Origin of the sequence: Streptomyces chlorus, assembly GCF_042655885.1 — a bacterium.
Lineage (GTDB): Bacteria > Actinomycetota > Actinomycetes > Streptomycetales > Streptomycetaceae > Streptomyces > Streptomyces chlorus.
The window spans coordinates 137,247-182,585 of the sequence record NZ_JBHSOA010000064.1; the positions used below are offsets into that span (position 1 = coordinate 137,247).

Below are 45,339 nucleotides of genomic sequence, written 5' to 3' on the forward strand. Positions count from 1 at the left end.
ACGGCGCAGACAGCTGCTCGACGCCGCGCTGTCCCTCTTCGCCCACCGCGCGCCCGACGAGGTGTCGCTGGACGACGTGGCGGAGGCCGCCGGGGCGTCGCGGCCCCTGGTGTACCGGTACTTCCCGGGCGGCGAGCAGCAGCTGTACGAGGCGGCGCTCCGGTCTGCCGCCGACGAACTGCGGGACTGCTTCGACGAGCCCCGCGAGGGCCCGCTGCTGCCCCGGCTGTCCAGGGCGCTCGACCGGTATCTCGCCTTCGTCGACGGGCACGGCACCGGGTTCAGCGCGCTGCTGCAGGGTGGGAGCGTCGTGGAGACCTCCCGTACGACCGCCATCGTCGACGGGGTGCGCCGGGCCGCCGCCGAGCACATCCTCAGCCATCTCGGAGTCGCCGAGCCGGGGCCCCGGCTGCGGATGACCATCCGGATGTGGATCACCGCCGTGGAGGCGGCCTCGCTGATCTGGCTCGACGAGGACAGGCCGCTGCCCGTCGGTGAGCTGCGGGACTGGCTCGTGGAGCAGTTCCTGGCCGCCCTGGAGGTGACCGCGCGGCGCGACGCGGCGACCGGGGTCCTCGTCCGGGCGCTGTCGGTGGACGGCTGACCCGTCGGACGGACGACCGGCGCGACGGAGAGCCCTGCGGCAGCGACCGGCGGGACGGACGACCGGCGGACGCCCGACGTGGGGCATGGCCGACACTGGTGCCGTGAAAAGACAGGACACCCCCTTCGAGGGCGGGCCCATGGACGGGCGCGTCCTGCCCGTGCTGCTGGGCATCACCGGGCACCCGCCCAAGACGTACCGCATCCCCGTCCCGGCCCCGGACGGCGGCCCGCCCACGGTGCTGGTCTACCGGCGCGTGCCCCGGGGGCAGAGCGGCCGGCTCGGGCTGACCCAGGGGTGGAAGTACCTGTACGACCCGGACGGGGCGGCGACGGCCGACCGCCCGAGGTGGCCGTGGTCCGGGCGCACCCGCGATCCGGCCGCCGATCCAGACGCCACGCCGCGCGGCAAGCCGGACGACGCCGACGGGTGACGCCGTTGCGCCGAACCGCGCACACCCGGCGAGCGGACCCGGCCGGGCCGTCGGATGCTCGCGATGCGGAGCGGAGGAGCCGCCCGCGTCGGAGGTGATGACGTGTCAAGAATGCTTCTGCGTCTGGCGTGTGCGGCGGCGATCGCGGCCGGCGCCGTTCTCGCACCGGGGCCCGCGACGGCCCTTCCACAACCGCCGGAAAGTACCGCGACGGAGCCTTCCGGGGACAGTGCGGCCGCCCTCGCGGCCACACCTCCCGATGACCGGTCCGTCGCCGGACTGCTGACGGATCTTCAGCGCCTGTACCGCGAGACCGGGAAGGCCACCGAGGCCTACAACGCCACCGAGGAGCGGCTGGCGAAGCAGCGCGCCGAGACGCGGCGGCTGGACCGTGCCCTCGCCGCCGCCCGGCTCTCCCTGCACGACAGCCGGGGCGCGGCCGGACGGCTGGCCCGGCAGCAGTACCAGAGCAGCACCGAAATCTCCCCGTACGTACGGCTGCTGCTGGCCCGCGATCCGCAGCACGCGCTCGACCAGGGGCATGTGATCGCGCGGCTGGCGCGCAGCCGCGCGGACACGGTGGGCCGGCTGACCGGCAGCGAGCAGCGGGCCGACGCACTCGCCCGGCGGGCCCGCAAGGCGCTCGACGACCAGCTCACCTTCGCCGAGCGGCGCGGGAAGCAGCGCGACGCGGTGCGCGAGCGGCTCGGCGAGGTCGAGAAACTGCTCGCCTCGCTCACCCCCGACCGGCTGGCCGCCCTGGCCGAGCTGGAGCGGACCGAAGCGACCGAGGACCAGGCGGAGTTCATGGCTTCCGGAGCCCTCGGCGCGCCGGGCGCCCCGGGTGCTCCCGGTGCCGGGCGCACGCCCTCCGCGGCGGGCGACCGGGCCCTGCGGTACGCGGTGGAGCAGATCGGGAAGCCGTACGGGTGGGGCGCCGAGGGCCCCGAGGCGTACGACTGCTCGGGGCTGACCTCCGAGGCGTGGCGTGCGGCCGGGACGCCGGTACCCCGGACCAGTCAGGAGCAGTGGGCGCGGCTGGAGCGGGTACCGCTGGACGCGCTGCGGCCGGGTGACCTCGTCGTGTACTTCCCCGACGCCACGCATGTCGCCCTCTATCTCGGCGACGGCAGGGTGGTGCACGCGCCCCGGCCCGGGGCGCGGGTGAAGATCTCCCCGATCGCGGCCAACCCGGTCCTGGGCGCCGTACGCCCCGACCCGGGCGGGGAGCCCTTGCCGCGCCATGTGCCGCCCGAGCTCCCCCAGCGGGCGATGGAGGGGCCCGACCAGGGGTATGCGTCCGGCTACGCTCCCACGGCCCCCGAGACCTCCGCCAGGTAGGCGCCGGCCCTCTCCGGGTCGTAGAAGAAGTTCTCGAGGTCGGCCGGATTGTCGAAGCAGTTGACGAACCGGTCGGCGACGGGCTGGAGCCCGCCGCCGGCGCCGAGGACGGTGAGGACGTGCTCGGGCGGCGGGGCCAGCATCGCGTTGGTCCACTTGGTGACGTGCTGGGCGGTGTCCCAGTACCGGTCGAAGGTCCCCCGCATCCACGCCTCGTCGAACGGCTGATCGCCGTGCTCGACGATGGAGGCGAGATAGGAAGCGGCGCACTTGGAGGCGGAGTTGGAGCCCTGGCCGGTGATCGGGTCGTTGGCCACGACCACGTCGGCGACGCCGAGGACCAGGCCGCCGCCGGGCAGCGTGCCGACGGGGTTGCGGACGGTGGGGGCGTAGCGGCCGGCGAGGGTGCCGCCGGCGTCGGTCAGTTCGACCTTGGTGGCCCGCGCGTACTCCCAGGGGAGGAACTTCTCCATGAGTTCCAGGGTCAGGGAGAGGTGCTCCGCCGGGTCCTTGACGTCCTTGAAGACGTCCAGCGGGCCGCCGGGTATGCCCTCCCAGAACAGGATGTCGGCGCGGCCCGAGGTGGTCAGCGTCGGCATGATGAACATCTCGCCGACCCCGGGGACGATGTTGCAGCGGACCGCCTCCGTGTCCGGGTGCTCCGGACGCGGGGCCATCCCGTGGACGTAGGCCACCGCGAGGGCGCGCTGCGGCTCGGCGTACGGGGAGCGCGACGCGTCGCGGCCGAACATCTGCACGAGCTCGCCCTTGCCGGCGGAGACGAGCACGAGGTCGTACGCACGGGAGAAGTAGTCGAGGTCGCCGACGGCCGCGCCGTGGATGACCAACTGGCCGCCACGCTGGGCGAACGTCTCCATCCAGCCCGCCATCTTCACCCGCTGGTCGACCGACTGCGCGAACCCGTCGAGCCTGCCCAGCCAGTCGATCGCGCGCTGCGTCGGACCCGGGTCGTGCGAGCCGGGGGCCGCGACCGAGACGCCGAGCCCCTGGATCTTCGGGGCCTGGGACTCCCAGAAGTTCAGCTGGAGATCGCGCTCGTGCTGCAGGGCCGTGTGGAACATGCACTGCGTCGACATCACCCGCCCGGTGCGGATCTCGTCCGCGGTCCGGTTGGACATCAGGGTGACCTCGTACCCGTGGGACTGGAGGCCGAGGGCGAGCTGGAGACCGGACTGGCCGGCTCCGACGACGAGTATCTTCCGCATACGGGGTTCTCCTAGCTGGACGAGGGCTTCCGGGAGCCGGGCAGGGGCTTCCGGATCACTCCGGAGTTTCCTCGAGCGCGTGACCCACCAGGGACAGGAGGGTCTCGATGACCGAGATCCGGCGCCGCGCATCCATGATCATGACAGGTATGTGGGACGGGATGGTGAGCGCCTCCCGCACGTCGTCCGGCTCGAACAGCTCGGTCTCGTCGAAGTGGTTGACCGCGACGACGTACGGCAGTCCGCAGCTCTCGAAGTAGTCGAGCGCCGGGAAGCAGTCCTTGAGCCGGCGGGTGTCGGCCATGACGACCGCACCGATCGCGCCGCGCACCAGGTCGTCCCACATGAACCAGAACCGCTGCTGACCGGGGGTGCCGAAGACGTAGAGCACCAGGTCGTCGTCGAGCGTGATCCGGCCGAAGTCCATGGCCACGGTGGTGGTGAGCTTGTCCGGCGTGGCGGCGAGGTCGTCGGTCCCGGCGCTCGCCTCGGTCATCAGCGCCTCGGTCTCCAGAGGCTTGATCTCCGAGACGGTGCTGACCAGCGTGGTCTTGCCGACACCGAAACCGCCGGCCACCACTATCTTCGTGGCGATCGGGGCGCGGGTACGGTCCGTCTGCCAGGGCAGCAACGGCTCGTCGCCTTCGACGAGCGGGGTGACGCCTTGAGCTGCGTCAGAGACGGCGGAGTCCACTCAGTACCCTTTCCAGCAGCACGCGGTCCGGGCGGCCCGTGCCGTGGCCGGTTCCCGTTCCGTAGACACGGATCTTTCCCTGGTCCGCGAGGTCGCTCAGGAGGACGCGGACCACGCCGAGCGGCATCTTCAGCAGCGCGGCGATCTCGGCCACCGTTCGCATACGGCGGCACAGTTCGACGATGGCCCGCAGCTCCGGCATCACCGTCGACTTCAGCGAACCCTTCGGCAGCTCCTTGCGCTCCTCGGCGGCCTCCAGCTCGGCGGTGCTCGCCACGAACGTCTCGACGAGGAGCACATGGCCGAAGCGGGTACGGCCGCCGGTGACCGAATAGGGGCGGACCCGGGCGGGTTTGCGGTCGCCGCCACGGACCGGGAGGTTCTTCCTGGACTTACCGCTCAACGGGGACTCCCGGTGGACTCGTTCTCCAGGGCTGTGTTCTCCATGGACATGCGCAGTTCGCTGCGGAGTTCGGGGGTCAGGACATGGCCGGCCCTGCCCACGAACAGCGCCATGTGGTAAGCCACCACGCTCATGTCGACGTCCGCGGTGCCGTGCACACCGAGCAGCGAGCCGTCACTGATCGACATCACGAACAGACTGCCCTCGTCCATCGCCACCATGGTGTGCCGGACCGGGCCGTAGTCCATCAGCTTGGCGGCGCCGACGGTGAGGCTGCCGATGCCCGAGACGACGGTGGCCAGATCGGCGGCGGAGCCGCGCGGGCCGGCGCGCTTCCCTGCCTTCGCCCCGGGCGCCCCGGCGGCATCGGCCGACCCGCGCGAGTCCGTCCGGGCCTTCGCGAGATCGGGGTCCGAGGAGAGCAGCATCAGGCCGTCGGAGGAGACCACCGCGACCGAGAGGATGCCGGGCACCTCCTCGACGAGATTGGTCAGCAGCCAGTGCAGATTGCGAGCTTCACTGCTCAGTCCGAAGGTACTCGGCGCGGTCAACTCGTTGCCTCCTCGACGGTGCCCCCCGTGGCTTCTTCGGATGTGGCGGCGGCCACGGTGGAGGGCGATCGGTGCGGGCCCGTCTCCTCGGTGATCTCCACCTCGACGTCCCGGCGTCCGGCTTCCGCCCCCCGTCGGAAGCCACCGAGGCGGCGGCGCAGGGCTTCGGCGTCCACCGAGCCGCTGCGCTGCCGGGGTGTCTCGACGGGTGCGGTGATCTTCGGTGTGCGCTTGGGCAGCCCCTTGGCGGTGACCGGTTCCGGGGCCTCCGGCTCCGGAACCGGTTCCGGCTGCGCCGCTCGCTCCGCCTCCGGGCCGTCGGGCACGCGCGTGTGCTCGGCGACGGGGGCGGGAGCGGAGCCACGCGCGGGTGCCGGTGCCGGTGCGGGCCTGGTCGGCAGCACGGGCGCGGGCTGGGACCCGGGTTTCGGCGTGGGCTCCGGCCGGGCGGCGGGAACGGGAGCGGGGACGGCCGCGGCCTGCGGGTCAGCCGTGAGGTCGACGGCCGCGGGAGCGTCGTCGACCGGGTGGCCGGGGTGGGCGGCCGGGGTGTCGGCGCCGGGGGTCCCGGCGGTCCCGGCAGGCGTGGAGGTCCCGGCGGCGGCCGGCCGTGCGGGCTGCTCGTCGGCCGCCTGCGCGGGCGCCGGGATCAGCAGCTCCATGGTGGTCTCGGCGGGCCGCTCGTGCGTCGTGTCCAGGCCCCCGGCGGTGCCGTCAACGGCTTCGGCCGCGTCAGCCGTCACAGAGGTGGTCACAGGGGTGGTCCCGGAGGTGGCCCGGGAGGGCGTCGGCTCCGTGGCGTCGTCCGCCGCGGGCTCCGCGGACCGCTCCCCAGCGGGCTCGTCCACGTGCTCCCCCGCGGCGGGTTCCTCCGCCTCGGGCTCCTCCTGCCGTCGTACCGCCTGCTCCGCCAGGGCGACCAGCGGGTCGCCGCCCTCCGTGCGGCCGTGCAGGACGTTGGAATTGGCCTCGGCGTCCGCGCCGGGCAGGGAGACACGGGGTGAACCGTCGGCGACGGGACCGGAGGCCGGTACGGCGCCCGGGGTGGCGGCGGCCAGCAGGGTCATGGGCAGGACCACGACCGCGGCGACACCGCCCTGCTTCTGCTCCCGCAGCCGCACCCGTACCCGGTGCCGCTGGGCGAGCCGGGCGACGACGTACAGGCCGAGCCCGAGGCCGTCCTCGCCCTCCTGCTCGTAGGGCGCCTCCGGGTCGAAGTCGGACAGGCGGGTGTTGAGCCGCTCCAGCCGCTCCCCGGTCATGCCGATGCCCTCGTCCTGCACGGAGAGCATGACCTCGCCGCTCTCCAGGAGCCAGCCGGAGACCTCGACGGGCAGGTCGGGCGGGCAGAACGAGGTCGCGTTCTCCAGGAGCTCGGCGAGCAGGTGGCTGACGTCGTCGGCGGCGAACCCGGCGATGTGCGCGTGCGGCGGCAGCGCCGCGATACGGACCCGCTCGTAGCGCTCGATCTCGCTGACCGCGGCCCGTACGACGTCGACGAGCGGCACCGGGCTCGCCGAGTGCTGGACGTGTTCGGTGCCGGCGAGGACGAGCAGGTTCTCGCTGTGCCGGCGCATCACCGTGGCGAAGTGGTCGAGCTTGAACAGGGTGGCCAGGCGGTCCGGGTCGTTCTCGCGCTCCTCCAGGCTCTCGATGACGCCGAGTTGCCGTTCGACCAGGCCGAGGGTGCGCAGCGCCAGGCTGACGAAGGTGCCGCCGATGCTGCTGCGCAGCTGCTCCAGGTGGGCGGTGGACTCGGTGACCTGGGTGCGCAGCTCCTCGCGGGCGTCGGCCATCCGCTGCCGCTGCGCGACGAGGTGCTTGCGGTCGGCCTCCAGCGTGGCGATCCGCCCGGTGAGCTGTGCGGCGTGCGCGTGCAGGGCGTTCACCGAGCGGACGACCTGGGCGAACTCGTCGTTGCGCCCGGTGAACGCGACCGGTTCCTCGCTGCTGGGGTTCTCGGCGCCGGCGAGCCGGGCGGAACCGCGGCGCAGCACGGACAGCGGACGGGTGAGGGTGCGGGCCATGGCGGTGGCGACGCCGACCGCGAGCAGGATGAGGGCGCCGAGGAGGGCGACGCGGATCTCGAGCGCGGTGACGTCGTCGTCGCGCAGCTGGGCGAGGTCCTTGGTGCGCTGGTCGAAGAGGGCGGACTCCACTCCGCGCATCGCCTCGACGCGGGCGGTGAGCGCGGCCGCCAGCTTCTTGGAGCTGGTGGCGAGTTCCTCGTCGGAGAGGGTCGGCTCGTCAGTGAGGTTCTTGAGGTACTTCTCGGCGGCGTCGACCTCGGGGCCAGTGACCGTGGAGTCGTACGAGGCGCGGGTGGCCTTGGGCGCCGTCTCGCGGAAGTCGGCGAGCGCGGCGTCGGAGCGCACGCGGGCCTGGAGGGCGGCCGCGGTCAGCGCGTCGCGCCGCTCGGCGTCGGCGTCCGACGTGGAGGTGGACGTGGTGGGCAGACCGGTGATGGGGTCGATCACGGTCTGAGTGGTGCTCGGCACGTTGAGTGCGGCGAGCAGCAGCCCTCGGGTGGCGGCGGCCTGCTGGACAGCGGTGTCCAGCTCGGCGAGCGCGTAGGAGCCGGAGCCGGCCCGGGGCGGGGTCTCCTCCGCGAGCTGCTCGGCGAGCCGGTGCAGCTGGGTGATGGCGGTGGAGTACGCCTGGTGCGCTTCGAGCGCGCTGCTCTTGCCGGTGAGCGCGGCCCGGCGCAGGGCGGCGATGGCGTCGAGGTCGTCGCGCATCGCGGCCGGGGTGCCGGTGTCGGCGCGCAGTTCCTCGACCTGCCGGTCGACGCGGGTGCTGTGCTGCTCGGTGGGCGCCTTGGCCTCGGGGCGGCCGGCCGCGATGTAGGACGTGACGTCGTCCCGCTCATCGGCGAGCGAGTGCGCGAGGGCGAGGGCGTCCTGGGTCTGCTCGGCCCGGGTCACCAGGTTCTGGGAGTCGCTCAGCTGCCCGGAGGCGGCGAGCAGGGAGGGCGCCCCGGCGCCGGCGATCGCCGCGGCCACGACCGCGACGGCCACGATGAGCCGGTTGCGCACGTGGGTGGGGCGGCCCCGGCCTACGGTGGGCTTCTGCTCAGCGTCCCCCCCGGGGGTCATCTGCTTGCCTGTGCGACGAGGCCGCGTCTTCTGCACCGGTGCTCGCATTCCTGGCTCGTGTACCCGTGGGTCGGGGTGACGTTCCGTCAACAGGCGCCTACGCCCTGCCCGTATCGAGGGCGTACGCCCTGGCGGACGGCCGGTCGCGCTCGGGCGGCGAGACGCCCCCGTCGCTCCCCGACCCTCCCAGTGCCCATGGGCACCACACGCGCATCACCTGACCCGCCACTCGAAGGAGTGAACATCGGAGGTGAGTTGAGGGGCAAGTCGCGCGACCTCCCGCAGCGGCCCTTCGCGGCAAGCCGGTTGGACGTCTGCGGCGGCCGGTGGCAGGATTCGCCGCCACGCGCTTCCGGAGCACTGCAATCCCACCCAAACGCGGCGCCTGACCTGCACGACTGCCGGTACGGGGCGAACAGTGGGGGCCTTCGGGAGCCCTTGTGGAGGGGTCGTGCAGACTGGCCGGATGCGTACGGAACTTGCCTCGGAGCCCGGTGACGCGGCCCGCCCCAATGAGGACTTCGCGAGTGTCGGGCTTCCGGCCTCCGGTCAGGGCGGTTCACTGGTCGTGCTGGACGGGGTCACGCCGCCACGGGGCGGCACGGGGTGCCGGCATTCGGTCCCCTGGTTCACCGCGCGCCTCGGCGGGGCACTGGCCGAACTGACCGTTTCCCTCCAGGATGTCCCCCTGGCGGACCTGCTGTCCCGGGCCGTTTCCCGTACTGCCGAGGCACACGCGAAAACCTGTGACCTTTCTCACCCCCGTACGCCCCAGGCGACGGTGGCGCTGGCGCGCTGGTCACCGGAGTCGGTCGAGTACCTGGTCCTTTCCGACTCGGCCCTGCTCGTCGAGTCCCCGGGCGGCACGGTCACCGCGCTGCTGGACGACCGGCTGGCCCGGCTGCCCCGCTCGGCGCTGGCCACGGACGCGCTGGTGGACTCCACCCTGCGGAACAAGGAGGGCGGCTTCTTCACCGCGGCGGCCGATCCGTCGGTCGCGGTGCGCGCGGTCACCGGGACGCTGCCGCGCGCCGAGGTGCGCGCCCTGGCCGCGCTGACGGACGGTGCCACCCGCTGGGTGGAGAGGTTCCGCGAGGGCGACTGGGCGGACTGTCTCGCCCTCGTCCGCAAGGAGGGGCCGCAGACGCTGGTGGACCGCGTCCGGGCCCTGGAGCGAGCGGACACGGATCGGGTGATCCTCGGCCGGAGCAAGACGCACGACGACGCGACGGTCGTGTACGTGGAGCTCTGAGCCCCGGCTTCGCGGGAGCTTCCCCCTTCTCCTCTCCCGCTCCTCTCCATTCCCCGGCTTCCGCTACTTCTCCATTCCCCGGTTCAGCTGGTGCAGCAGCCGGGCGAGTTCCGTGACCTCGCCCGGGTCCCAGTCGGCGAGGCCGCGTGCGTAGCGCTCCCGGCGGGCCTCGCGGACCCTGCTCATCCGGCTCCGGCCCTCCGGGGTGAGGGCGACCAGCCAGGCGCGGCCGTCGGCGGGGTCCGGTTCGCGGGTGACGAGACCGAGTTCCTCCAGCGCGTGCAGCTGGCGCGACATGGTCGCCTTGCCGACGCCGATGAAGGCGGCGAGTTCGGTGGCCCGCTGCTTGCCGCACTCGTCCAGACGGACGAGCAGCCCGTAGGCGGACGGCTCCAGGTCCGAGTGGACCGCGCGGGACATCTCGCCCTGGCTGGCCCTGGCGCGGCGCAGCAGCACCGTCAACTCCCGTTCCAGAGCGAGGAATCCTGGCTGGTCCACACCACCGTCGGGCGCCTGCGCCGAGGTGTCCTCGTCGCCGCCGTTTCCGCCTTCGTGCACGTCAGTCCCTGCCTCGGTTTCACCGGTCGTCCATGTCTGCGCCAGGTGGCGGCGCCACTGGGGTTCCGCAAGTATTTCGCAGACGTGGGTTGCGGCAGGACATCGCGGCCGGCCACCGCCTCGTCACCGGCACGGCCGACCGGGCGGGGGCACCGGCCGATGTCCGTGCCCCGCGCCGTCGTCCGGGCTGCCGCACGGCGACGGCCCGGATCCCGTGAGGGAGGTCCGGGCCGCCGACCGTCCGGTGACGCCGTCACACCGCCACCGGAACCTCCGGCGCCGCGCCGTTCGTCGCCGGCGAGAGCGCCAGCTCCAGGACCTGGCGGACGTCGGTCACGGCGTGGACGTCGAGCCCGTCCAGCACCTCGGCGGGGACGTCGTCCAGGTCGGGCTCGTTGCGCTTGGGGATGATCACGGTGGTGATCCCCGCCCGGTGCGCCGCGAGCAGCTTCTGCTTCACCCCGCCGATCGGCAGCACCCGGCCGGTCAGCGAGACCTCACCGGTCATCGCCACGTCCGTACGGACCAGGCGCCCGGAGAGCAGCGAGGCCAGGGCGGTGGTCATCGTGACGCCGGCGCTCGGGCCGTCCTTGGGCACCGCGCCCGCCGGGAAGTGGATGTGCGCGCCCCGCTCCTTCAGGTCGCCGACCGGAAGCTCCAGTTCGGCGCCGTGGGACCGCAGGAAGCTCAGCGCGATCTGCGCCGACTCCTTCATCACATCGCCCAGCTGACCGGTCAGGGTCAGTCCGGCCGCGCCCGTCTCCGGGTCGGCCAGGGACGCCTCCACATAGAGGACGTCACCGCCGGCGCCGGTCACCGCGAGCCCGGTGGCGACACCGGGGACGGCGGTACGGCGCTCGGCCGGTTCCTGGGCGGACTCGGGCACGTGGTGCGGCCGTCCGATCAGACCGCGCAGATCACTGTCCCTGACGGTGAACGGCAGCTTCCGCTCGCCCAGTTCGTGCTGGGCCGCGACCTTGCGCAGCAGCCGTGCGATGGACCGCTCCAGGGTGCGGACGCCCGCCTCGCGCGTGTACTCGCCGGCCAGCTTGCGCAGCGCGCCCTCGTCGAGGGTGACCTCGTCGGTGGCGAGCCCGGCGCGCTCCAGCTGGCGCGGGAGCAGGTGGTCGCGCGCGATGACGACCTTCTCGTCCTCGGTGTAGCCGTCCAGGCGGACGATCTCCATCCGGTCCGCCAGCGCCTCCGGGATGGCCTCCAGGACGTTGGCGGTGGCGAGGAAGACGACGTCCGAGAGGTCCAGTTCGACCTCCAGGTAGTGGTCGCGGAAGGTGTGGTTCTGCGCCGGGTCCAGCACTTCGAGGAGGGCGGCGGACGGGTCGCCCCGGAAGTCCGACCCCACCTTGTCGATCTCGTCGAGCAGCACCACCGGGTTCATCGACCCGGCCTCCTTGACGGCCCGCACGATCCGGCCGGGCAGCGCGCCGACGTAGGTACGCCGGTGGCCGCGGATCTCGGCCTCGTCGCGGACGCCGCCGAGGGCGACCCGGACGAACGTGCGGCCCATCGCGTGGGCGACGGACTCGCCGAGACTCGTCTTGCCGACGCCGGGCGGGCCGACGAGGGCGAGCACGGCACCGCCGCGGCGACCGCCGACGACCCCGAGCCCGCGCTCGGCGCGCCGCTTGCGCACCGCCAGGTACTCGGTGATGCGCTCCTTCACGTCCTGGAGGCCGGCGTGCTCGGCGTCGAGCACGGCCTGGGCGCCCTGGATGTCGTACGCGTCCTCGGTGCGCTCGTTCCACGGCATCTCCAGGACCGTGTCGAGCCAGGTGCGGATCCACGATCCCTCGGGCGACTGGTCGGAGGAGCGCTCCAGCTTGTCGACCTCCTTGAGCGCGGCCTCGCGCACCTTCTCCGGCAGGTCGGCGGCCTCGACGCGGCTCCGGTAGTCGTCGGATTCCTCGCCGTCCTGTTCGTCGTTCAGCTCGCGCAGTTCCTTGCGTACGGCTTCCAGCTGGCGGCGCAGCAGGAACTCGCGCTGCTGTTTGTCGACGCCGTCCTGGACGTCCTTGGCGATGGACTCGGCGACGTCCTGCTCGGCAAGGTGGTCGCGCAGCTGCTGGGTGGCGAGCTTCAGCCGGGCCACCGGGTCGGCGGTTTCCAGCAGGGCCAGCTTCTGTGCGGTGGACAGGAACGGTGAGTAACCGGAGTTGTCGGCGAGGGCGGAGACGTCGTCGATGGCCTGGACGCGGTCGACGACCTGCCAGGCGCCGCGCTTGCGCAGCCAGGCGGTGGCGAGCGCCTTGTACTCGGTGACCAGCTCGGCCACCTGGCCGGGATAGGGGTCTCCCTTGTCCGAGCGGAGTGGAGAACTCGGGGAACGCTCCGGCACGGTCTCGTCGATCCGGATGCCCTCCACCCACAGCGCGGCACCCGGCCCGGTGGTCCCGGCGCCGATCCGCACCCGGTCCCGGCCCCGGATCAGGGCGCCCGGGTCGCCGTCGGCCAGCCTGCCGACCTGCTCGACCGTGCCCAGGACGCCGGTGCCGGCGTAGGTCCCGTCGATGCGTGGCACCAGCAGGACCCTGGGCTTCCCGGACTCCGACGCGGCGGCGGCCTGGGCGGCCTCCACCGCGGCGCGCACCTCGGAATCACTCAGGTCCAGCGGGACCACCATCCCGGGCAGCACGACCTCGTCGTCGAGCGGCAGCACGGGCAGGGCGAGCGATGCGGACTCAGCAGCCATGATCTCCCCTTCGGCAATCAAGTTGAGCTGTATCGACTCAATGCCCCTGAACCCTTGAATGTTCCCGGGCTGCGTGCGACTGCGTTCGCTCTCAGCGATCATCCGACGGCCGGGGGCGAGAAGGCGCTCCTCGGGACTGCTCGGGACTGCTCGGGGCGACCCGGAACAGCGGGAGGCGCCCCGCCGTACGGGGAGTGCTGTCAGGATGAACGCATGTCCACCCCCTACGACATTCCCGAAGTCCTGGACCGCCGCGAGGGCCCGTACGGGGAAGTGGTGCTCCGCCGGCACGGCAGCCTGCTGCAGATCATCGCGAACGGCTGCTTCCTGATGGACACCTCCGACGGCCGCTCGGAGCGCCGGCTGGTCGACGCCGCCCTGGCCGCCCTCGATGCCGCCGACACCCGCGCGGGGCACGGTCCGCGGCAGGACCCGCACGTCCTCATCGGCGGACTCGGCGTCGGCTTCTCCCTCGGGCACGCCGCCGCCGCACCCCGCTGGGGCCGCATCACGGTGGTGGAGCGCGAACCCGCCGTCATCGACTGGCACCGCGCGGGTCCCCTGACCGAACTCTCCGCGCGCGCTCTCGCCGACCCCCGCGCGAAGATCGTCGAGGCCGATCTGGTGGCGTACGTCCATGAGACGTCCGACACGTTCGACGCACTGTGTCTCGACATCGACAACGGCCCCGACTGGACCGTCACCGAGGGCAACGACGGGCTCTACTCCCCCACCGGACTCCGGGACTGCGCAAGGGTGTTGACCCCCGGCGGAGTACTCGCGGTGTGGTCCGCCCAGCCGTCCGCGGATTTCGAGGAAACCTTGCGGAATGCCGGGTTCCAACAGGTGCGTACCGAAGAGATCCCCGTTGCCCGGGGCGTTCCGGACGTCGTGCATCTCGGCGTCCGCCCTGGATAGCAAAGCCGCGGTGACTCCCCGTACGCTGCTGCACGAACGCGGATCATCCAAGCGTCAATCGCAGTCATGCGCAGCAGCGGAATCTCCCCACGGATTCCGGAAAGCACACTTCAGGGGCGGGCGATGGAGCAGACACACACCTCCCACAACGGCACGGCGGCGACCACCCCGGGCGCACAGCGCCGGGTCCTGGTGGTCGAGGACGACGCGACGATCGTGGACGCCATCGCGACCCGCCTTCGTGCCGAGGGATTCCTGGTGCAGACGGCGGGCGACGGTCCGTCCGCCGTCGACACGGCGGAGGCATGGCAACCCGACCTGCTGATCCTCGACATCATGCTGCCGGGCTTCGACGGTCTGGAGGTCTGCCGGCGCGTGCAGGCCCAGCGGCCGGTGCCGGTGATGATGCTGACCGCGCGCGACGACGAGACCGACATGTTGGTCGGGCTGGGCGTCGGCGCCGACGACTACATGACCAAGCCGTTCTCCATGCGGGAACTCGCGGCACGCGTGCATGTGCTGCTGCGCCGCATGGAGCGGGCGGCCCTGGCGGCCTCCACCCCGCGCAGCGGCATCCTGCGCCTGGGTGAACTGGAGATCGACCACGCGCAGCGCAGGGTGCGGGTACGCGGCGAGGACGTCCATCTGACGCCCACCGAATTCGACCTCCTGGTGTGCCTGGCGAACACGCCCCGCGCGGTGCTCTCCCGGGAACAGCTGCTGGCCGAGGTCTGGGACTGGGCAGACGCCTCCGGCACCCGGACCGTCGACAGCCACATCAAGGCGCTGCGCCGGAAGATCGGCGCCGAGCGCATCCGTACCGTGCACGGCGTGGGCTACGCCCTGGAGACGCCGACGCCATGAGCGACGGGCCGGCCGCACGGAGAGACCCCGGGGATCCCGGTCCCTGGGGCGGCGTCCGCCCGTTCTCCATCAAGACCAAGCTGGGTGCGCTGGTCGTCGTCTCGGTGCTGATCACCACCGGGCTGTCGATGATCGCGGTGCACACCAAGACGGAACTGCGCTTCATCACGATCTTCTCGACGATCGCCACCCTGCTCATCACGCAGTTCGTGGCGCACTCCCTCACCGCGCCACTGGACGACATGAACGCGGTGGCCCGGTCCATCTCGCACGGCGACTACACCCGCCGGGTGCGCGAGAACCGCCGGGACGAGCTGGGCGACCTGGCCCAGACCATCAATGTCATGGCCGACGAGCTGGAGGCCCAGGACCATCAGCGCAAGGAGCTGGTGGCCAACGTCTCGCACGAGCTGCGCACCCCCATCGCGGGTCTGCGTGCGGTGCTGGAGAACATCGTCGACGGCGTCACCGAGGCCGACCCCGAGACCATGCGCACGGCGCTGAAGCAGACCGAGCGGCTGGGGCGTCTCGTGGAGACGCTCCTCGACCTGTCCCGCCTGGACAACGGGGTCGTCCCGCTGCGGCGGCAGCGGTTCGAGGTGTGGCCGTATCTCTCCGGTGTGCTCAAGGAGGCCAACATGGTCGCCTCCGCGCGTGCGGGCATGACCACCGGCTCCGGCGGCCACACGCGCACGGACGTCCACCTGAGCCTCGACGTCTTGCCACCGGAACTCACCGCGCACGTCGACCCGGAGCGCATCCACCAGGTCGTCGCCAACCTCATCGACAACGCGGTCAAGCACAGCCCGCCGCACGGCCGGGTGACGGTCAAGGCCCGGCCCGGCCCGCAGCCGGACTCGCTCCGGCTGGAGATCCTGGACGAGGGGCCCGGCATTCCGCGGACCGAATGGCACCGCGTCTTCGAGCGGTTCAACCGCGGCAGCGTCAACCAGCCGCACGGTCCGGGCAGCGACGGGGGCACCGGTCTCGGCCTGGCGATCGCCCGCTGGGCCGTCGATCTCCACGGCGGACGGATCGGGGTGGCCGAATCCGAGCGGGGTTGCCGAATTCTTATCACTCTTCCGGGCGTCTCTCCCTCGTCAGGTTGACGTAGGGTGCCAAGCGGAGCCGCAAGATCCATGTGCGTTCGCGCTGATGGGCACGTGTGATCAGGCACAGATTCGGTCCCAGGCCCGTGGAGCGAGTGCGCCGGGTCGCGGCCGACCCGTTCCCGATGCGTCCCGACAGCGCAGAACCACGGTTGTTTCCCGCCATTTCCTGCGCCGAAACACCCTCCGAGATGTGACTTACGCGACGTTGAACGGGCCCGGCCTGACCTTCTCAGTCAGGGAGGCGTAGCCTTAATTTCCGCTGTCCATCATCTTGTGAAGCGGAAGAGGGCGGTTGACGCCGTGTCGCCACAGTCCCCCAATAACTCGAGCATCTCGACCGACACCGATCACGCGGGCAAGAACCCTGCCGCGGCCTTCGGTGCCAACGAATGGCTCGTCGACGAGATCTACCAGCAGTACCTCCAGGACCCGAACTCGGTCGACCGGGCCTGGTGGGACTTCTTCGCCGACTACAAGCCGGGCGCCCCTCAGGCCTCGGCTCCGGTGAGCAACGCGGTGACGGGGACCGCTGGCACGACGACGGCCGCGCCGGCCACTCCGGCCCAGCCCGCCGCCACGCCCGCGCCCGCTGTCCCGCAGCCCGCCGCACCGCCGGCTGCCGCCGCACCGCCGGCTGCCCAGCCGGCCGCGAAGGCCCCGGCGCCCGCTCCGGCGAAGGCCGCTCCGGCCGCCGCCAAGCCGGCCGCCGCGAAGTCCCAGGCACCCAAGGCGCAGCCCGCCGACGGGGCCAAGCAGGGCCCCGAGCAGGTGACGCTGCGCGGTCCGTCCGCGGCCGTCGCGAAGAACATGGACGCCTCCCTGGAGGTGCCCACGGCCACGTCCGTGCGCGCGCTCCCGGTGAAGCTGCTGTTCGACAACCGCATCGTCATCAACAACCACCTCAAGCGTGCCCGCGGCGGGAAGATCTCCTTCACGCACCTCATCGGCTACGCGATGGTCCAGGCCATCAAGGCGATGCCGTCGATGAACTGGCACTACGCGAAGGTGGACGGCAAGCCCACCCTGGTGAAGCCGGAGCACATCAAGTTCGGTCTCGCCATCGACCTGGTCAAGCCGAACGGCGACCGCCAACTGGTCGTCGCGGGCATCGAGAAGGCCGAGACGCTGAACTTCTTCGAGTTCTGGCAGGCCTATGAGGACATCGTCCGTCGCGCCCGCGACAACAAGCTGACGATGAACGACTTCACGGGCGTCACGGTCTCGCTGACCAACCCCGGCGGCCTCGGCACCGTCCACTCCGTGCCGCGCCTGATGCCGAACCAGTCGGTGATCCTGGGCGTCGGCTCCATGGACTACCCGGCGGAGTTCCAGGGCACCAGCCAGGACACCCTGAACAAGCTCGGCATCTCGAAGGTCATGACGCTCACGTCGACCTACGACCACCGGGTGATCCAGGGTGCCGCCTCCGGCGAGTTCCTGCGCGCCGTGGCGAACCTGCTGCTCGGCCAGGGCGGCTTCTACGACGACATCTTCGAGGCGCTGCGCATCCCCTACGAGCCGGTCCGCTGGCTCAAGGACATCGACGCGTCCCACGACGACGACGTCACCAAGGCCGCCCGTGTCTTCGAGCTGATCCACTCCTACCGGGTCCGCGGCCACGTCATGGCCGACACCGACCCGCTGGAGTACCGCCAGCGCAAGCACCCCGACCTGGACATCACCGAGCACGGGCTCACCCTGTGGGACCTGGAGCGCGAGTTCGCGGTCGGCGGTTTCTCGGGCAAGACCCTGATGAAGCTGCGCGACATCCTCGGCGTGCTCCGTGACTCGTACTGCCGCACCACCGGCATCGAGTTCATGCACATCCAGGACCCGAAGCAGCGCAAGTGGATCCAGGACCGGGTGGAGCGCACGCACTCCAAGCTGGAGCGCGAGGAGCAGCTGCGCATCCTGCGCCGGCTGAACGCGGCGGAGGCCTTCGAGACCTTCCTACAGACCAAGTACGTCGGCCAGAAGCGCTTCTCCCTGGAGGGCGGCGAGTCCGTCATCCCGCTGCTCGACGCCGTGCTGGACTCGGCCGCCGAGTCCCGTCTCGACGAGGTCGTCATCGGCATGGCCCACCGCGGCCGGCTGAACGTGCTGGCCAACGTCGTGGGCAAGTCGTACGCGCAGATCTTCCGCGAGTTCGAGGGCAACCTCGACCCGAAGTCGATGCACGGCTCCGGCGACGTGAAGTACCACCTGGGCGCCGAGGGCACCTTCACCGGTCTCGACGGCGAGCAGATCAAGGTCTCCCTGGTCGCCAACCCCTCCCACCTGGAGGCGGTGGACCCGGTCCTGGAGGGCGTCTCGCGCGCCAAGCAGGACATCATCAACAAGGGCGGCACGGACTTCACCGTCCTGCCGGTGGCGATCCACGGCGACGCGGCCTTCGCGGGCCAGGGCGTGGTGGCCGAGACCCTGAACATGTCGCAGCTGCGCGGCTACCGCACCGGCGGCACCGTCCACGTCGTCATCAACAACCAGGTCGGCTTCACCGCCGCCCCCGAGTCCTCGCGCTCGTCGATGTACGCGACGGACGTGGCCCGCATGATCGAGGCCCCGATCTTCCACGTGAACGGCGACGACCCGGAGGCCGTGGTCCGCGTCGCGCGGCTGGCCTTCGAGTTCCGCCAGGCGTTCAACAAGGACGTGGTGATCGACCTCATCTGCTACCGCCGCCGCGGTCACAACGAGTCGGACAACCCGGCGTTCACGCAGCCGCTGATGTACGACCTGATCGACAAGAAGCGCTCGGTGCGCAAGCTGTACACCGAGTCCCTCATCGGTCGCGGCGACATCACCCTGGAAGAGGCCGAGCAGGCGCTGCAGGACTACCAGGGCCAGCTGGAGAAGGTCTTCACCGAGGTCCGCGAGGCGGCGTCCCAGCCGACGGCCGTGGAGCCCTCGGAGCCACAGGCCCAGTTCCCGGTGGCCGTCGAGACGGCGGTCACCTCGGAGGTCGTCAAGCGGATCGCCGAGTCGCAGGTCAACATCCCCGACCACGTCACCATCCACCCGCGTCTGCTGCCGCAGCTGCAGCGCCGGGCGGCGATGGTCGAGGACGGCACGATCGACTGGGGCATGGGCGAGACCCTCGCGGTCGGCTCGCTGCTCCTGGAGGGTGTCCCGGTCCGGCTGTCCGGCCAGGACTCGCAGCGCGGCACCTTCGGCCAGCGCCACGCGGTCGTCATCGACCGTGAGACGGGCGACGAGTTCACGCCGCTGTTGTACCTGTCCGAGGACCAGTCGCGGTACAACGTCTACAACTCCCTGCTCTCCGAGTACGCGGCGATGGGCTTCGAGTACGGCTACTCGCTGGCCCGTCCCGACGCGCTCGTGATGTGGGAGGCGCAGTTCGGCGACTTCGTCAACGGCGCGCAGACGGTCGTGGACGAGTTCATCTCCTCGGCCGAGCAGAAGTGGAACCAGACCTCCGGTGTGACCCTGCTCCTGCCGCACGGCTACGAGGGCCAGGGTCCGGACCACTCCTCGGCCCGCCCGGAGCGGTTCCTGCAGCTCTGCGCGCAGAACAACATGACGGTCGCGATGCCGACCTCGCCGTCGAACTACTTCCACCTCCTGCGGTGGCAGGTGCACAACCCGCACCACAAGCCGCTGGTCGTCTTCACCCCGAAGTCGATGCTGCGCCTGAAGGCCGCGGCCTCGAAGGCGGAGGAGTTCACCACGGGCCAGTTCCGCCCGGTCATCGGCGACGACTCGGTCGACCCGGCCGCGGTCAAGAAGGTCGTCTTCTGCACCGGCAAGGTCTACTACGACCTCGATGCCGAGCGGAAGAAGCGCGGCGTGACGGACACGGCGATCCTCCGCATCGAGCGCCTGTACCCGCTGCCGGGTACCGAGCTCCAGGCGGAGATCAAGAAGTACCCGAACGCCGAGAAGTACCTGTGGGCCCAGGAGGAGCCGGCGAACCAGGGTGCCTGGCCGTTCATCGCGCTCAACCTGATCGACCACCTCGACCTGGCGGTCGGCGCCGACGTCCCGCACGGCGAGCGTCTGCGCCGCATCTCGCGCCCGCACGGCTCGTCGCCGGCCGTCGGTTCCGCGAAGCGGCACCAGGCCGAGCAGGAGCAGCTGGTGCGTGAGGTGTTCGAAGCCTGACGGGCTTTTGCCTGACGGGCTTCTGAGCGACGCCGTCATGGGTCGTACGTGACCGGGCCGCATCCCCACTCCGGGGGTGCGGCCCGGTCACGTTTTCGGGGTTCGGCGCGGTTCGGCGCGGTTCGGCGCGCACATATTCTTGTCCTCATGTACTTCACGGACCGTGGCATCGAGGAACTGGAGAAGCGGCGCGGCGAGGAGGAGGTCACCTTCGAGTGGCTCGCCGAGCAGCTGCGGACGTTCGTCGACCTCAACCCCGACTTCGAGGTGCCGGTGGAGCGCCTGGCGACGTGGCTGGCCCGGCTGGACGACGACGAGGACGAGGACGAGGAGTAGGACCGGCCGACCGGGCCGACCTGCCGCGTGGGCGGGCGTGCCCCCTCGCGCGGATCCCGTTGAGCGTGCCCCGCCGCACGAGTGTGCCCCCTCGCGCGGATCCCGTTGAGCGTGCCCCGCCGCACGAGTGTGCCCCCTCGCGCGGATCCCGTTGAGCGTGCCCCGCCGCACGAGTGTGTCCCCTCGCGCGGGTCCTGCTGAGCGGGTCCCGCTGAGCGGGTGTGCCCCGTCGCGCGGGTTCAGTCGCGCGGGTGGGTGAGGACGTGGCTCGCCAGCGTGAGGGCGCCGTGGGCCAGCAGGAGCGTCCCCGCGACGATCCAGCCGCCGCTGTGGTGTCGTAGACCCCAGACGGCCAGCGGCAGGCCCGCGGCCATCTGGGCGAGGGCCAGGGCGGGCACGTCGGGCACGGACGACGGGTCGCCCGCGCGGGAGGGCCACAGCACGGGGGACCCGGCGTCGGTGGTGCCCTCCGGCCGGTCCGTCTCCCTCGCTTCGCACTCCCTCCGCTGCTTCTGCTCCTGGGCCTGTTCCTGGACCTGGTCCCTGCGCTCCTCCCTGCGCTCCTCCCTGCGCTCCTCCCTGCCCGTCGCGCTCTTCTCACCCCTCCCGCTCTTCTCTCCGCTCCCGTCCGCCTCGATCCGGCGGGTGTCCGGCTGGAGCCGGGCCGCTTCGAGCAGTCCGTCGGCGTTCTCACCGGGGACGAGTCCCGGGGGCAGGGATACGCCCGCGCGAGTGAGGACGGCGAGTACTCCGCTCAGCCGCGCGGAGGCGTCGGCGGCGGAATCGGGCTTGGTCAGCTCTTCCAGGGCCTGCTTGTCCAGAACCGGGTCGAGGCCGAGCCGGCCCGCGAAGGTGCGCATGGCCTCCTCCGTGCCGGCCGGTGTGCCGTCGGCCAGCCACACATAGCCGACGGGGCGGCGGAAGCCGGCGGCGAGCGTGAACCCGGCCCGCTCTCCGTCCCACCACAGAGCCAGCACCGGCCAGGAGACGCCGACGGCGAGCGCGATGGCCCAGCCGTTGACCACCCGGTCCACCGGGTCCGTGCCGGACCGCCAGGGCCCGCCCTCGGGGACGAGCACGCTCCACTCATCGCCGGCTCGGGCGAGCTGCATGCGTTCGTGCAGCAGCTGGGCGGCGGGGACGACGGATCCGGGCTCCGCGCGGCACAGCAGCAGGACTCCCGATACGGGGCGGGCCCGGCCGGCTACTTGGGATGGTTCCGTCGACATGGTCACACCGTAGGACAATTCACCCGCCTCGCATGGCGACCGATCACCAGAACGAGCGCCTTGACTTTCTCCGACCGCGATATATCGTGAATTACGTGAGACGCGATATGGCGCGTCGGGGCATGCGTGCGGCCATGTCCCGCACTCCTCGTCCCGCCGCTTCGCCCTCCGGTAGTCAGACAGTCCGGCAGCCCGGCCCAGGAGGTTCCACCATGTCCGAAAGGTCCGTCTCGGGGCCCGAGAAGCTCACTTTCGACGGCCCAGTGACCGAGCTCCACGTCCGCATCGTCAACGGAACGGTCAATGTGGTGGGTACGGACGAAGGTTCCGCCCGGCTGGAGGTCTCCGAGATCGAGGGACCGCCCCTGGTGGTGACCCAGCGGGACGGCGTCCTCACGGTGGCCTACGAGGACCTGCCCTGGAAGGGCTTCCTCAAGTGGCTGGACCGCAAGGGCTGGCGCCGCAGCGCGGTGGTCTCCCTGGCCGTTCCGGCGCAAACGCGGGTCGAGGTGGGTGTGGTCGGCGCCGGTGCCGTCGTCTCCGGGGTCAAGGGGCCGTCCGTGGTGAAGGGCGTCACGGGCGACGCGACCCTGGTCGCCCTCTCCGGCCCGGTCCGCGCGGACACGGTGTCCGGGAACATCGAGGCCCAGTCCGTCACCGGCGACCTCCGGTTCAACTCCGTCTCCGGCGACCTCACCGTGGTCGACGGCTCCGGCTCCACCGTGCGCGCGGACTCGGTCAGCGGCTCCATGATCGTGGACCTCGCTCCCGACGGTCCCACCGATATCCGGCTGACCAGCGTCTCCGGCGAGATCGCGATCCGGCTGCCCGATCCTGCGGATGCCGAGGTCGAGGCCAACACGGCGAGCGGCGCCGTCTCCAACGCCTTCGACGGCCTGCGGGTGCACGGCCAGTGGGGCGCCCACAAGATCACCGGCCGGCTGGGCGCGGGCACCGGCAAGCTGCGGGCCACCACCGTCTCCGGCTCCATCGCCCTGCTGCGCCGCCCGCCCCACGAGGAGGGGAGCGAGCCGTGGGACGCGCCGCCCGCCACCGAAGGCGGACCGGACACACCTGCGGACACACCCATGGACGGACCTGCGGGCCCGGGCGGCCCTGGGAGCGGGCCACGGGACGGCTCGGGGGACAATTCCGTCCCCGCTCCGGACCCCGGCTCCACCGACACCACACCAGGCGGCCCCACCGACGGCCCCACCGACAAGAAGGTGCTCTGACATGCCCCCCGTCTTCGCCCACGGACGCCTCCGCCTGTACCTGCTGAAGCTGCTGGACGAGGCCCCGCGCCACGGCTACGAGGTGATCCGTCTGCTCGAGGAGCGCTTCCAGGGGCTGTACGCGCCGTCGGCGGGCACGGTCTACCCGCGCCTGGCCAAGCTGGAGGCGGAGGGCCTGGTCACCCACACCACCGAGGGCGGCCGCAAGGTGTACTCGATCACGGACGCCGGCCGTGCCGAACTGGCCGACCGCAGCGACGAGCTGATCGACCTGGAGCTGGAGATCCGGGAGTCGGTCGCCGAGCTGGCCGCCGAGATCCAGGCCGACGTCCGCGGTGCGGCGGGCGACCTGCGCCGCGAGATGCGCGCCGCCGCCGGCCAGGCCCGCAAGGGCGGCCATGACGCGGGGGCGCCGGGCGAAGCCGATGCGGGGCCAGGCGATTTCACGGGCCCCGGTGAAAAGGAGGCCTGGCGTGCCGCGAAGGAGGAGATGCGCCGCGCCAAGCAGGAGTGGAAGGAACAGGCCCGGCGCGCGAAGGACGAGAGCCGCCGCGCCCGCGACGAGGCGCAGCGTGCCCGCAGTCAGGCCAAGGAGGCCCAGGACCGGGCCGCCGCCCAGGCCCAGGAGGAGGTACAGCGCATCGCCCGGCGGGTCCAGGAACAGGTGCAGGATTACTTCTCACGGGGCGACTGGCCGACAGGCCTGCGCGAGGGCCTGGGTGAGCTGGTCAAGGAGGTGGGTGAGTTCGGCAAGGACTTCGGCTTCGGCCGTACCGGCGCGGAGAGCGCCACCCCGGGGCCCGGACCGTCGTACTCCCAGACCCCGGAGGACTTCCCCGCCGACTACACCCCGGCCTGGGCGCACGAGGACACCACGGACTCCACCGGTGACCCCGCACGCGACCTGGACCGCCTGCTGGACCGCTTCCGGGACGACATCCGCGACGCGACCCGCGACCACGGCATCACCCCGGACCAGCTCCGCGAAGCCCGCCACCACCTGTCCACGGCCGCAGCCCGGATCGGAGCCCTCCTGCACACCCCGAAGCCCTGATCAGGAACCCACCGAGACGGTCAGCCGACCGTGGCAGGAATCCCCGCACTTTAGAGCGGGGAGCGGAAGTCAAGAACCAGTGAGCACGATCTTTCCGAACTGCCCGCCCGCCTCCATCCGCTCGAACCCTTCCCGGGCCCGGTCCATGGGCAGCACCTCGTCGATGACGGGCCGCACACCGGCGGCGGCGCAGAAGGCGAGCAGGTCCTCCAGTTCGTCCTTGCTGCCCATCGTCGACCCGACGACCTTGAGCTCCAGGAAGAAGATCCGGGTCAGCTCGGCGTGCGAGGGCCGGTCACCGCTGGTGGCACCGGAGATCACCAGCGTGCCGCCGGGCCTCAGCGACTTCACCGAGTGGGACCAGGTTGCGGCCCCCACCGTCTCGATGACCGCGTCGACCCGCTGCGGCAGCCGCGCCCCGGGCTCCAGCGCCTCCACCGCTCCCAGTTCCAGGGCCCGCTTCCGCTTCGCCTCGTCCCGGCTGGTGGCGAAGACCCGCAGCCCCGCGGCCCTGCCCAGCACGATCGCGGCGGTGGCGACGCCCCCGCCGGCGCCCTGCACCAGTACGGAGTCGCCGGGCCGCACCCCGGCGTTGGTGAACAGCATCCGGTACGCGGTCAGCCAGGCCGTGGGCAGGCAGGCCGCCTCCTCGAAGGACAGCTCCTTCGGCTTGGGCAGGACGTTCCAGGTCGGCACGGCGACCTGCTCGGCGAACGTGCCGGGGTAGCGCTCCGTCAGGATCGACCGGGGCTCCCCGGGACCCACCCCGTGGCCGGTCTGTCCGATCACGGAGTGCAGGACGACCTCGTTGCCGTCCTCGTCGATCCCGGCGGCGTCGCAGCCGAGGATCATCGGCAGCCGGTCCTCCGGGAGGCCGACGCCCCGCAGGGACCACAGGTCATGGTGATTGAGGGAGGCGGCCTTCACGGTCACGGTGCTCCAGCCGGGACGGGCCTCGGGAGCCGGAAGCTCCCCCAGCTCCAGACCGGAAAGCGGCTGGTCACGGTCGATTCGGGCGGCGTAGACAGCGAACATGACCTTGACGATAGGTCGCCCGCCCTCCTGACGGAACAACGCGTCGCTGTGAGACACGCCTTCTTGCCACCGCGCCCCGGCACGACCCGCCCCGGCCCTCCAGCCGCCGCCCGCAGGCCCTCCCCCGGAGAGGGGCCCCCACAAGAGAATCGGCCCCGTCCACCCAAGGACGGGGCCGACACACCTTCGCGCGCCTCAGCGGCGGGCGACGCCCTCCGCGCGGGCCGCCGCGGCGACTGCCGCGGTCACCGCCGGTGCGACCCGCTCGTCGAACGGCGACGGGATGACGTAGTCGGGGGCGAGGTCGTCCCCCACCACCGCCGCCAGCGCCTCGGCCGCCGCCAGCTTCATCCCCTCGGTGATCCGCGAGGCCCGCACCTGCAGGGCTCCGGCGAAGATGCCCGGGAACGCGAGCACGTTGTTGATCTGGTTCGGGAAGTCCGACCGCCCGGTGGCCACGACCGCCGCGTACTTGTGCGCGATCTCCGGGTGCACCTCGGGTTCGGGGTTGGCCATGGCGAAGACGAAGGCGCCCTCGGCCATCGACGCCACCGCCGGCTCCGGCACCGTACCGCCGGAGACGCCGATGAAGACGTCGGCCCCGGCCAGCGCGTCCTCCAGCGATCCGGAGAGCCCGGCCTTGTTGGTGAACCCGGCCAGCTCCCGCTTGATCGATGTGAGGTCCTCGCGGTCCCGCGAGACGACACCCTTGCGGTCGGCCACCGCGACATCGCCGATGCCGGCCTCGACCAGCATCTTCGCGATGGCGACACCGGCCGCGCCCGCGCCCGAGATCACGGCCCGCAGCTCGCCCAGGGTCCGCCCGCTCAGCCGCGCCGCGTTCCGCAGCGCCGCCAGCGACACGATCGCGGTGCCGTGCTGGTCGTCATGGAAGACCGGGATGTCCAGCCGCTCCTGGAGCCGCTGCTCGATCTCGAAGCACCGGGGCGCCGAGATGTCCTCCAGGTTCACGCCGCCGAAGGACGGGGCGAGCCGGACCACGGTCTCGACGATCTCGTCCACGTCGGTGCAGTTCAGAGCGAGCGGAATCGCATCCACGCCACCGAACTGCTTGAAGAGGATCGCCTTGCCCTCCATCACCGGGAGGGAGGCCTCGGGCCCGATGTCACCAAGTCCCAGCACGGCCGTACCGTCGGTGACGACGGCGACGACCGAGGACTTCCAGGTGTAGTCGTGGACGAGGTCCGGCTGCTCGGCGATCGCGCTGCACACCTTCGCGACGCCGGGTGTGTACGCCAGGGACAGGTCGTCCTTGTCGCGGAGCGGCACGGTGGCCTGCACAGCCATCTTGCCGCCGCGGTGCAGCGCGAATGCCGGGTCGAAGGACTCGAGGGGCTCGGCCCCGCCGTCCTGTTCCGCATGACCGGTCCGGCTTTCGCTGTCGCTGCGAGGATTGACAATCTCCGCTGCCACTTGGTTTTACCCCTTAATTGTTCATGGTTTGAGGGTTGCCGCTCCGGGTGAGGAGCGGGCGGGACCGCGCCGGGCCCGGTGGGTTGATGCGTCGGGCTCGAACACGACGGGCGCGCCGCACACGCGCCCTTGATCCCCGGATGAGGGGTGTAAAGCACCTTCTTACCGGACCGACGCCTTCGGCGACGAGTCCATAACGCAAAGGTCACATGCGGGTGTCAGGGCCCATCGATCAATTTCAGGACAAGGCCTGGACAAACACTCGGCAAGCGCTCAAGCCGCAGCAAACCCGACGGCCGAACGCTCCTCACCCCATCGAGGACCGAAGATCTTCCGGCCGCGATGGCGTAACCCAGCAGGCTGTCCGGCCGTGGTGGAGCGGAACAGTGCGGTTCGAGCGTCACCTGTTATCCGATTTTGACATGGCGAGCCCACTGAACGGCGCAGTCCGAATGGCAAGATGCGGTAATCACACAGAGTCGCGACACTCGAAGACTTGCACTTCCGTCGACTCGCGGCACTGCCGATCTCCATCGGCCGTGGCCGACCCCATCGGCATCCCACCCTTCCGCCGGAGGAACCACCATGACCGCACGTATCACCCGTCGTACCCCCGCCGCCAAGTCCCGACTGGCAGCGGCAGGTGCGATCGCGGTCGCAGGCGCCCTGCTCGTCACCGGCTGCGGTGACCAGACCAAGGACAACAGCAACGGCTCGGGCAACAGCGACACCGCGTCCAGCAGCGCCGCCCCGCTGGCCGGCAAGCTGCCCCAGGCGATCCGCGACAAGGGCGTCGTCAAGGTCGGCTCGGACATCGCGTACGCCCCGGTCGAGTTCAAGGACGCCTCCGGCAAGACGGTCGGCATCGACCCCGACCTCGCGGACGCCCTGGGCAAGCAGCTCGGCGTGACGTTCGAGTTCGAGACCGGCACCTTCGACACCCTGATCACGGGTCTGCGCTCCAAGCGGTACGACGTTGCCATGTCCGCGATGACCGACACCAAGGACCGCCAGGAGGGCGTTGACTCCGAGACCGGCAAGAAGGTCGGCGAGGGTGTCGACTTCGTCGACTACTTCACGGCCGGTGTGTCGATCTACACCAAGAAGGGTGACGACCAGGGCATCAAGACCTGGTCCGACCTGTGCGGCAAGAAGATCGTGCTGCAGCGCGGCACCGTCTCGGAGGACCTCGCCAAGGCCGAGGCCGAGAAGTGTCCGGCGGGCCGGAAGCTCAGCATCGAGTCCTTCGACAACGACCAGCAGGCCCAGACCCGCCTGCGCGCGGGCGGTGCCGACGCCGGTTCCTCCGACTTCCCGGTCGCCGCGTACGCCGTGAAGACCTCCGGCGGCGGCAAGGACTTCGAGCTGGTCGGCGAGCAGGTCGAGGCCGCCCCGTACGGCATCGCGGTCGCCAAGACCAACACCGAGCTGCGGGACGCGCTCAAGGCAGCACTGGACGCCGTGATCGAGAACGGCGAGTACCAGAAGATCATGGACAAGTGGGGCGTCGCGGAAGGCGCCGTCGACGAAGCCGTCATCAACGGCGGCAAGTGACCGCGGGCCTCGCGGCGCTGAAAGGCGACATCCATGACTGTTGACATCGACAAGACGACGGGGCCGGCCGACACGCCACCGGCCGGCCCGGAGGCCATCAAGGCCATCCCGGTCCGCCACTACGGGCGGTACGTCACCGCCGTCGTCACTCTCGCCCTGCTGGGCAGCATCGTCTACGCGTTCTCCCAGGGCAAGATCAACTGGGGCGCGATCCCGGACTACTTCTTCAACGACCGCGTCCTCAGCGGTGTGGGCAACACGCTCCTGCTGACCGTGCTGGCCATGGCGATCGGCATCGTCGGCGGCATCGTGCTGGCAGTGATGCGACTGTCGAGGAACCCGGTGACCTCGGCGATCGCGTGGTTCTACATCTGGTTCTTCCGCGGCACCCCGGTCCTGGTGCAGCTGATCGTCTGGTTCAACCTGGGCCTGGTCTTCGAGTACATCAACCTCGGGCCGTTCTACCGGGACGAGTGGTCGGACTTCATGACCCCGCTCCTGACGGCACTGCTGGGCCTCGGTCTCAACGAGGCCGCGTACATGGCGGAGATCTGCCGGGCCGGTCTGCTCTCGGTCGATGAGGGCCAGACCGAGGCGTCGCACGCGCTGGGCATGAGCCACGCCAAGACGCTGCGCCGCATCGTCGTCCCGCAGGCGATGCGCGTCATCGTGCCGCCCACGGGCAACGAGGTCATCAACATGCTGAAGACGACCTCGCTGGTGTCCGTGGTGCAGTTCTCGGAACTGCTCCGCGTTGCTCAGGACATCGGCCAGACCTCCGGTTCCCCGGCCGAGATGCTGTTCCTCGCGGCGGCCTGGTACCTGCTGCTGACCTCGGTCTTCAGCGTCGGCCAGTACTACCTTGAGCGTTACTACGCCCGCGGCTCCCTCCGCCAGCTGCCGGCGACACCGTGGCAGAAGGTGAAGGCGAACATGCTGTCCCTCGGCCGCCCGAAGGGAGGCGCGGCATGACCGACCAGGTGAAGGCGAGCGCGACGGACGCACCGGTGAAGGACCCCTCCGTTCCCATGGTCAAGGCGGAGGGCGTGCACAAGTCCTTCGGCCACCTGGACGTCCTCAAGGGCATCGACCTGGAGGTGAAGTCCGGCGAGGTGTTCTGCCTCATCGGCCCTTCCGGCTCCGGCAAGTCCACCTTCCTGAGGTGTATCAACCACCTCGAGAAGATCAACACCGGACGTCTGTACGTCGACGGGGAGCTGGTCGGCTACCGCCAGAAGGGCGACAAGCTGTACGAGCTCAAGGACAGCGAGGTCGCGCTGAAGCGCCGGGACATCGGCATGGTCTTCCAGCGCTTCAACCTGTTCCCGCACATGACCGCGCTGGAGAACGTCATGGAGGCGCCGGTGCAGGTGAGGGGCGTGAGCAAGGCGCAGGCCCGGGAGCGCGCGGGGCAGCTGCTGGAGCGCGTGGGCCTGGCTGACAAGGCCAGGAGCTACCCCGCGCAGCTCTCCGGCGGCCAGCAGCAGCGGGTGGCGATCGCGCGGGCGCTCGCCATGGACCCGAAGCTGATGCTGTTCGACGAGCCCACCTCGGCCCTCGACCCGGAGCTGGTCGGTGACGTCCTCGACGTCATGCGCGACCTGGCCGAGTCGGGCATGACGATGGTCGTCGTCACCCATGAGATGGGCTTCGCCCGCGAGGTGGGCGACAGCCTGGTCTTCATGGACGGCGGCGTGGTGGTCGAGTCCGGCCGCCCGCGGGACGTGCTGACCGATCCGCAGCACGAGCGGACGAAGTCGTTCCTGTCCAAGGTGCTCTGACACCGCGCGGGGCACACCGCGCGCGGGGGCAGGGGCGGTACGGATGACCTCCGTGCCGCCCCTGCCCCTGCGTGCGGCCGGCCTCACTTCAGCGCGAGCAGCAGGGTGTCCGACGGCGAGCACCACACCGGGCGGGCCTCGGCGAACCCCTTCTCGCGCAGTACCCGCGCCTGCCACGCCACGGACGGCATGTCGCCGTCGGCGTGCTCGCCGTAGATCTCGAAGCGGCGGGCGGTGGACTCGGCGAGGACGGGGTCCTCGGCTGCGACTTTCCACCATTCGGCCCAGTCGAGGACGCCGTTCCGCTTGGCTTGATCCATACGCGTGTGACGCTGGGTGCGCTCGGCCGCGTTGATCCGGGGGGTCGTCTCGTCGATCATGTGGTCCGCGTTCATGAAGACACCGCCGTCGCGGACCAGCTCCGCGACCTGTCCGTAGAGGTTCGCGAGGGGTTCGCTGTGCAGCCAGTGGAGGGCGGTCGCGGTCAGTACGGCGTCGTAGGAGTCATGGGGAAGCCGGGCGGGCCAGTCGGGGTCCTTGAGGTCGGCGGCGACGAAGGAGACCCGCTCGTCGCCCGCGAAGGTGCCCTCGGCGATGGTGAGCAGCGCCGGGTCCAGGTCGACGCCGGCGCTGGTGGCGTCCGGGAACCGGGCGAGCAGCCGGGCGGTGATGGTCCCCGTGCCGCAGGCGAGGTCCAGGACGCGCGGGGAGGTGCCGACGACGGCCTCCACCATGTCGAGCATGACCCGGAACCGCTCCTCACGGTCGGGCATGTACCACTCCTGCTGCCGGTCCCAGCTCTCCTGCCAGGCCTGCCAGTCGACCGTGGCCGTACTGGTGTTCATGTCCGCCATGAAGCCCCTCCCGCATCCATGAAACGTAATACCCTTACATCACGATCGCCTGTTACTTGATCGCGGATACGACCATAGACTTCCCGCGTAAGGACTACAAGTGGAACTGGCCTATTACTCGGACTACGCCGTGCGTCTCGTCAACACCGAGGAACCGGCCCGGGGCACGGACACCCTGACCTCGGTGGAGGCAGTCCGCGACCTGTTCGGTGCCAACCAGTCCGCTGCCCGGCGGGCGACCGAGGCGGACGTGACCCGGTTCCGTTCCGTCCGGGCCCGGTTGCGCGCGGTCTTCGAGGCAGCAAACGCGGGCGACGAGACGCTCGGTGTCGACCTGCTGAACTCGCTGCTGCTGGAGTTTCCGGTGAGTCCGCAGATCTCCGGGCACGACTTCCGTGACGACGACGGCCGCCCGCTGTGGCACATGCACCTGGCCGACCATCCGTCCAACGCGACCGCCGGCTACGCCGCCATCGCCGCGATGGGCCTGGCCTTCCACCTCACCGAGCACGGCGTGGACCGCCTCGGCCTGTGCGAGGCGCCGCCCTGCCGCAACGCCTACCTCGACACGTCGACCAACCGCTCCCGGCGCTACTGCTCGGACCGCTGCGCCACCCGAGCCAACGTGGCCGCCTACCGCGCCCGCAAACGCCTGGAGGCCGAGCGGACGGCGAACACCGGCCGGGCAGCCGACAGCGCCCAGCCCGCCACGGCCAGCGGTGACCGCTGAGCCGGTGTGCGCGGCCGGTAGCGCAGGCGGACCCGGCCGAGCACCAGCTCGTCGGGCACCACCCCGTAGTCGGTGCTGTCACCGCCGGCGTACCGGTTGTCCCCCAGCACCCACCAGCCGCCCTCGCGCCGCTCGGCGGCCCGTTTGACCACGAGCAGATCCTGCTGGAACGGGTGCCGCAGCACGATGACGCACCCCGGCCTGATCCGGGCCCCGTAGTGCACCAGGAGCCGGTCCCCGTGGAACAGAGTGGGCACCATGGACGGCCCCGTCACCTCGGCCACCCCGAAGGGCAGCGACGCCCCCGCCCGCTCGGCATCCTGCGACAGCTCCGGCATCACCCGGCACCTCCCCGGTTCTTCCTCCACCAGTCCCAGTCTGACCCCGGACTTTTGTCCTAAGCCCCTGGGGGCACTCGCGAAATCCACTCCTCTACGGAGTACTGTCCCTTGTGAGAAGACGATCACGAGGAAGGATGCTCCATGCTTTCCCGCCTGTTTGCCCCCAAGGTCAAGGTCAGCGCCCACTGCGACCTGCCCTGCGGCGTGTACGACCCGGCCCAGGCCCGCATCGAGGCAGAGTCGGTGAAGGCCGTCCAGGAAAAGATGGCCGGCAACGACGACCCCCACTTCCAGGCCCGCGCCACGGTCATCAAGGAGCAGCGCGCCGAACTGGCGAAGCACCACGTCTCCGTCCTGTGGAGCGACTACTTCAAGCCCCCGCACTTCGAGAAGTACCCGGAGCTGCACCAGCTGGTCAACGACACCCTGAAGGCCCTGTCGGCCGCCAAGGCCTCGACCGACCCGGCCACCGGCCAGAAGGCACTGGACTACATCGCCCAGATCGACAAGATCTTCTGGGAGACCAAGAAGGCTTGATCTTCGATCATGCTCTCTGACCTGCGATTACTTTGGTTGCAGTGTCTCCCTGTCCGCACCCGGTCCGCAGGCCGCCGAGAACGGCGTCCATGACGGTCCGGGTGCGGTCTTCTTCGCCCGGCCACAGGTGGGCGTAGATCCGCAGCGTGATGACTGCGGATGCGTGACCGAGGACCAGCTGGACCTGCTTGACGCTCGCTCCGCCGGCGATGAGCGCGGAGGCGTAGAAGTGCCGCAGGTCGTGGGTCACCATGTGCGGCAGCTCGACGGCCTTGCGCCCCTCGCGCTTGGCCGCCTCGTTCCCCTCCGCCTGGAGCGCCCTGCGGGCGCAGTTCCACTCGGTCTTCCAGCGCCGATAGTTGAGCGGCTCCCCCTCCTCCATCGTGAACAGCCAGTCCTCGGACGGGCGTGCGGCGAGGTGCGCGAGGAGTGCGTCGGTGACGACCTCTCCGACCGGGACCGTACGTCGGGACTTCGCGGTCTTCGGCGGGCCGATCTTTCCGGACTGGAGCCGCTGCCGCTCGACGCGGATGGCGCCGGCCTTGAAGTCGACGTCCGACACCTTCAGGCCGAGCAGCTCGCCGATGCGCAGCCCTGACCCGGCGAGCGTGACAACGGCCGCGCGGATGTACGGCGGCATGACGCGCGCCATCGCCTCGACCTGCTCGACCGTGGGTGGGGCGACCTCCTCGTCCGGCATGGCCGGAAGAGTGATCCTGCGGCACGGGCTGGAGGCGATGACCTTGTCGTCCACGGCCGCCGTCATGACGCGTACGAGGACGTCGTAGACGTTCCGCACGCTGCCGGGGCCGAGCTGGTCGGACAGGTACTTGAAGAGCACCTGGATGTCGTTGCGGCGTATCGCCGCCATGGAGCGGGCTCCCAGCGCCGGTACGAGGTGGCGCCTCAGCGCGTTATCAGTGATGCGCTCGCCCGCCTCACTGGCGATGAGCGAGCCCTCCCACTTCTCGGCGTACTTCTCGAAGGTGACGCGGCCGGCGCGCGGATCCACGTACTGGCCGGTGACCAGGCTGGTCGTGACCTCGTCGAGCCAGCGCTGGGCGTCGATCTTGCGGTCGAAGTGGCGGGCGTGCTCCTTGCCGTCGAGGTCGCGGTAGCGGGCCCGCCATTTGCCGTTGGGGCGCTTCTGGATGTTGGCCAAGTGGTCTCTCCTTCGTGTCGGTTGTCAGTAGTGGCCGCCGTCCTCGATGTCGCTGGTGAGGGTGCGAGCGTCCCGCTCGTCGCCCATGAGGCGGAGGCACTGCTCGTGGATGGCCCGCGAGCTGTCGGGATGGGCCTTGATGTGGTCGGCGATGGCGACCACGGCGTGGTGCAGGCGGTCGCGCGCGTCGCGGGCCTCGTAGAACGCTTCGACGGCTTCCTGGACGAGGCGCCGGCTGTCGAGGTCGAGCCCCTCCAGGGGCGGGGACATCAGCTCTTCCAGGGGGAGCTCGAAGACGCGGGCGAAGGCGAGGGCCTCGTCGAGGTTGATGCGCCGGCGGGGGGTGCCGTTCTCGATGCGCCAGACCGCTGTCTGGTTCATCTTGACGCCGGCTCTGGTCACCCGCTCCGCCAGCTCGGTCGTGCTCCACCCTCGGACCTCGCGCTCCAGGGCCACGCGCGCGGCCACGTTCCCCTCGCTGTAGAGCAGCGGCACCTCGCCGCCCTCGGGCCTGTCGCCTGCCATCGAACCTCCATCACCACCGTCGCTATCCAAATTGAAACATGAGCTTCCCGATTTGGCTAACCGTCGATCACGGGGTACACCCTTATGCAGATCGAATCGATGCCTAGCCGAATGGGAATGCATGCGATACCTGACCACCGCCGAGGTCGCCGAGCGCTACCGCACAGCCGAGAGCACCGTTCGCTACTGGCGCCAGATCAAGAAGGGGCCGCGCGGCATCAAGGTCGGCAAGCGGGTGCTGTACCCCGAGGCCGAACTGCTGCGCTACGAGCGCACGCTGATCGACGGCCGAGACGAGTGGGGCCTGGCCTCATGAGCCACCGGCAGGCCCGAACACGGCAACGGCCCCCGGCGCGCCAACGCCGAGGGCCGGAGATTCCCCTGCACGTCGCCCATCCCTGAACGAACGAACTGGTGAGGGGCGGGACCTTGCCCGTCCTGCCCCTCACCCGAGAGGAACGTCTATGGCGAACCCTACGTCCCCCGCCACCTCGAACGCATCCGAGGTCGTCTGGCCCACCACCGCGGTCCCCGGCCAGGGCATCACCTGGCGCAACAGGGACCGAAGCGGGGACCGAACGGAGTCACGGTCCCCTGCTGCACGCTCCACCGATGGTGCTTCGGCGGGTTTTCCGGTCGGGGACCGAGACCCCGCCAGCGCGGAACATGCGCAGGTCAGTGCCCTGGGGGCCGGGCCTGACGGTGCGGACCATGCCGGTCCCGGCGGAGGGGACGCCGGGGACCGGGCGGAGGCTTTCGGTCCCCTGGTCCCCGAACCCGGTCCCCGAATCCCGGGCGAGCACGCCGTGCTCCGAGCCGATGGTGAGGGTCACGGTCCCCACGCATCTGCGGGGACCGTGGTCCCCGACGGCGGATCGGGGACCGGGGACCGCGCCGGCATGAACGGCGAGGCGGCCGACGCAGGTGCCGCGCCGCTGGATGACCTGCGTGCGGCGATCGGCCGGTATGTGGTGCTGCCGAGCGACGAGGCCCTGACCGCGGTCACCTTGTGGGTGGCGGCCTCCCATATCCAGCCCGCCCTCCAGCACGCGCCACGGCTGGCGGTGGTAGGGCCGACCAAGGGGTGCGGCAAGTCCCGCGTCCTGGACGTACTCCACGAGACCGTGCACCAGCCGATGATGACGGTGAACACGTCGCCTGCGGTGGTCTTCCGCGTCATCGGCAAGAACCCGCCGACGCTGCTGGTGGACGAGGCCGACACCATCTTCGGCCCCAAGGCCGGTGACAAGGAGGACCTGCGCGGTCTGCTGAACGCCGGGCACCAGCGCAACCGGCCCGCCTGGCGGATCTCCGGCCCGGAGCACAAGCCGACCGCGTTCCCCACCTTCGCCATGGCCGCGCTGGCCGGGATCGGCGACCTGCCGGACACGATCATGGACCGAGCAGTCGTCATCCGCATGCAGAAACGCAAACCGGGTGAGCGGATCACCCCGTTCCGCTCCCGGTACTCGCTGCCTGAACTGCACGCGCTGCGCGACCGGCTGACCGCCTGGCTGGCCCCGCTGCGGAGCACCGCTGCGGGTTTGGTGCCGACGATGCCGGTCGAGGACCGCGCCGCCGACACGTGGGAGCCGCTGGTGATCGTCGCCGACCTGGCCGGCGGGCACTGGCCCTCGCGGGCCCGTGCCGCCTGCCTGGCGATGACGCGCAACGAGGTGGTCCAGGACGAGCAGACGACCCTGAAGACGCGACTCCTGCGCGACATCCGCCGCGTCTTCGAGCAACAGGGCGACAAGGAGGCGCTGCGCAGCCAGGACCTGCTTGCCGCGCTCGTCCAGGACGCCGAGGCGCCGTGGGCCGAGTATGGCACCAAGGGCCTGAACGCCTACCACCTGGCCAACCTGCTGCGCGACTTCGGCATCAGCCCGGCCAATCACCGCTTCGAAAACGGCAGGCAGGCCAAGGCGTACGCTCGTAACCAGTTCCTCGACGCCTGGGCTCGCTATTGTCCCGACCCTGCTCAACCGGCCCCCGCAGCCGGCGAGGCCACGCTCGCACAGCCGCCCCACGGCAAGCTGCCCGGCCCCCCGTCCGGGACGCTGCCCCATCGGCCCGCCCGGCGGGCCTGCCGGCCTCAAGCCCACGCGCTGACACCAGCTGCGTAGCAATCCGTCGCATCCGTCCCCGCGCAGGTCAGCGCGGGGACGGAGTTCCTCGCCGATACGGATCGCTCCGTACCTGCGACCACCTCCGTACCTGCCCTGACCAGCTACGGGACGGATGCAACGGGCGTGACGAAGCCCCACCCCACACGACTACCGGAGCACCACCATGCCCGAAACGAGCACCGACAACGCCCCCACCCGCCGCCGCAAGGGGCTGTTCGGCCTGCCCCGCCGATCAGCAGCAAGCTGGAGCGAACGAGCCTCTGACGAGGCTTCGTCCGCGCTTGCCCCCGCCCCAGGGAAGGCAGAGGAGAAGGCCGAGCGCCAGGGGGCGCCCGAGCCAGAGGAGGGCATAGCCGAGACCAGCTATCAGCCCGCGGCCGGCTCCATCGCCGCGCGCACCCAGCCGCCGGCCGATGTCCAACCGCCCGCCGAGCAGCCCTCCTGGCGGGATCCCGACGCCCCCGTCCTGCCCACGCTGATGAACCGCAAGCGCACCGTGGAGAAACGCGACCAGGAGAAGACCATCCGCTTCACGCGGACCGCGGTCCGCGTGATCAGCGCCGCCGCTCACCAGCGCGGTCAGAAGTTCGCCGGATTCGTCGGCGACGCCGCCCTGGCCGTTGCCCTCGGCAAGGCGGGGCTGGCCGGCAGCCCGGAGGACGACCCGGTTCGCCCGCTGATCGAGGCCGTCGAGGCACACACGGTCGCGCTGAACCGCATCGGCAGCAACCTCAACCAGATCACCGCAGCCATCCACCGCGGAACGGTGCCCGAGCGTGCTGAGGCGGTGCTGGACCGCGTCGAGCAAGCCGCCCAGAACAGCTACCGGCTGATCGACCGGCTCCTGGCGGAGGGCACCGCGCATGGTTCCTGACGTCTCCACCGGCTCCGACACCCGCGGACTGATCGTCTACCTCTTCGGCCCCGGCCGCCGCGACGAGCACACCGACCCTCATATCGTCGCCGCCTGGGACATGGCCGGCGCCCCCGACCCGGGCCGCGACCCCGAGGCCGGCTACACCCTGCTGGCCAAGCGCCTCGACCACCACGTCGACCTGCGCACCCGCGAGCTGGGCGGCAAGAAACCACCTCAGCATGTCTGGCACTGCCCGGTCCGCACCGCGCCCGGCGACCGCTACCTCACCGACGACGAGTGGGCCGAGGTCGCCCGCCGCATCGTGCACGCCGCCGGCGTCGCCCCCGAAGGCGACGAGAAGGCATGCCGGTGGATCGCGGTGCGCCACGCCGACGACCACATCCACATCATGGCCACCACCGTCCGCGCCGACGGGCGCCGCCCCCGTAGCCACCGCGACGGCCAGCGGGCCCAGGCGGAGTGCCGCAGGATCGAAACCGAGTTCGGACTGCGCCGCCTGAAGTCCGGTGACCTCACCGCACCGCGCACCCCCACCGGCGCCGAACGCGCCAAGGCGGAGCGCCAGGGCCAGATGGTCACGGCACGGCATTGGCTGCGCGAGCAGGCGTACGCGGTCGCCGCAGCCGTACGCAACGAAGCCGACTACTTCACCGTGCTGCAGTCTCTCGGCATCCAGGTCAAGCCGCGCATCGGCCCTGAGACAGGCGAAGTGATCGGCTACAGCCTGGCCGCCCCCGGCGACACCAACGACCAAGGCGAGCCAATCTGGTACGGCGGCTCCAAACTCGCCCCCGACCTCTCCATCAACCGCCTGCGCGAACGCCTCGCCACCCAGGAAGTGGCCGACCGCCCACAGCACGTGGCGGATTCCAACACGCCATGGTGCCGCGTCGAGAGCGCCCTCAACACGGCGAGCGCCGTCCTCGGCTCGGACGACGACGCCGCGGCCCAAGGCCACCTGGATGCCTTCGGCGACGCCCTGCACACCATGGCTCACGCCACGAACGGCCCGCATCGGGACGAATTGGTGGCGGCGGCCCAGGCGTTCAACCGGGCTCGCCGCTCAACAATCCGGGCCGACCACCAGGCCGCCACCGCTCTGCGCCAGGCTGCCAAGGAACTCTCCCATGCCCCCGATGAGCCAGGCGGGCTCGCCATCGCCCTGCTCTTCGCCGCCCTGCACCTGGCCTGCGCCTCCGCCAAGTGGCACGAGCAACGCGGCCATGAGCAGCAGGCCACAGCAGCCGAGCAAGCCTTCCGCCACCTGCAGGCGAGCTATCAGCAGGCCGCCAAACCGGTCTTGGCGAACCTCGCCCGCCGCGCACCGCGCGCCACAACCGCCAGTCGCTTCGAGCAGGATGTTCGCGCGGCCCTCCCTGACCACGCCGACCGCGTCCTCGCAGACCCCGCGTGGGCCGCCCTGACCACGACCCTCGCCCACGCCGAGACCGCCGGCCACAACCCCCGGCGCCTCCTGGCCAAGGTCGGCGCCCAGCGAGAACTCGACAGCGCCGAGCACCCCGCCGAGGTCCTCAACTGGCGCATCACCGCTCAACCGAGCAGGCGTGCCCAGTCAGCACGCAGGCGAAGCACCGTCAGGGGCACGTCGTCCATGTCCGCCGCGCCACAGCCTTCGGCCACACAAGTGAACATGAGGGCCGAAGAACGCGGCCGGCACCGCTGATCCCGGTCAGATGCCCTCGCCACACGTCGTGGCGAGGGCATCGACTCTTCTGCCACGGGTCCGCGTCAGGCTGCCTCAGTTCCGCTCGAAGCAGCGGGTGCACCGGTCCGCATGGCGGGCAGCCGCCCCGCCCACGCTTGGGCCTCGGCCAGGTGTTCAGCCTGCAGTCCGGCGCGGGGGTCAGGTTGGACTAGGCGCCGCGGGCGGTGCGCTCCACGGTCCAGGCGGGGCTTGATGTCGGTCTGATTGTTTTCGGCAGGATGTATGGGAGCCACTCCGGCACTGAGGTCGGGAGCCACGTTGCCCCATCCGTGGTGGGGATGGACACGACGCAGGTCCGTGATCGGCAATGAGATTGAGAGCCACCTCGATCGGGTGATTTCTGGCTGTGGCGGTGATGGCTCGACGCGCGAATGCCGGATGTGCGGCAGCCCCCTTGCTCCGCTGCACCGCTATGCCTCCAACGCTGCCCTGTGACAGAACTACGCACCGCTGGCGCCGCGGTCCGCGCCATACGCTGCCATCAACTACGCGTGGGTTCCTTGGTGGCTGGTGTCAGAGAGGTAACCTCGCCCATCTCTCCCCCCGCGGTAGCGGTTGAGGCCACGGCGGTGGCTGAGGCAAAGGTGACGGCAAAGGTGGCGGCCAGGGTGGCGGCCAGGGTGGCGGCCACACGGCGATCACTACTGACATCCGTTCGGCGAGATCCATCGTGCACCTGCCAAGAGCTTCACGGGCTGTGGAGTGGAGGGGATGAAGGTCCATCTCGGTGAAGTCAGCCGGGTCGTGCAGATGACGGGCGACTGGCGGTCCGAGGCCAGGCGGGGTGGGTCGAACTCGGCGGTGCTCCGCACCGACGTGCTGACCGGTGCGGGCTAAACAGGGCCTGCGGCGCCGTCCTCGGCCTCCTGGATCCGCTGGCCCTCCGCGTCGACCGCCAGCAGGGGCACCGCGTCGGGGATTTCGGGGGTGGTGCCGGTAGCGGCGAGGATCGTCGCAGCCGGCATGCGGTTGCCGGTCCGCGCGGCCATCGCCATGGCCGCCGCCGCGGCCGGCGCGGTGGCCCACGGCGGGACCACGAGAAGCATGAAGTGGTCGTCAAGCCCGCGGGTCACGCTCATCGTGTCATCGCTGGCGGTGAACCAGCCGATGTGAACGACGCGGCCGTCGATCGTGAGGCTGCGTGGGATGTCGTCCCAGGCGTCCTGGTCCAGCCCGACGCGCAGGATCGCGCCGAGGTGCGCGCTCAGTGCGGTGATGAGGCCGGGCAGCTCGGCGCGGACATCGCGGGAATGCGGCCACCACGCGCCATCGAACATTCCCGCGCGGGCCAGCGTAGGCTCCAGGGTCAGCCGGACTGCCGAGGGCGCCGTCGGCCGCGGGAAGAGGCTGGGGGAGCGCCCCCATGCGAATGCAGTGCTGTGGTTCGGCAACATGGCGTGCCGCCCGTCTCGGTTCTCGACGGAACCGGTTTGGTCTAGGGCGACGCCGACTCGGCTGCCAACGGTGAAACGTCCTGGTGACTGCAACTGTACTCCGCGCAACCGGTGGCGGGGCGGGGGCCCGCGCTCAGGTGGTTCGCTCCCGCAGAGCCCGCCCGACGATCTCCCCCTGCTGGCTCCGGGTGTGAGTAGTTGAGGTACAGGAAGCAGCGCCGGGATTGATCATGGTCGTGCGCTGGAGATGCATCACGTACGCGCCGCCCAGCCGCACCACGCAACCGGCCGGTCAGCCGCGCGCCGGCCGGTAGCTGGGCGATCTGCCCGGTGAACGACCGCCGGGGACAGCGCGGCTCACGGCAGAACCAGCGGCGCTTGTGCCACAAGAACTCCAGGCCGCTGTCCCCGTAGGGAAGATCGCGGGGCCGGGTCACCGCCGAGCCCCTCGCCCGGGAGGCGGATACCCCGCAGGCCGGACAAGCCCGCGCCGACTCGTCCGCCGTGACCGATGGACCCGGCGTCTGCCGCCCTCGGGCCGCTCGACACGTGCGACGGACACCCCGTCGAGGTCGAGCAGCAACGTCGTATCGTTGACCAAGCCCGTGGCTCCTGCGTGATCGTTCTGCGTCGAGAACAGAAATGATCAGGTATGACCACGGGCGCTCTGCATTCGGATGCCGACAACCACCACGACTGTCACCATCGTGACGACAGGTCAGCACCGCCAGCCGAGTGCACCGCTCAAGTTCGAAGACCCGTCAAAACGCCCTGATATCCGTCACCCTGAAACCGCCCGGCGGGCTGTATCCGGGAGTACCCTGAAATTACCGAGGACATTTCGCATAGGAGTTTCTAAGCTCCTGTCGTTCTCGGCGATTCACAACACCGGGCCGGTGTACACCGGCCCGGGGACAGGTCCGCGTCATGACCGCGACCATTGTGTATACGTCGGCGGTCGAGGAGCGGACCTTTTCGCTGCCGCTGCGTCTCGCGCTCGCCTCAACGGACACCCCTGGTGCTCTTCTGGACGGTGCCTGGTGGCCCCGCTCCCGCGACCTGGCGGCGGAACTTCCTGCGTTGACAGCGGTGCTGGATCCCCTTTGGGGGCGCATCACCCATGTCACGGTGAACCCGACCCTTTGGCCGGTCATCCCACGGAAGGTGCCCGTTGACGGGCACGTGGTGAGCGTCGGCTGGTTCAAGGCCGAGCAAGACCCCCACAAGCTGTTGCTGCTCTCCTACACCGTCGGCCGCTGGGACCTGCTGGTGATTCCGCCGCAGACGGATCCGGCCGTCGCCGCCTGGCTGATGACCGCGGCTACCGGTCCGCTGCGCAGCCACACAGCGAGTGATCTGCTGGAGAGGGCCGAATTCCCACGGATGGTGACAGAAGCCGACCAGGCCCGAGAAGCGGTCTGGGACTCCGAGGGCGGCCATGGCGCCCGTGTGACCGCGCCGGCACGCTCAGCGTGATCCTCGAAACGGCCCCGGTGAAACCGCCGGGGCCGTCCTTTCAGGCGCAACACGTGAGAGTGCGCAACCCACAATCCACCATACACCTACAGGTAGTTTCCGACGTGATTCCGTAGGCTGACGCGAAGCATGAGCACATTCTGCTCGGACCTCAGGCACCGACGACCGGGCTCAGCAGCCGACAGCGCCCGGCCGCCGGCAGAGTGCTTGCTATTCCGCACTACCGCGCCACTGCCCCTGGACACGGAACCAGAGTCCGGGAGCGTAGATCGATTCGACGACAGCGGCTTCGCCTTTGGTCACCCTGAGGATCCGCAATGCGCCGCTCGGAAGCAGGTCGTACTCGTACGTGGCGGGCGGCTCACCTTCGGTGATGTCGTCGTAGGAGATATCTGCAGCCGCCGGCTCCGCGTATTCCTTGGGGGGCCGGTTCTCCACCAGCTTGATGAACACGCTCATACCTTGACGATAGATCCCTCGCGGTTTTCTCGCGTGACATGCCAGATCTCCCCGCCAACGGCCGCACCACCAGTCGGGCGGTATCGGCTCAGTCCAGGGTGGCAAGGTGGTCGGCGGCGCCCCCACGCCACTCGATCAGGAAGAGGGTCGCGTCGTCGCTGGTGATCCCGCCCCGCTCCTCCATCAGGGCGTGGGAGAGGGAGCGCACCACCGCCCGCACTCCCTTCTCGGCGTGCTCGATGCGGTTGACCCAGGCGATGAGTTGTTCCACGCCGAACTGCTTCCCGCCGGCTTCGTGCTCCTCGATCAGGCCGTCGGTGAAGCACAGCACCCGGTCGCCGACCTGGAGCGTCTGCTCGCTGAGCCGGGGCTGTTCACCGCCGAAGCCGACCGGCAGGGTGGTCGCACTCTCCAGTTGCCGGACGACCTGGTGGTTGCGGATCAGCAGCGGTGCCGGGTGGCCCGCGTTGACCCGTTGCAGGTGGCCGGTTGCGACGTTCAGGCGCATCATCTGCGCGGTGACGAAGTGGTCGGGCCCGAACTGCCCGGCGATGGCCCGGTCCATGAACGCGTAGATCTCGGACAGCCCGACGTCGGCGCGTCTGGCGTGGCGGTAGGCGCCGATGGCGACGGTTGCCATGGTGGCGGCGTCCAGACCGTGGCCCATCGCGTCGATCGTGGCCACGTGCAGGATGTCGTCGTTGAGGGCGTAGTCGAAGCTGTCGCCGGCGACGCTGTAGGCGGGCTCGAGGATTCCGGCCACCGCGACCTGCGGGGTGGACATGGCCACTGGCGGCAGCAGGGACCACTGGATCTCCGCGGCCACGCTCATCGGCTCGCGCCGTCGGGTCTGGAAGAACTGGTCGGTGTAGCTGTGTTTGGTGACCAGCATGTCGGCGACCAGACCGGCGAGTCTGCGCAGCAGTCGCCGGTCGTCGTCATCGACGGTGTTCAGGGTGAGCGCCATCACTCCCACCTGGTCGCTGCCGTCCAGCAACGGCAGGTACATCCGGACGCCGTCGGCCTGCGGTACCTCCACAGGGGTCGCATACAGGAAAGCCGTGCCGGCGTGGGAGTCACCGATCGGCTCGGGCTCCCCGACGAACAGCCGCCTACCCGCCAGCGGCACCAGCACCCGCTGGCCGTAGTCCTGCAGCAGGATCGAGACGTCGCGGCCACCGACCCTGGCCACCTCTTCCGCGATCAGCGGGGCAATCAGCTGCGGCGGCATCTCGTGCGCCCGATCCAGCAGCACCCCCAGCAGCCGCTCACCGAACCCTTCCGACCGGTCCACCATGGCCTTGTCAGGCCGCCGCCCACCGTCCGCCACAGCCGCTCCCTTTCACCACAGCAGAACCGGTTTCGCCCGCTGGGCGATCCTCTCCAAGGGGCCGCTCACCAGGCGGCTGGCCTCGGCCTTGGGGCTTGGGACAGACCCGGCTCACCTTGCAGATCCGCTCGAAGACCCACTCACGCGATCTGTACACCCGGGTTCCTGACCGACCGTGATCAACCCGCACAGAGTGACGCGGCTGACTAGCCTAAAGGGCTCATTACGCCAAAAGCGGCATGTCGCACCCGGTCGGGACAGGTGGCTCTCAACTTCGATGCCCAGACAGTGGCTCCCGATCTCGCTGTCCGAGTGGCTCTCATTCACCCTGTCGAAAACAGGCTGATGCAGGCGCACGTTGTGGGTGGCCCACAGGGTGTCAGGTCCCGGTCGTTTGGATCGCGGCGGCCCTCGGCCACGAGGAGCGCCGGTTGGTCGGTGGTGGTGTCCCCGTGGACGGCTTCGAGGCCCTGTACCCGCTGTGGCCGGGATGCCGGTGTGCAGAGGTTGACTCGGAACTCATGCCGCGTCGTGCCGAGCAGTGATACGGGTCACCGTGACCTCGACGGTAACCCGCTCCGCGACACCGAAGGCGGCGAGGTGGGAGAGGATGGCGGCCCCCACCCGGTCGTGGACGTTCCGGGCGATGTCCAGCGCCCGCCGGCCCTCAACCAGGACGCAGCGCGCCTCGATGTGCCATCCCGAACCGTCCGGCGCCCGGTCGGCGTGGATGCCTGCCTCGGGAGATGTGCGGTGAGGCGTGGTGTCCGTCCGGGTAGGTGCGGCGGCTGCTGCGAGGCGGTGGGCGAGGCGGGGTTGCAGGCCGACCACGCCGGGAACCGCGAGGGCTGCCTCGGCCGCGACGTCGAGGAGCGTGGTCGTGCGGGTGGCGGTCATCACGTACCACCGCCGGTCGGGAGGCCAGAGCCGAGGGGCGGCTCCGGCTCCAAGACGTCGATCACGGTGATGTCGACGGCCGTCACAGCAAGCCCCAGGTCCTGTCCGGCCGAGTCGAGGACCGATCGGCGCACCTGATGGACCCGGTCGGGCAGCGGGCGGTCGAGAGCAGCGGCCAGGGTCATGGTCACCCGCACGTCGGTGCCTTCGCCCTCAGGTACGAGCCGGCAGGTCGCGGCCCTGGCACCGGGGACCGTGTCCGCAGCTTGCCGCAGTACCTTCGCCGCGGCGTTCTCGGCGATCCGCAGGTCCCGGTCCGGGTCGGCCAGGGGCAGCAGCCGCCCGATCCGGACCTCTGCCCTGACGACGTCCATGACGCGGTCGGCGAGTGCGTGCAGGCCGGGAGGGTCCTCGGCGCGCAGCGCCCGGGTGGCCGCGTTCACCGTGGCCAGTCCCTCGACAGCCTCGCGGCAGTGAGGACAGGAGACGGTGTGCGGGTCCGCGGTCGGCGCCGCGTCCCGCGTCTGTTCCCAGACCCGGCTGAGCAGTCGGCCACAGGGCAGCACCTCATCACCCGCGAACGGGGACGCGTCGGCGGCGGCTGGGCCGGTACGGGGCCCGTCGGCTCCGGGCGGTCCGGAAGGCCGCGCGTGCGGGTCGTCTAGCGCCATGGGGCCATCGCCTCCTGCAGGGATCGGCGTGCCCTGAACAGTCTGCCGCGTACCGTCTGCTCACTGGTCCGGGTCACGTGGGCGATCTCCTTGTAGGGCAGACCCTGCCGTTCCCGCAGGATCCAGCAGATCCGCTGCCCGGCGTCCAGCTCGTCGAGCGCGCGGGACAGGGCGGCCGTGGCCGCGTCCTGCTCGGCGGTCCGGGCGGGCTGGCTCCACGCGTCGGCCCTCGCGGGTTCGGCGACGGTGTCCAGGGAGAGGGGCGGCGGTCGGCGGCAGCGCATGGTCAGGCAGCGGTTGACGGTGATCCGGTACATCCAGGTGCGGAACTCCGCCCTGTGGTGGTATTCCGGCAGTCGCCGCCAGGCGCTGACGAAGGCGTCCTGAACGGCCTCTTCGGCGTCCTGGGGGTTGCCCAGCATGCAGCGGGCCAGGGCCAGGAGGGGCCGACTGTGCCGCTGGACGAGAACGGCGAAGGAGTCCCTCGTCTCCCTCGGCCGCCCGCACGGCCAGCAGTCGGTCCGGCAGGTCACATCCCAGCCGTGGGGAAGCAGTGCGTTCGATCATGACACTCCCGCGCAGGCTCGGAACGAGCGCGTACCCCTGCACAAATGCGTGCTGCGCATCACACTTCATGTGTGTGAGAAATCCGCCCCGTATGTCCAACCTTTCGTCGGGCACCACACCGGTGTC

At 70.7% G+C, this 45,339-nt stretch carries 41 protein-coding genes and 2 pseudogenes (1 of these 43 cut by a window edge); 22 read left to right on the forward strand and 21 right to left on the reverse strand.

Annotated elements, in window-relative coordinates; all coding sequences use genetic code 11:
- From ACFPZI_RS27830 to ACFPZI_RS27840, 3 genes are all read left to right on the forward strand, one after another.
- A protein-coding gene (locus ACFPZI_RS27830; RefSeq protein ID WP_381368456.1) for a TetR/AcrR family transcriptional regulator crosses the window boundary here: on the forward strand, positions 1-604 show its 3' portion. It extends 50 nt beyond the left edge of the window; 604 of the gene's 654 nt are visible here — the last part of the coding sequence; its start codon lies beyond the left edge, outside the window; the stop codon is at positions 602-604.
- Between the two features lie 103 nt (positions 605-707).
- A complete protein-coding gene (locus ACFPZI_RS27835) occupies positions 708-1,037 on the forward strand; it encodes a hypothetical protein (RefSeq protein ID WP_381368458.1) in 330 nt (109 codons plus the stop codon).
- A gap of 102 nt (positions 1,038-1,139) precedes the next feature.
- On the forward strand, positions 1,140-2,378 hold the full coding sequence (locus ACFPZI_RS27840; RefSeq protein ID WP_381368461.1) for a C40 family peptidase: 1,239 nt from the start codon (positions 1,140-1,142) through the stop codon (positions 2,376-2,378).
- Here ACFPZI_RS27840 and ACFPZI_RS27845 read toward each other — a convergent pair.
- Genes ACFPZI_RS27845 through ACFPZI_RS27865 form a run of 5 tightly spaced genes read right to left on the reverse strand, consistent with a single transcriptional unit; the run spans position 2,342 to position 8,347 of the window.
- A complete protein-coding gene (locus tag ACFPZI_RS27845) occupies positions 2,342-3,604 on the reverse strand; it encodes a styrene monooxygenase/indole monooxygenase family protein (RefSeq protein WP_381368464.1) in 1,263 nt (420 codons plus the stop codon). The two genes, ACFPZI_RS27840 and ACFPZI_RS27845, sit on opposite strands and share 37 nt — an antisense overlap.
- 55 nt (positions 3,605-3,659) lie before the next feature.
- Positions 3,660-4,298 (reverse strand): GTP-binding protein, encoded by a 639-nt coding sequence (locus ACFPZI_RS27850; RefSeq protein ID WP_381368467.1) that lies wholly within the window; start codon positions 4,296-4,298, stop codon positions 3,660-3,662.
- Positions 4,279-4,701, reverse strand: a complete 423-nt coding sequence (locus tag ACFPZI_RS27855) for a DUF742 domain-containing protein (protein ID WP_381368470.1) — start codon at positions 4,699-4,701, stop codon at positions 4,279-4,281. Before ACFPZI_RS27855 ends, ACFPZI_RS27850 begins: the two co-directional genes overlap by 20 nt.
- Entirely contained in the window at positions 4,698-5,252 is a 555-nt protein-coding gene (locus ACFPZI_RS27860; protein WP_381368472.1) for a roadblock/LC7 domain-containing protein, read from the reverse strand. The genes ACFPZI_RS27855 and ACFPZI_RS27860 overlap by 4 nt, the downstream gene beginning before the upstream one ends.
- On the reverse strand, positions 5,249-8,347 hold the full coding sequence (locus ACFPZI_RS27865) for a nitrate- and nitrite sensing domain-containing protein (RefSeq protein ID WP_381368475.1): 3,099 nt from the start codon (positions 8,345-8,347) through the stop codon (positions 5,249-5,251). Before ACFPZI_RS27865 ends, ACFPZI_RS27860 begins: the two co-directional genes overlap by 4 nt.
- Before the next feature lie 466 nt (positions 8,348-8,813).
- On the opposite strand from ACFPZI_RS27865, the gene ACFPZI_RS27870 reads away from it, so the two are divergent.
- Positions 8,814-9,599 (forward strand): protein phosphatase 2C domain-containing protein, encoded by a 786-nt coding sequence (locus tag ACFPZI_RS27870; RefSeq protein WP_381368478.1) that lies wholly within the window; start codon positions 8,814-8,816, stop codon positions 9,597-9,599.
- Positions 9,600-9,662: 63 nt separating this feature from the next.
- Here the strand turns inward: ACFPZI_RS27870 and ACFPZI_RS27875 are convergent, their stop codons facing one another.
- Together ACFPZI_RS27875 and lon are read right to left on the reverse strand one after the other, a co-directional pair.
- Complete coding sequence (locus ACFPZI_RS27875) at positions 9,663-10,157, reverse strand: MarR family winged helix-turn-helix transcriptional regulator (RefSeq protein WP_381368481.1); 495 nt, start codon at positions 10,155-10,157, stop codon at positions 9,663-9,665.
- Between the two features lie 253 nt (positions 10,158-10,410).
- On the reverse strand, positions 10,411-12,864 hold the full coding sequence (gene lon, locus ACFPZI_RS27880) for an endopeptidase La (RefSeq protein ID WP_381368484.1): 2,454 nt from the start codon (positions 12,862-12,864) through the stop codon (positions 10,411-10,413).
- Between the two features lie 213 nt (positions 12,865-13,077).
- Here lon and ACFPZI_RS27885 point away from each other — a divergent pair, with 213 nt between their 5' ends.
- The 5 genes from ACFPZI_RS27885 to ACFPZI_RS27905 all read left to right on the forward strand — a co-directional run bounded on the left by ACFPZI_RS27885 (position 13,078) and on the right by ACFPZI_RS27905 (position 20,216).
- Positions 13,078-13,782, forward strand: coding sequence for a spermine/spermidine synthase domain-containing protein (locus ACFPZI_RS27885; protein ID WP_381368486.1), 705 nt, complete (start codon positions 13,078-13,080; stop codon positions 13,780-13,782).
- Positions 13,783-13,905: 123 nt separating this feature from the next.
- Positions 13,906-14,646, forward strand: coding sequence for a response regulator transcription factor (locus tag ACFPZI_RS27890; RefSeq protein ID WP_381368488.1), 741 nt, complete (start codon positions 13,906-13,908; stop codon positions 14,644-14,646).
- Entirely contained in the window at positions 14,643-15,755 is a 1,113-nt protein-coding gene (locus tag ACFPZI_RS27895; RefSeq protein WP_381368491.1) for a sensor histidine kinase, read from the forward strand. Before ACFPZI_RS27890 ends, ACFPZI_RS27895 begins: the two co-directional genes overlap by 4 nt.
- 303 nt (positions 15,756-16,058) lie before the next feature.
- A complete protein-coding gene (locus tag ACFPZI_RS27900) occupies positions 16,059-19,880 on the forward strand; it encodes a multifunctional oxoglutarate decarboxylase/oxoglutarate dehydrogenase thiamine pyrophosphate-binding subunit/dihydrolipoyllysine-residue succinyltransferase subunit (RefSeq protein ID WP_381368493.1) in 3,822 nt (1,273 codons plus the stop codon).
- A 147-nt stretch (positions 19,881-20,027) separates the two neighbouring features.
- Entirely contained in the window at positions 20,028-20,216 is a 189-nt protein-coding gene (locus tag ACFPZI_RS27905) for a DUF6104 family protein (RefSeq protein ID WP_381368496.1), read from the forward strand.
- A 239-nt stretch (positions 20,217-20,455) separates the two neighbouring features.
- Here the strand turns inward: ACFPZI_RS27905 and ACFPZI_RS27910 are convergent, their stop codons facing one another.
- The gene (locus tag ACFPZI_RS27910) at positions 20,456-21,445 is read right to left on the reverse strand and encodes a hypothetical protein (RefSeq protein ID WP_381368499.1); all 990 of its coding nucleotides are present in this window, start codon (positions 21,443-21,445) and stop codon (positions 20,456-20,458) included.
- A gap of 212 nt (positions 21,446-21,657) precedes the next feature.
- Between ACFPZI_RS27910 and ACFPZI_RS27915 the strand changes: the two genes are divergently transcribed.
- Positions 21,658-22,680 carry a DUF4097 family beta strand repeat-containing protein gene (locus ACFPZI_RS27915; protein WP_381368501.1) on the forward strand — a complete coding sequence of 341 codons (1,023 nt, stop codon included), beginning with the start codon at positions 21,658-21,660 and terminating at the stop codon, positions 22,678-22,680.
- Between the two features lies 1 nt (position 22,681).
- Entirely contained in the window at positions 22,682-23,734 is a 1,053-nt protein-coding gene (locus ACFPZI_RS27920) for a PadR family transcriptional regulator (RefSeq protein ID WP_381368504.1), read from the forward strand.
- A gap of 69 nt (positions 23,735-23,803) precedes the next feature.
- Here the strand turns inward: ACFPZI_RS27920 and ACFPZI_RS27925 are convergent, their stop codons facing one another.
- Together ACFPZI_RS27925 and ACFPZI_RS27930 are read right to left on the reverse strand one after the other, a co-directional pair.
- On the reverse strand, positions 23,804-24,769 hold the full coding sequence (locus ACFPZI_RS27925; protein ID WP_381368507.1) for a zinc-binding dehydrogenase: 966 nt from the start codon (positions 24,767-24,769) through the stop codon (positions 23,804-23,806).
- A gap of 195 nt (positions 24,770-24,964) precedes the next feature.
- Positions 24,965-26,203, reverse strand: coding sequence for an NAD(P)-dependent malic enzyme (locus tag ACFPZI_RS27930; RefSeq protein WP_381368510.1), 1,239 nt, complete (start codon positions 26,201-26,203; stop codon positions 24,965-24,967).
- A 585-nt stretch (positions 26,204-26,788) separates the two neighbouring features.
- Between ACFPZI_RS27930 and ACFPZI_RS27935 the strand changes: the two genes are divergently transcribed.
- The 3 genes from ACFPZI_RS27935 to ACFPZI_RS27945 are packed head-to-tail and all read left to right on the forward strand — an operon-like array spanning position 26,789 to position 29,538.
- Entirely contained in the window at positions 26,789-27,757 is a 969-nt protein-coding gene (locus ACFPZI_RS27935; protein WP_381368513.1) for an ABC transporter substrate-binding protein, read from the forward strand.
- Positions 27,758-27,790: 33 nt separating this feature from the next.
- On the forward strand, positions 27,791-28,729 hold the full coding sequence (locus ACFPZI_RS27940; protein ID WP_381368516.1) for an amino acid ABC transporter permease: 939 nt from the start codon (positions 27,791-27,793) through the stop codon (positions 28,727-28,729).
- Between the two features lie 56 nt (positions 28,730-28,785).
- Positions 28,786-29,538, forward strand: a complete 753-nt coding sequence (locus ACFPZI_RS27945) for an amino acid ABC transporter ATP-binding protein (RefSeq protein ID WP_381368570.1) — start codon at positions 28,786-28,788, stop codon at positions 29,536-29,538.
- A gap of 83 nt (positions 29,539-29,621) precedes the next feature.
- Here the strand turns inward: ACFPZI_RS27945 and ACFPZI_RS27950 are convergent, their stop codons facing one another.
- Positions 29,622-30,392, reverse strand: a complete 771-nt coding sequence (locus ACFPZI_RS27950) for a class I SAM-dependent methyltransferase (protein ID WP_381368519.1) — start codon at positions 30,390-30,392, stop codon at positions 29,622-29,624.
- Positions 30,393-30,492: 100 nt separating this feature from the next.
- Here ACFPZI_RS27950 and ACFPZI_RS27955 point away from each other — a divergent pair, with 100 nt between their 5' ends.
- Entirely contained in the window at positions 30,493-31,122 is a 630-nt protein-coding gene (locus tag ACFPZI_RS27955; RefSeq protein ID WP_381368521.1) for a CGNR zinc finger domain-containing protein, read from the forward strand.
- Here the strand turns inward: ACFPZI_RS27955 and sodX are convergent.
- Complete coding sequence (gene sodX, locus ACFPZI_RS27960) at positions 31,026-31,460, reverse strand: nickel-type superoxide dismutase maturation protease (protein WP_381368523.1); 435 nt, start codon at positions 31,458-31,460, stop codon at positions 31,026-31,028. The two genes, ACFPZI_RS27955 and sodX, sit on opposite strands and share 97 nt — an antisense overlap.
- Positions 31,461-31,604: 144 nt before the next feature.
- Between sodX and sodN the strand changes: the two genes are divergently transcribed.
- Positions 31,605-32,000, forward strand: coding sequence for a superoxide dismutase, Ni (gene sodN / locus ACFPZI_RS27965; RefSeq protein WP_004983535.1), 396 nt, complete (start codon positions 31,605-31,607; stop codon positions 31,998-32,000).
- A gap of 7 nt (positions 32,001-32,007) precedes the next feature.
- Here the strand turns inward: sodN and ACFPZI_RS27970 are convergent, their stop codons facing one another.
- Positions 32,008-33,162 (reverse strand): tyrosine-type recombinase/integrase, encoded by a 1,155-nt coding sequence (locus tag ACFPZI_RS27970; RefSeq protein WP_381368526.1) that lies wholly within the window; start codon positions 33,160-33,162, stop codon positions 32,008-32,010.
- Between the two features lie 24 nt (positions 33,163-33,186).
- Positions 33,187-33,687, reverse strand: coding sequence for a helix-turn-helix transcriptional regulator (locus ACFPZI_RS27975; RefSeq protein WP_381368529.1), 501 nt, complete (start codon positions 33,685-33,687; stop codon positions 33,187-33,189).
- Between the two features lie 121 nt (positions 33,688-33,808).
- Between ACFPZI_RS27975 and ACFPZI_RS27980 the strand changes: the two genes are divergently transcribed.
- The 5 genes and pseudogenes from ACFPZI_RS27980 (at position 33,809) to ACFPZI_RS28000 (ending at position 39,256) form a co-directional block, all read left to right on the forward strand.
- A complete protein-coding gene (locus ACFPZI_RS27980) occupies positions 33,809-34,003 on the forward strand; it encodes a helix-turn-helix transcriptional regulator (RefSeq protein WP_030207232.1) in 195 nt (64 codons plus the stop codon).
- A 583-nt stretch (positions 34,004-34,586) separates the two neighbouring features.
- Positions 34,587-35,799: pseudogene (locus tag ACFPZI_RS27985) on the forward strand (DUF3631 domain-containing protein).
- A gap of 180 nt (positions 35,800-35,979) precedes the next feature.
- Positions 35,980-36,690 (forward strand): hypothetical protein, encoded by a 711-nt coding sequence (locus tag ACFPZI_RS27990; protein WP_381368532.1) that lies wholly within the window; start codon positions 35,980-35,982, stop codon positions 36,688-36,690.
- Positions 36,680-38,377 (forward strand): relaxase/mobilization nuclease domain-containing protein, encoded by a 1,698-nt coding sequence (locus tag ACFPZI_RS27995; protein ID WP_381368535.1) that lies wholly within the window; start codon positions 36,680-36,682, stop codon positions 38,375-38,377. Before ACFPZI_RS27990 ends, ACFPZI_RS27995 begins: the two co-directional genes overlap by 11 nt.
- 753 nt (positions 38,378-39,130) lie before the next feature.
- Positions 39,131-39,256, forward strand: coding sequence for a hypothetical protein (locus ACFPZI_RS28000; RefSeq protein WP_361456608.1), 126 nt, complete (start codon positions 39,131-39,133; stop codon positions 39,254-39,256).
- Here the strand turns inward: ACFPZI_RS28000 and ACFPZI_RS28005 are convergent.
- Positions 39,253-39,813, reverse strand: coding sequence for a DUF5994 family protein (locus ACFPZI_RS28005; RefSeq protein WP_381368537.1), 561 nt, complete (start codon positions 39,811-39,813; stop codon positions 39,253-39,255). The two genes, ACFPZI_RS28000 and ACFPZI_RS28005, sit on opposite strands and share 4 nt — an antisense overlap.
- A gap of 41 nt (positions 39,814-39,854) precedes the next feature.
- Positions 39,855-40,538 (reverse strand): transposase family protein, encoded by a 684-nt coding sequence (locus tag ACFPZI_RS28010; RefSeq protein WP_381368540.1) that lies wholly within the window; start codon positions 40,536-40,538, stop codon positions 39,855-39,857.
- Between the two features lie 202 nt (positions 40,539-40,740).
- On the opposite strand from ACFPZI_RS28010, the gene ACFPZI_RS28015 reads away from it, so the two are divergent.
- Complete coding sequence (locus ACFPZI_RS28015) at positions 40,741-41,289, forward strand: DUF5994 family protein (RefSeq protein WP_381368542.1); 549 nt, start codon at positions 40,741-40,743, stop codon at positions 41,287-41,289.
- A 210-nt stretch (positions 41,290-41,499) separates the two neighbouring features.
- On the opposite strand, the gene ACFPZI_RS28020 is transcribed toward ACFPZI_RS28015, so the two are convergent.
- The 5 genes and pseudogenes from ACFPZI_RS28020 to ACFPZI_RS28040 form a co-directional block, all read right to left on the reverse strand.
- The gene (locus tag ACFPZI_RS28020; protein ID WP_381368545.1) at positions 41,500-41,748 is read right to left on the reverse strand and encodes a hypothetical protein; all 249 of its coding nucleotides are present in this window, start codon (positions 41,746-41,748) and stop codon (positions 41,500-41,502) included.
- A gap of 88 nt (positions 41,749-41,836) precedes the next feature.
- Entirely contained in the window at positions 41,837-43,045 is a 1,209-nt protein-coding gene (locus tag ACFPZI_RS28025) for a PP2C family protein-serine/threonine phosphatase (RefSeq protein ID WP_381368573.1), read from the reverse strand.
- A gap of 552 nt (positions 43,046-43,597) precedes the next feature.
- Positions 43,598-43,975 carry a hypothetical protein gene (locus ACFPZI_RS28030; protein ID WP_381368548.1) on the reverse strand — a complete coding sequence of 126 codons (378 nt, stop codon included), beginning with the start codon at positions 43,973-43,975 and terminating at the stop codon, positions 43,598-43,600.
- Positions 43,975-44,646 carry a hypothetical protein gene (locus ACFPZI_RS28035; RefSeq protein WP_381368551.1) on the reverse strand — a complete coding sequence of 224 codons (672 nt, stop codon included), beginning with the start codon at positions 44,644-44,646 and terminating at the stop codon, positions 43,975-43,977. The genes ACFPZI_RS28030 and ACFPZI_RS28035 overlap by 1 nt, the downstream gene beginning before the upstream one ends.
- Positions 44,637-45,213: pseudogene (locus ACFPZI_RS28040) on the reverse strand (RNA polymerase sigma factor). Before ACFPZI_RS28040 ends, ACFPZI_RS28035 begins: the two are co-directional and overlap by 10 nt.
- Between the last annotated feature and the right edge of the window lie 126 nt (positions 45,214-45,339).

Coding starts and splice junctions, on each gene's coding strand:
- ACFPZI_RS27910 (WP_381368499.1), bottom strand. CDS start 21,445: ATGTCGACGGAACCATCCCAAGTAGCCGGCCGGGCCCGCCCCGTATCG.
- ACFPZI_RS28015 (WP_381368542.1), top strand. CDS start 40,741: ATGACCGCGACCATTGTGTATACGTCGGCGGTCGAGGAGCGGACCTTT.
- ACFPZI_RS27905 (WP_381368496.1), top strand. CDS start 20,028: ATGTACTTCACGGACCGTGGCATCGAGGAACTGGAGAAGCGGCGCGGC.
- ACFPZI_RS27925 (WP_381368507.1), bottom strand. CDS start 24,769: ATGTTCGCTGTCTACGCCGCCCGAATCGACCGTGACCAGCCGCTTTCC.
- ACFPZI_RS27995 (WP_381368535.1), top strand. CDS start 36,680: ATGGTTCCTGACGTCTCCACCGGCTCCGACACCCGCGGACTGATCGTC.
- sodX (WP_381368523.1), bottom strand. CDS start 31,460: ATGCCGGAGCTGTCGCAGGATGCCGAGCGGGCGGGGGCGTCGCTGCCC.
- ACFPZI_RS27920 (WP_381368504.1), top strand. CDS start 22,682: ATGCCCCCCGTCTTCGCCCACGGACGCCTCCGCCTGTACCTGCTGAAG.
- ACFPZI_RS27895 (WP_381368491.1), top strand. CDS start 14,643: ATGAGCGACGGGCCGGCCGCACGGAGAGACCCCGGGGATCCCGGTCCC.
- ACFPZI_RS27890 (WP_381368488.1), top strand. CDS start 13,906: ATGGAGCAGACACACACCTCCCACAACGGCACGGCGGCGACCACCCCG.
- ACFPZI_RS27935 (WP_381368513.1), top strand. CDS start 26,789: ATGACCGCACGTATCACCCGTCGTACCCCCGCCGCCAAGTCCCGACTG.
- ACFPZI_RS27975 (WP_381368529.1), bottom strand. CDS start 33,687: ATGGCAGGCGACAGGCCCGAGGGCGGCGAGGTGCCGCTGCTCTACAGC.
- ACFPZI_RS28035 (WP_381368551.1), bottom strand. CDS start 44,646: ATGGCGCTAGACGACCCGCACGCGCGGCCTTCCGGACCGCCCGGAGCC.
- ACFPZI_RS27865 (WP_381368475.1), bottom strand. CDS start 8,347: ATGACCCCCGGGGGGGACGCTGAGCAGAAGCCCACCGTAGGCCGGGGC.
- ACFPZI_RS28000 (WP_361456608.1), top strand. CDS start 39,131: ATGAAGGTCCATCTCGGTGAAGTCAGCCGGGTCGTGCAGATGACGGGC.
- ACFPZI_RS27990 (WP_381368532.1), top strand. CDS start 35,980: ATGCCCGAAACGAGCACCGACAACGCCCCCACCCGCCGCCGCAAGGGG.
- ACFPZI_RS28020 (WP_381368545.1), bottom strand. CDS start 41,748: ATGAGCGTGTTCATCAAGCTGGTGGAGAACCGGCCCCCCAAGGAATAC.
- ACFPZI_RS28005 (WP_381368537.1), bottom strand. CDS start 39,813: ATGTTGCCGAACCACAGCACTGCATTCGCATGGGGGCGCTCCCCCAGC.
- ACFPZI_RS27885 (WP_381368486.1), top strand. CDS start 13,078: ATGTCCACCCCCTACGACATTCCCGAAGTCCTGGACCGCCGCGAGGGC.
- ACFPZI_RS27845 (WP_381368464.1), bottom strand. CDS start 3,604: ATGCGGAAGATACTCGTCGTCGGAGCCGGCCAGTCCGGTCTCCAGCTC.
- ACFPZI_RS27870 (WP_381368478.1), top strand. CDS start 8,814: ATGCGTACGGAACTTGCCTCGGAGCCCGGTGACGCGGCCCGCCCCAAT.
- ACFPZI_RS27950 (WP_381368519.1), bottom strand. CDS start 30,392: ATGGCGGACATGAACACCAGTACGGCCACGGTCGACTGGCAGGCCTGG.
- ACFPZI_RS27915 (WP_381368501.1), top strand. CDS start 21,658: ATGTCCGAAAGGTCCGTCTCGGGGCCCGAGAAGCTCACTTTCGACGGC.
- sodN (WP_004983535.1), top strand. CDS start 31,605: ATGCTTTCCCGCCTGTTTGCCCCCAAGGTCAAGGTCAGCGCCCACTGC.
- lon (WP_381368484.1), bottom strand. CDS start 12,864: ATGGCTGCTGAGTCCGCATCGCTCGCCCTGCCCGTGCTGCCGCTCGAC.
- ACFPZI_RS27945 (WP_381368570.1), top strand. CDS start 28,786: ATGGTCAAGGCGGAGGGCGTGCACAAGTCCTTCGGCCACCTGGACGTC.
- ACFPZI_RS27940 (WP_381368516.1), top strand. CDS start 27,791: ATGACTGTTGACATCGACAAGACGACGGGGCCGGCCGACACGCCACCG.
- ACFPZI_RS28025 (WP_381368573.1), bottom strand. CDS start 43,045: ATGGTGGACCGGTCGGAAGGGTTCGGTGAGCGGCTGCTGGGGGTGCTG.
- ACFPZI_RS27980 (WP_030207232.1), top strand. CDS start 33,809: ATGCGATACCTGACCACCGCCGAGGTCGCCGAGCGCTACCGCACAGCC.
- ACFPZI_RS28030 (WP_381368548.1), bottom strand. CDS start 43,975: ATGACCGCCACCCGCACGACCACGCTCCTCGACGTCGCGGCCGAGGCA.